The organism is Aurantiacibacter sp. KMU-128 (genome assembly GCF_056933515.1).
In genome coordinates, this window is the sequence record NZ_JBXORT010000001.1 from 2,480,659 (window position 1) to 2,538,329 (window position 57,671).

The following is a 57,671-nucleotide window of genomic DNA, read 5'->3' on the forward strand; positions in this document are numbered from 1 at the left end:
TTTCCGAAATACCCAAGCTATTGGAGTGCCCCTATGGCGCGCGTTACCGTCGAAGATTGCGTCGACAAGATTCCCAACCGTTTCGATCTCGTCTTGCTGGCAGCCCAGCGCGCGCGGGAGATTTCCGGCGGTGCGGAACTGACGATTGACCGTGACCGGGACAAGAACCCCGTTGTGGCGCTGCGCGAAGTGGCCGAACAGACGATCAAGCCCAAGCATTTGCAGGAATCGCTGGTGCAGTCGCTGCAGACGATTCTTCCTGACGAGGAAGACGAAGCGGATGAAATCGGTTCGCTGAGCCAGTCGGCAGAAGCCATGCGCTTGTCCGCCGCGGCGCCTTCGCGCTCGACTTCGATCGGTGGCGATTACGACGGCTGATCGCCCGCGATCATCTGACAAAAAGGCCGCGTCCTTCACGGATAGCGGCCTTTTTTGTGTCTGCTACCGGCGCTGGAAGGGCAGCAGCAGGCTGAAGCCGAGGTGCGCGGGGCGATCATCCTGCCATTCTTCCAGCCCGATGGTCATGCGCCTCTGTTCGCGCTCCGGCTCGCCGCGATAGGTGCCCAGCAGCTTATCCCATAGCGACAACGTGGTGCCGTAATTGCTGTTGGTCTCGCGCTCCAGCGCCGAGTGGTGGATGCGGTGCATATCGGGGGTGACGAACAGGCGTTGCGCCGCGCGGTCGATGCGGCGCGGCAGCGCAAAATTGGCGTGGGTGAACAAGGTCGCCACGGCAAAGCCGACTTCGAACACGAATACCGCCAGCGCGGGCGCACCGAGCGCAATCACCACGCCGCATTTCCACACCATGCTGAGCACGATCTCGACGGGGTGGAACCGCGCCGCCGTGGTGACGTCGAAATCACGATCGGTGTGATGGACGCGGTGGAGCCGCCACAGAAGCGGGATCGTGTGCGTCGCGCGGTGCTGCATATAGAGCGCCAGATCGAGCACGAGCAGCGTGGCGATGAACGCTAGCCATGTTGGTGCTTCAAGTGCGTTGAACAGGCCTACACCCTGCGCCTCCGCCCATACCGCCGCGCCGACCATCGCGACAGGCAGCACCAGCCGCACCGCCAGCGTATCGATGGCAAAGAGCGCAAGGTTGGTCAGCCAGCGCCGCGGCTTGGATTGCACCGCTTGCCGCACAGGTGCGGCCAGCTCCACCAGCGCAACAAGCACGAAGGCAGCGGCCATGATCGCAAGGCCGAGCATAGGCCATTGGCTTGGTGCAAGTTCCATCCCCGCAATGTGGGACAGTGCGATGGGTGGCACAAGCCCTCGGCATCAACCCTTCAAGCGCGCAGCAAGTCCGCGATTGCCAGCCTTGCCCTGCCGCCTATACTCCACCCCAAGGCGACGGGGACAAGCGCATGAATGATCTGTTCGACGGCATCGGTTCGGCAACGCAGGGCGGCCTGTTCGCCCGAGCGCTGGAGCCCGATTCGGGCGCGAAGGCTCCGCATCCCGACCAGCCCGAGCAATGCATGAATTGCGGCACCGCGCTCACAGGAGCCTATTGCCATTCCTGCGGGCAGAAGGGCCACCTGCACCGGACGATTGGCGCGTTCATGCATGATCTGGTGCATGGCGCGTTCCACTTCGAAGGGAAGTTCTGGCGCACGCTGCCGATGCTGCTGTTCAAGCCCGGCGCGCTCACCCGCCGCTATATCGAAGGGGAGCGCGCACGTTTTGTCAGCCCGATGGCGCTGTTCCTGTTCGGCGTGTTCCTTATGTTTGCCGTGTTCCAGATGCTGGGGCTCACCACGCCGACCGATCTCAATACGCGCGGCATCAGTTCCTCAATGGATACGCTGCAAACCGCTGCGCAAGCAGATCTCGATGATGCCCGCAGCCGGATGGAGGCGAGCGCAGCCGGCACGCCCGCCCACGCAGAGGCATTGCGCGAGGCCGCCGCCGCGCAGGAAGCGCTGGACGGGTTGGCGCAGGCTCGGGTGCTCGATTTTGAAGACAATCCCGATGTCACGCTTTTCGGCATTGAGTCGCTGGACGAAGGTATCGTGGCCAAATGGCGCGAGAATCCGGGGCTGATGCTCTACAAATTGCAGGCGAATGCGTACAAGTTCAGCTGGTTGCTGATCCCGATCTCGATACCCTTCGTGTGGCTGCTGTTCTTCTGGAAGCGCCGGTTCAAGGCTTATGACCACGCGATCTTCGTCACCTATTCATTGAGCTTCATGACCATTCTGTTCATCGCCGCATCGCTACTGATTGCGGCTGGGCTGGACGCCGGGCTTGTGGTCATAACGACGATGCTGGTCCCGCCGATCCATCTCTACAAGCAGTTGCGCTATGCCTATGATCTCAGCCGCTTCGGCACCTTCTGGCGGCTGATGGTGCTGAGCGGCTTTATCTGGATCATCGTCCTGCTGTTCGTGCAGTTGCTGCTGCTGTTGGGGGCGTTCTAACGCCTAACCGCGGTCGTCGCGGTGCCACCAGATCCACCAACGCAGGAAGACCAGCACGATATGCCAGCCCGCCGCCATTGCTCCCCATAGGAGCAGCGCGACGCTGCCTTGGGCGAGCACCTCATCCCGCGCTTGCAGGTTGAGCAGCCATACGACTGGCAGGATCACCAGCAAGGCGGGGCCAAGCCAGAGCAGGTATCGGCCACCCGCTTCCATCACCCGCAAGACGCGCTGCGAAAGCCTGCGCAGGCGCCGTGGCGGCGGCTCGTGGATCACGCGCCTTGCGGCGCTTCGCCTTCACCGCCGAAGCGCTTGCCTGCCTTGGGAACCGACGAGCCATGCGCCGGCTGCACAATCACCGGTCCCGACGGAGCATCGGGACGGTCGATCTTCCCGTTCTGCATCAGCTGGTTGATCTCCTCGCCGGTCAGCGTCTCATATTCGAGCAGCGCCTGGGCGAGCAGGTGGAGCTTGTCTTCCTGGCTCGTCAAAACCTCGGTGGCGCGCTTCAACCCGCCTTCGACCAGTTCCTTGATCTCGGCATCGATCAGCTTGTTCGTGTCCTCGCCCGCCATGGTGCGCATCGACTGCCCCATGCCGAGATAACCTTCCTGGCTCTGTTCGTACATCAGCGGGCCGAGCTTGTCAGACATTCCCCATTTGGTGACCATGTTCTTGGCGAGATCGGTCGCATACTGGATGTCTCCCGATGCGCCCGAGGAGACCTTGTCATGCCCGAAGATGATCTCTTCCGCCACGCGGCCACCCATGGCGACGGCGAGGTTCGCGTGCATCTTGTCACGATGGTAGGAGTAATTGTCGCGTTCGGGCAGGCGCATCACCATGCCCAGCGCACGGCCGCGCGGGATGATCGTCGCCTTGTGGATCGGGTCGGACGCAGGTTCGTTGATCGAGACCAGCGCATGGCCCGCCTCGTGATAGGCGGTCATCTTCTTCTCGTCCTCGGTCATCACCATGGACTTGCGCTCGGTGCCCATCATCACCTTGTCCTTGGCGTCCTCGAACTCCTGCATGGCGACCAGCCGCTTGTTGCGCCGCGCCGCGAGCAAGGCCGCTTCGTTGACAAGGTTGGCAAGGTCCGCACCGGAGAAGCCGGGCGTGCCGCGCGCAATCGTGCGCGGGTTCACGTCGGGCGCCAGCGGCACCTTCTTCATATGCACGGCAAGGATCTTCTCGCGCCCGTCAATATCGGGAATCGGCACCACCACCTGACGGTCAAACCGGCCGGGGCGCAGCAGCGCAGGGTCGAGCACGTCGGGACGGTTGGTGGCGGCGATGATGATGATGCCTTCATTGGCTTCAAAGCCATCCATTTCGACCAGCAGCTGATTGAGCGTCTGCTCGCGCTCGTCATTCGAATTGCCGATGCCATTGCCGCGGTGGCGACCCACCGCGTCGATTTCGTCAATGAAGACAATGCAGGGCGCGTTCTTCTTCGCTTGCTCGAACATGTCGCGCACGCGGCTGGCGCCGACGCCCACGAACATCTCGACGAAGTCGGAGCCCGAGATGGTGAAGAACGGCACCCGCGCTTCACCCGCGATGGCGCGGGCGAGCAGCGTCTTGCCGGTGCCGGGCGAACCGACCAGCAGCGCGCCCTTGGGAATCTGGCCGCCAAGCTTGGAGAAGCGCGACGGGTCCTTCAGGAACTCGACGATTTCCTGCAATTCCTCGCGCGCTTCGTCGATCCCCGCGACATCGTCGAAGGTGACGCGGCCCTGCTTTTCGGTGAGCAGCTTGGCCTTCGACTTGCCAAAGCCCATCGCGCCGCCCGCACCGCCGCCCTTCTGCACCTGACGCAGCGCGAAGAAGGCGATGCCGAGGATGAGCAGGAAGGGCAGCGTCTGGATCAAGATGTAGAGCAGCATATTGCCGCTTTCGGCCTGCGTGCCAGTGATCTCCACACCGGCATCCTGCAAGTCGGCGATCAGATCGCTGTCGCCTTCAACGCGCACGGTGGAGAAGCGCTGTTCATTGCCCAACGTGCCGGAGATGACTTCCGGCCCGATTTCGACCGATTCAACCGTGCCTTCGGCTACGCGGTTCTTGAAATCGGAATAGGAGATCGACGTGCCCGCCGCCTGCTGGTCTCCGCCGAACATCGATACGGCCAGCAGCAGGGCGAGGAAGATCCCGCCCCATACGAAGAGGCTCTTCATCCATGGGTTGGGCTGGTTTTCGGGTTCGCGATTGTCATCCATGCTCAGGGCATCCTTTCACTGCGTCCAATGTAGGCGCGCACGGGTGAATGGCAAGATAACGCGCATACGGCTTTTGGCGCAGGATTTCCGATCAGCGTGAACGGGGAACCTGTTACACCTGTTACAGTGTTCAGAGGAGAAAATCACGCCGCCTCACATCGCGCCCTTCGCGCTGTAATTCATAACTTTTCTGCAATCTGCAAAACATGGGCGGCCCATGCCGCGGCAGAGGGTTTGTAGGAAAGCGCGAAGTGTCATCGGCTTTCCCAAGAAGCATCAAACTACGTCAAGCAAGCCAAGCAATATGGAAAGGTGGCTTGACATTAGACGAATCGATGTCTAGTTACCTTTACATCACTTCAAGGGAGCTTGACATGAAACCGCTGACCAACGCGCTCATCTGGGCGAGCGCCATCATCCTCTTCGCATTGATCGCGGTGTCCGGCCCGATTGAAAGCGAAACCGCCCGATTCATGCTGATCATGCTGCCCGTGCTTGCATGGGCCACGCTGAGCAAGACGCGGCCATGCAAGCAGAGCGGAGACAGCGCATGACGACCACAACCCGCGCAAAGCCGGAAAAACGGCGCTATCTGATCCGCATTGCGGTGGCGATGGCGCTCTATCTCGGCACGCTCTTCGCCGCTGAAATCCTCATCGAGGATCGCGGACTTTCGGGGCCGGCAGCCTATGTGCTGGCGGCCCTTCCCGGGCTTTCCTTCGCCGCTGTGTTCTGGATTTTCGTGCGCCTGATTGTCGAGGAACGCGACGAGTTTTTCCGGATGCTCTATGTCCGGCAAATCCTTGTTGCGACCGGCCTTGCGCTCACCGCTGCCGCCGTCTGGGGCTTCATGGAAACCTATATGCCCGTCCCGCATATCCGCGCTTTCTGGTGGCCGACCATCTGGTGTTTCGGCCTCGGCATCGGGGCGATCTACAACAAGATCACGATGGGGACTTTCGGGGAGTGCGCTTGATGACGGATGCTGTCCAAAAGAAAGCAAAGCCGGGTCTGTGGGGCGGACTGTTTGCCGCAAACATGGCCATCATCGCAGTGCTTGCAGGCACTGGTGCGCTTGAACACCCGATACCGATAATTCTCATCGCGCTAAACATGACGCTGCTCATACCGTTGATCAAAGCGGCCAAGCAGGCGCATGAGGAGAAAGGCGCAATGACCCGCGCCATGCGCGACTACAACCGACGCTTTCTGATCGCCAGCGCGGTCTATGCCGTCGGAATGCTTGGCACGTCGGGCATTGCTGCCCGTATCGATCCCGCCTCACCGCTGATGTGGGCTTTGGCCATTCTTCCAATGCTCCCCGCCTTCGGCATGATCTGGGCGATGATGCGCTATTTGCAGGAAGAGAGCGACGAGTATCAGCGCCACAAGGCGGTGCGCGCGTCCATGGTCGGGCTGGGCCTTGTGCTAGTGCTCGGCACCGGCTGGGGCTTCCTCGAAACCTTCGGCCTCGTGCCGCATATCTGGGCGTGGTGGGTCTTCCCCGCCTGGGCGCTGGGCCTAGCGCTCGGCATGGCCCTACCTGAACGCACTGGGCCCGAAGGCGGGGGAGAGGACTCGTGAAGAACCGCCTGCGCGTATTGCGCGCCGAACGCAAATGGAGCCAGCAGGATCTGGCCGACCGGCTCGATGTCTCGCGCCAGAGCGTGAACGCCATCGAGACCGGCAAATACGATCCCTCGCTCCCCCTCGCCTTCAAGATCGCCGATGTTTTCGAGCTGACAATCGAAGATATTTTCCTGCGCGACGTGGCTGAACAGGTTGCCGAATAACTAGAACAGCGTGTGGCGGACGGGGATGACCATTCCCGCTTGGCTAGCGATCATGTCGAGCCATTGCTGCACCTGTCCGATCTCCTGCTCCAGCGCGGGAGATGTGGCGGTTGTCTCGTCAGCAAACGCACCGCCCAGCTTGGCGTGCTTGGCAAAGATCGGGCCGTCCGCCACCGCCTCGATTGCAGCCGGATCATAGTCCAGCCCCGCCAGCTCCAGCACCGCCTCCACCGTATCCGCCTTGTCGAGCGCAAAGCGGTCGCCATCGAGCACGCGCAGCCTTGCCCCATCCGGCCCTGCCGCGAGCATCGTGAACATACGCTGCGACAGGAACCATGCGAGGCCCGCCGCCTGCAGATCGGTCATGCTGAACTGCTCGCGAGCGTCCATGCCGAGGTCCATTCCGGCATAGGACATCACTTCAAGATAAAGCTGGCGGCCCCAGCGCCGCCCCATGATCGCCCGTTTGTCCACCGATTGCAGGAATTTGCGAAGCGGATTGGTCATCAGCACCGCGGTGGCATCGGGCCGCGCGGCGAGGAGCGCGGGGATCAGCATATTGGCGTGATTGGTCGGCTTGACGAACACCGCCTTGCTGCCTTCCCACGGGCGCGACAGCAGATCGCACACCGGCTTCACCAGATCGCGCGCCGCCGCTCCCGCGCCCGCCAGTTGCGCGAGGATACCGGGCTCCGCTATGCCCACACTCGTGCCCGGAATATTGAGCGCCCGCGCCAGCAGGGTCGACCGGCAGAAGGCGGTGTGGAAGATGAAATGCAGCGGGCCGGCCTGCACTTGCATCGCCTTGACTTCGGCCAGCGATACCCAAGCGCTATCCTCGGCCTTGGCCGGGTCGATATCCGCCAGAAATCCGCTCTGCGTGAACACCTCGCGCGAAATGCGCACGAACAGCATCCGCCCGCCCGCCAGATCAAGCGTGTGCGGCAGCCATTGCGGATCGGCGGCGATGGTGGTGGTATCGGACATCACCACGCGCTATCACCCGTCATTGGTAGAAATTGCAACATTTCTGCGTTAGCGCGCCTCGGTATGACACCGCTGTTTCAACCGGATGCGCCCGCATGATCCTTCAAACACGCACGGTAGAGAAGGTCTGGGGCATGGACGTGCTTCCCGCACCTTTCGTCGCGCCTGAGGGCAAGCGCATTGGCGAGATCTGGTTCGAGCCGCCGGAGGAGCTCTCCGAACTGCTTGTGAAATATCTTTTCACCAGCGAGAAACTCTCGGTGCAATGCCACCCCGATGACGATCAGGCCGAAGCCGCCGGGTTGGGCCGCAATGGCAAGGAAGAATGCTGGCTGGTCGTCGCCGCCGAGGCGGGCGCGACGCTTGGCATCGGGTTCAAGCGCGAATTGTCAGCGGACGAAATGCGCACCGCCGCGCTCGACGGCTCGATCGAAGAGCTGATGGTGTGGCACGAGGTGCATGCGGGCGATTTCTTCTATATTCCCGCGAACACCGTGCACGCGATTGGCCCGGGCTGCTCGATCATCGAGATCCAGCAGAATTCGGACATTACCTATCGCCTGTATGATTACGGCCGCCCGCGTGAACTGCACCTAGAAGCGGGGATGGCTGTGGCCGATGGCGCGCCCTATCCGGCGCAGTTGCACCAGCGCATTCCGGCAAGCGGTTCGGCAACGCTGGTCGACGGCCCGCATTTCGCGCTCGACCTGATCGACGGCGTGGCGGATGGCGCCCAGCTTTACGCCTATGCGGAAAGGCTGCTGGTCGTGCCGCTATCAGGCGATGTGCTGGTGTCAGGCGAAGTCGTCTCGCCTGGCGAATGCGCCTACGCGCCGGGGATCGCCGATGTGACCTTCGCGCCCGAGGGCAAGGCGCTGGTGGCTGCGCCGCGTTAGGCTCAGTCGTATTCGGTAATGATCGCCGAGAAGTCCCGTCCGCCATTTCCAGCGGCGTCGAAGGCTTCGTAAAGCGCCTTCGCCGTCGCGCCGATGCGCGGGTCCATACCGGCGGTTTCGGCCGCTTCCATCGCCAGTTTTAAATCCTTGAGCATCAGCGCGGTGGCAAAACCTCCCTGGTAGCCGTTGTCGGCTGGTGTGGTCGGCCCGACGCCGGGGACGGGGCAATAGCTTGTCATCGACCAGCACTGGCCCGAACTGACGCTGGAAATGTCGTAGAAAGTCTGAGGATCGAGCCCAAGCTTCTGCGCCATGGCGAAGGCTTCGGCGGTGCCGATCATATGGATGGCGAGCAGCATATTGTTGCAGATTTTCGCCGCCTGCCCGTTGCCCGCATCGCCCGCATGGATCACCGCCTTGCCCATGTGCTTGAGCACTTCTTCGGCGCGGGCGAACCCCTCTGCGCTGCCGCCAACCATAAAGGTCAGCGTTCCCGCATCCGCCGCCGCGATGCCGCCCGAAACGGGCGCATCGACCATCGGATAGCCCGCTTCCGCCGCCGCCGCGGAGACTTCGCGCGCGGTCGCAACGTCGATGGTCGAACAGTCGATCAGCACCGCGCCCGCTGGCGCATGGCCGATCACATCATTGGTGTAGACCGCTTTCACGATGGCCCCGTTGGGCAGCATCGAGACGACCGCATCGACACCCGCACAGGCCTCGCTGGCCGAAGTGAAGGTCTCGCAGCCCTTGGTCTTCGCCGCCTCCAACGCCGCTTCACTCAGGTCGAACGCGCGCACTTCGTGCCCTGCCTTCGCAAGGTTCGCCGCCATGCCGCCGCCCATATTGCCGAGGCCGATAAATGCGATTTTCATAAGTCTCTCTCCTTGGGATGGGCACCTGTCATTTCATCGCCAGCTACGCAAGAGCCAGCACCCCCGTCAGCACATGGCGCACCAGATCGACCTGCCCGCGCGCGCCGGTCTTCGCATAGATCTTCTTCGAGTAATTGCGCGCCGTCTCGATGGTCAGGCCATGCTCCGCCGCCGCCTCGGCAATCGAAAGGCCCTGCGCCATCGACCAGGCAAGCCGCGCTTCGCTTGGCGTCAGATCGAACAGGTCGACCAATTGCTCGGCGCGCGTTTCGGAGCTTGAGCGGTCGCCGCGCAGATAGACCACCGCCACCGCATCCTTGCCCCCCGCCAGCGCCTCCAGCCGCAAGGGCGCGACCAGAATGTCGATCCACGGATCATGGCTGAGATTGATCGCGCGCGGACGGGCCTTGGGATTGGCGGCAAACTCTTTCACCAGCGCGGTCAGCTGCCGGTCGATCGCGGGGGCGGAGGGCACCAGCCTGTTATACGCGCCGCGCGCGAGCAGGCCGGATTCGCGCAGCATCCGCTCTGCCTGCGCGTCGGCATCGACGATCCGGCCCTTGGCATCGAGGCCGATCCAGCCGAAATCAAGCCGCGCAAACGCCTCCGCACTCATCTCCGACCGCGCCCGCTCGCGCTCCAGCCCGGCGAGGACTTTGAGGGCAACGGCGAAATGCGGGGCAAGCGCGGTGAGCAGGCCGGATATGCCGCCTTCCCCGCTGACCAGCAGCAGCACGGCGGAAAGCCCGCCCTCCCCCTGCAAGCGGATCGCATGGCAGGTGCCGCCAAGTTCGTCGGGCGAATAGGCGCGGCCAAAGCGCAGTTCTCCGAGCATGGCGGGCAGCGCGATCTCGCCAGCAGACAGGCACACGCTCTCGCCGCCCGATTGCAGCAGGACCGCCGCCCCTTCCGCCCCCGCCACCCGCATGAGCCTTGCAAGGAAGGTGTGCCACATTGGCTGTTCGAACACGCCATCATGTAGCGGCACCAGCAGTTCGATCTCGCCAAGATTGGGAACGCGCATGGGAATCGCATACCCCCTCCCAAATGGGAGGTCTAGCGCAAAGCGCCCTCCCCTATGCCGCAGCGCAGCACAAGCATCAGGACACGGCCCATGACCGCACCTTTGACCCATCTCCAGCGCCTTGAAGCCGAGGCGATCCATATCATCCGCGAAGTCGCCGCAGAGGCGGAGAAGCCGGTGATGATGTATTCGATCGGCAAGGATTCGGCGGTGATGCTGCATCTCGCCAAAAAAGCCTTCTATCCCTCGCCCCCGCCCTTCCCGCTGCTGCATGTGGATACGACGTGGAAATTCCGCGATATGTACGCGCTGCGTGAACGCTCTGCCGAGGAAGCGGGGATGGAGCTGATCGTCCACCAGAACCCCGAGGCGAAAGAGCGCGGCATTAACCCCTTCGATCACGGGCCGCTGCACACCGATATGTGGAAGACCGAGGGGCTGAAACAGGCGCTCACCATGCACGGTTTTGACGCGGCCTTTGGCGGCGCGCGGCGTGACGAGGAAAAGAGCCGCGCCAAGGAGCGCGTCTTTTCCTTCCGCACCGCGTCGCACGGGTGGGATCCGAAGAACCAGCGGCCCGAACTGTGGAACCTCTACAACGCCAAGAAAAACAAGGGGGAGAGCATCCGCGTCTTCCCGATCTCCAATTGGACCGAGCTAGACGTGTGGCAATATATCCAGCTCGAAAACATCGAGATCGTTCCGCTCTATTTCGCTGCCGAGCGTCCGACCTTCGAATATGAAGGCGGGCTGTTCATGGCCGACGATATCGAACGGCTGGAGCGCGTGATGGGCCACCGGCCCGAAATCACCATGAAGTCGGTGCGCTTCCGCACGCTCGGCTGCTTCCCGCTGACCGGCGCGGTGGAGAGCGAAGCAGCGACGCTTTCCGAAGTCATCCAGGAAACGCTGCTCACCACCACCAGCGAACGGCAGGGCCGCGTGATCGACAAGGATGCGGGCGGTGCCGGCATGGAGAAGAAGAAGCAGGAGGGCTATTTCTGATGTCGCAGGACAGTGTCTACCAGACCGATGCCCTCATCGCCGAGGATATCGACGCCTATCTCGAAACCCACCAGCACAAGACGATGCTGCGCTTCATCACCTGCGGCAGCGTGGATGACGGCAAATCGACGCTGATCGGAAGGCTGCTCTATGACAGCAAGATGATCTTCGAAGACCAGCTCGAAGCCTTGAGCAATGACAGCAAGAAGGTCGGCACGCAGGGTCAGGAAATCGACTTCGCGCTGCTGGTGGATGGCCTCGCCGCAGAGCGCGAGCAGGGCATCACCATCGACGTCGCCTACCGCTTCTTCAACACCGAAAAGCGCAAATTCATCGTCGCCGATTGCCCGGGGCATGAACAATATACGCGCAATATGGTGACCGGCGCATCGACCGCCGACCTCGCCGTGATCCTGATCGATGCGCGCAAGGGCGTGCTCGTGCAGACGCGGCGGCACTCCTATCTGTGCCACCTGATCGGCATCAAGAATATCGTGCTGGCAGTGAACAAGATGGATCTGGTCGATTACGATCAGGCTACGTTTGACGCCATCGTCGCCGACTATGCCGCTTTTGCCGAGAGCATCGGCATTGAGAGCTTCACGGCCATGCCGATCAGCGGCTTCAAGGGCGACAACATCACCGCCGCGCCTTCGGCCAATACGCCGTGGTATTCCGGCCCGAGCCTTGTTGAGCATCTCGAAAGCGTCGAAGTGCTGTCCGAAGTCGCTTCGCAAAAGCCGTTCCGGATGCCGGTGCAGTGGGTCAACCGCCCCAATCTCGACTTCCGTGGCTTCTCCGGCCTGATTGCGACGGGCAGCGTGAAGCCCGGCGACACGGTGCGCGCGCTGCCTTCGGGCAAGACGTCTACGGTCAAGAGCATCGTGACGTTCGATGGCGAGCTGGAGGAGGCGATTGCCGGACAGTCGGTCACCATCACGCTCACCGACGAAATCGACATTTCGCGCGGCGATGTGCTGTGCGTGGCGGATGCGCCGCCCGAAGTGGCCGACCAGTTCGAAGCGACGCTCGTCTGGCTCAATGACGAAGACCTGCACGTGGGCCGCGGCTACTGGCTGAAGATCGGCACGCAGACCGTCTCTGCCACGGTGCAGCAGCCCAAATACCGCGTCGATGTGAACACGATGGACAAATTGGCGGCGAAAACGCTGAGCCTCAACGATATCGGCGTGGCGGAAGTCTATGCCGACAAGCCGATCGTATTCGAACCCTATGCCGACAGCCGCACGCTGGGCGGGTTTATCCTGATCGACAAGATCACCAATGCGACCGTGGGCGCAGGGATGCTCAACTTCTCGCTGCGCCGCAGCCAGAACGTGCATTGGCAGGCCACCGACATCACCCGCGAACACCATGCGAGCATGAAGAACCAGACGCCGCGCGTGCTGTGGTTCACCGGACTTTCGGGCAGCGGCAAGTCGACCATCGCCAACGAGGTGGAAAAGAAGCTGGCGCTTATGAACCGCCACACCTTCCTGCTTGATGGCGACAATGTCCGCCACGGACTGAACAAGGATCTGGGCTTTACCGAGGCCGACCGGATCGAAAACATCCGCCGTATCGGCGAAGTCGCCAAGCTGATGACCGATGCCGGGCTGATCGTGCTCACCGCCTTCATTTCGCCTTTCCGTAGCGAGCGACAGATGGTGCGCGAAATGCTGGCCGATCACGAGTTTATCGAGATCTTCGTCGACACGCCGCTGGAAGTCGCCGAGGAGCGCGACGTGAAGGGCCTCTATAAAAAGGCGCGTTCGGGCCAGCTCAAGAACTTCACCGGGATCGACAGCCCCTATGAAGCGCCCGAGCAGCCCGAAATCACCGTCAACACGGTCGAGATGACGCCGGAAGAAGCGGCGAATTACATCATCGACCAAATTCTGCCGTTGAAATAGGAACCCCGAATGACCGCAATGACCGACGCCCAGCTTGCCGCCCACCTCGCCGAATGCGCAGGTCGCATCCTGCTGGACGTGCGCGCTTCGGGAATGTTCGAAGGCAAGGCGCTCGGCAAGGCGGGTGACCAGACCGCGAACCAGTTCCTTGTCCATGCTTTGCGCCAGCAACGCCCCGAAGACGGGCTGCTGTCCGAAGAAAGCAAGGACACCGAGGAGCGCCTCTCCAAGGAACGCGTGTGGATCGTCGATCCGGTCGACGGCACCCGCGAATATGGCGAGGAGCGCGCGGACTGGGCGGTCCATGTCGGGCTCGCAATCAATGGCGAGCCGGTGATCGGCGCGGTGGCGCTCCCCGGACTTGGCGAAGTGCTGCGCACCGATCAGCCTGCTGTGCTTCCGGCGGCACCCGAGAAGCTGCGCATGGTCGTCAGCCGCACCCGCCCTGCGGCGGAAGCGTTGGCGGTGTCCGAAGCGCTCGGTGCAGAGCTTGTCCCGATGGGCAGCGCGGGCGCGAAGGCCATGGCGATCATCCGCGGCGAGGCGGACATTTACCTCCATTCGGGCGGTCAGTTCGAATGGGACAGCTGCGCCCCCGCCGCAGTCGCCGCCGCGCATGGCCTGCATATCAGCCGCATCGACGGCTCGCCGCTCATTTATAACCAGCGCGATACGTATTTGCCCGATCTGCTGATCTGCCGGAAAGAGCACGCGGAGGCGGTTTTCGCTGCTCTCAATGGCTGAACGCCCCCGCCGCGCGCCCGGCGCGTAGAAACTTTGTTAACCTCGTTCGTTCAAAAAGCCCCCGTGTAAAATGTGACACGAAGACATCGTTGTCACCATCAGGGGCTGATGAGAGATGGCTGCACGGGTTCGGGGTACGGGTTCCAACGGTATGATGGCGCGCTTCGGGGCATGGTTGTCTCGTGGCTCGATTACGCGCCAGTTCGGTATTGTCTTCAACGGCCTGGTTGCCATTGTCATCCTGCTCGGCGTCGCCGCCAGCAGCGGCTTCTGGCTCGTCCAGCAACGTGCGGAACGCCTTGGCGATCTGACCGAAGTGGCCTTCCTGACTTCCGAGATCTCGCGCGAGATTGCGGCATCCAAGAACAATATGGGCGCCTATCGCGCACGCGGTTACGATCCGGACTATATCGCCCTGTCGATCAGCCAGGCGCAGAACGCGCAGGCGCTCAACACCGAAATGCGGCCCTTTGCTGCATCGATCGATCCGCAATGGCTGTCCACCATCGACCGGCTCGACACCGAGCTCGCCGATATCGAGCGGGTTATGGAGGAAGTCCGCGATGCGCCGCGCGATATCGTCGAAGAAGAGAGCTTCCTCGGCCCGCGTTATGACCGCATCGACGCCACCGACGCCACTGTCATCGCTTTAAGCCAGGATGCCTCGACCCGGGTCGAGACGGTGCGCGGCGATGGCATGGCCGAAATCCGCTTCGCCATCGTCGCCATGGTTGTCTTGCTGCTCGCCGCCGTGACCTTCAGCCTGCTCGCCCGCAAGCGGATCGCCAGCGCCGTCGTCCAGCCGATTGTCGAGATCAGCGATGTCAGCCAGCGCATTGCCCAAGGCGAAAGCGGGCTCGCCATTCCCGGCGGCGCGCGCAGCGACGAGATCGGCGAAATGGCGCGGAGCCTTTCTGTTCTGCAAACCTATTCGGACGAGCTGGTAGCCTCAGCCCAGCGCGAACAGGAAGCCGCGCAACAGGCCAATGCCGCGCGCGAGGAAAAGATCAAAGCGCTGCAGGATCTGGCCGACCGTTTTGAAAGCATGGTGGGCGAAATTGCCGAACAGGTCGCGGTCGCGTCGGACCAGCTCGAAAGCGCCGCGGGTGAAATGTCCGCCAACGCCAAGGAATCCTCGCAGCGCGTGGCCAAAGTCAGCGATCTCATCGCCGAGGCTTCGCGCGGCGTCACCAGCGCGGCGGCAGCGAGCGACGAGTTTGCGCTGTCGATCGGCGAGATCAGCCGTCAGGCCTCCGATTCCGCCAATCGCGCGCGGCAGGCGACCGATCTGGCGCAGGAGGCCAACGGCACCATCACCGCGCTCGACGAAATGGCCAAGCAGATCAGCGATGTCATCGAACTGATCGGCCAGATCGCGGGCCGCACCAATCTGCTCGCGCTCAACGCCGCCATCGAAGCGGCACGCGGCGGCGAAACGGGGCGCGGCTTTGCGGTGGTGGCGAGCGAGGTCAAAGAGCTTGCCGCACAAACCGCCCGCGCGACCGGAGAGGTCGAGGCGCAAATCCGCCGCATTCAGGCCGGTTCATCGGAAGGGGCGAGCGCGCTGCGCAAGATCAATTCGGAAGTCTCCGAACTGCAAACGACCTCGATCTCGATTGCCAGCGCGGTCGACCAGCAATCGGTCGCCGGACAGGATCTGGCGCGCAGCATCGATCTGGCCGCACGCAGCGCCGAGGCTGTTTCCAGCGACATGAGCGAGGTCAACCGCATCACCATGGCCACAGGCAGCGCAGCCGAGCAGGTCGTTAATTCAACCAGCCAGCTGAGCGATCAGGCAGACCGGCTGCGCGAACAGGTCGCCGATTTCCTGCGCCATGTGCGCGCCGCGTGAGGCGGCCGGTTTTAGGAATTGTTAACCGCGTTCCTTCATGACCGCATAAGGCAGTAAACACCGTCGCCAGGGGCAGCCGGAATGGACGAAATCCTCGAAGAATTTGTCGCGGAAATCCGCGAAATGCTGGAATCGATCGGCAGCGTTATCGTGTCGTGGGAAGCAAGCCCACAGGATCGGGACAAGCTCGATGCGATTTTCCGTTTCTTCCACACCGTAAAGGGCAATTGCGGTTTCTTCGATTTTCCCCGCCTCGAAGCGCTCTCACACGCAGCGGAAGGCGCGCTGGCCGATGTCCGCAGCGGCGAGCGCGAGCCCGATTCCCGATTGGTGACAGCCGTGCTCGCCACGGTCGACCGTATCGCGGCGATGGTCGATGGCATAGAAAACGGCAAGGAAACCGATACTGGCGATGATTCTGCACTGATCGCAGCGCTGGCACCCGACGGCGCCGACACCGGCGGCGTTACCGAGCTTTCCGAAGACGCCATTCTGCAAGTTGCGCGCACCACCAATCTTCGCACCGTGCGGCTGCCGGTCGACCTGCTTGACCGCGTGATGAGCGGGGTGTCCGACATCGTGCTCGCCCGCAACGAGCTGGCGCGCCGCCTGCGCGAACTGCCCGAAGACACACCGCTTGTCGGCCATTTTGACCGGCTTTCCGCACTGATTTCCGAAGTCCGCGAGCGCATGACGCAAACGCGGATGCAGCCGATTGAATCGCTCTTCACCTCCTTCCCGCGTCTGGTGCGCGACCTCTCGCAGCAATTGGGCAAGGAAGTCCTGCTCGATTGCGACAGCGGCGATGTCGAGCTGGACCGCGAGATGATCGAACTGGTGCGCGATCCGATGATCCACATCATCCGCAATGCGATCGATCATGGCATCGAGACCCCCACAGAGCGCGCGGTGCAGGGCAAGACCGGCACCGGACTTCTGCAAATCGCCGCGCGGCAATCGGGCAACCAGATCCTGGTGCAGATCAATGATGACGGACGCGGCATCGATACCAGCCGCATCGTGGCGAAGTGCATCGCTGCGGGCGTGCTCACCGAAGAGCAGGCTGCCAAGCTCTCCCCCGCCGAACGGCATATGCTGATATGCGAGGCGGGCCTCTCGACCGCCGAAGCCGTGACCGAGATTTCCGGCCGCGGCGTCGGCATGGATGTGGTGCGCGCCAATATCGAACAGCTCGGCGGCTCCATCGCCATCGATTCAATGCGCGGCGAAGGCACGCAGATTGCGCTGCGCCTGCCGCTGACCCTGTCGATCACGCCTTCGCTGATTGTCGAGGCCGGGGGCCAGAAATTCGCCATTCCCCGCTCCTATGTGAAGGAAGTGGTCGATCTGCGCAGCGAGACGGTGCGCGTGAGCGAAGTCGGCGATACGGTGCAGGTGCGCATCAGGGACAAGCAACTCGCCTGTCTGGGCCTTGCCGATATGCTGGGGCTGGAAGCCGCCGAAGCGCGCGATATCAGCCCGCTGGCGGTGATCCGCTTGCCCGGCTGCGATGTCTTCACCTTGCGCGTCGACAAGCTGCTCGACCATGAAGAGCTGGTGATCAAGCCGCTCGCGCCGTCGCTGATGGCGACCGGGCTGTATGCCGGGACGACGCTCACCGACGACGGGGACCTGATCCTGCTGCTCGATGTGATGGGCGTCGCCAAGGCAGGCGGCCTCGCGCTCGACATGGGCAGCCGTGCTGCGCGCGTGACGGAAGAGGACGCCCCGCAGGATGTCGCCGAGGAAGACGTGCAGGTCGTGTTGTTCACCGGCCTCGACGGGAAGGCCCGCGCGCTGCGCATGGCGGTTGTCGAACGGATCGAAAATGGCGACCGCGAGAAAATCACCCGTTCCGAAAGCGGCGACCATATCGTGCTCGACGATGCGATCTACGCGCTCGCGGGGATCGAAGGCGGGCTTGATAATCTCACCGGCAAGCTGCGAATATTGCGCCTGAGCGATGGCGGCTCCTGTGTGGCCTATGCCTGTGTCGGGCACACCGACATCATTCCCGTGCCGATGCGCGGCAAAACCACTGACGGCGCAAAGGGCGTAGAGCGCATTCTGCTGATCGACGGAAAACCCGTCGAACTGCTCGACGCACACGCGATTTTCGCGCGTTTCGGCAGCGCGCCCGAACGGCTTGCCAAACCGCTGTGCCGCCTGCCCGATGGCGATCGCTGGATGCAGCAATTCCTGCGTCCGGTGATCGAATCCGCCGGTTACCAGGTGGTCGACGAAACGCACGAGGCCGAGGCCGAGGCCGATGTCGCTATCTGCGATTTCAGCACCCAGGCGCCAACTGCACCGGCGCGCAAGGTCATTCGCGTGGGTGCCAGCCCCGAAGACTGCGCCGCCAATCCCCACTCCATTTATCGCTACGATCGTGAGGCGCTGCTTTCGGCGCTGGCTGCGGCGCGGCGGGCACACGGCTGAGCGCGAGGAGACGAGCCATGGGTGAACTCTATCTGGCCATCGAAGTCGGCGGCAAACGCGCCGCCATTCCCGCAAGCGCGGTGCAGTCGCTGATCGTGCTAGAAGGCCTGACGCCGGTGCCGCGCGCGCCCGCGCATATTGTCGGGCTGACGGCAGTGCGCAGCCGCGTGCTGACGGTGATCGATCCGGCACAATTGCTGGGCATGGAACCGCTCGACGCCGGTGAAGACAGTGGCGAACGGCACGCTGTCATCATGGAATGCGGCGGACACGGCTATGCCATGATGGTCGATGCAATTCTGGATGTTACCCAAAGTCTGGGAGAGCCCGGCGCAGTGCCCGATGACCTCGGCAAAGGCTGGACGCGTGCGGCCTGCGGCACGATCGAAACCGCGCTAGGCCCGCTGCTGGTGATCGACACGGCGGAATTGCTTGCTGCCGAAACGACGGCGAAGGCAGCCTAAGAGAAATTTTACACTATGTGACATAAGCTTGCGGCAATCGGGCGGTGTGGGAGCCGGCAAACATAGGATCGCAAGAAATGAAGACCTGTTTGATTGTTGATGACTCCCGCGTGATCCGCAAGGTTTCGCGCCACCTGCTGGAAGGTATGGGCTTTGCTGTCAGCGAAGCTGCCAATGGCAAGGAAGCGCTGGAACAGTGCGACAATGCCATGCCCGATGTCATCCTGCTCGACTGGAATATGCCGGTGATGAGCGGTATCGATTTTCTCGGCCAGCTGCGCGGCCGCCCCGATGGCGATGCGCCCAAAGTGGTTTTCTGCACCACCGAAAACGACGTGGCGCATATCAAGGCCGCGATTGAAGCGGGCGCCAACGAATATGTGATGAAGCCGTTCGATCAGGAAACCCTGCATATCAAGCTGCAGCTCGTCGGCGTCGCGTAAGGCGCGTTCCGGTGTCCGGCAGTGCAACATTGACTGATTCCGCCAAGCCGGACGAACGCGGGTTTGCTCCTGCGCGGGTGATGATCGTTGACGATTCCATCACTGCACGCACCATGCTGGCGCGCATCGTCGAAGGCGATGAACGCCTGCAAGTCACCGCCCTTGTCAGCAGCGCCAAAGAGGCACTGGCGCAGGTCGAAACGACACCGGTCGACGTCATTCTGCTTGATCTCGAAATGCCGGGAATGGGCGGGCTCGAAGCCCTGCCAAAGTTGATTGCGCAGTCCGGCGGCGCGAATATTCTGGTCGTCTCCAGCCTTGCGGTGGAAGGCGCTGAACCGACGCTCAAGGCGCTTGCACTCGGCGCTGCCGACACCGTTGCCAAACCGACATCGGGCGTATTCGATCGCGATTATCGCACCCGCCTTGCAGATCGCATCGTCGCTCTGGGTGCCAAACGTTCGCGGAAAGAGACGCAGCGTTCTCCGGCTCCGCCCAAACCTGTCGTGCCGGCACGGCCCATTACGCCCGAAGTGCTCGCCATTGGCGCGAGCACTGGCGGCATTCACGCGCTCGACCAGTTGCTTGGCAATCTGCCGAAGCGCATCGGCATTCCCATCCTGATCACCCAGCACCTGCCCGACCATTTTATCGAAGTGTTTGCCCGCCAGATCGAGCGCTCCTCGGGCCGCAAGGCGCATATCGCGCATGAGGGACTGCCGCTTTGTCCCGACGAGATCGCCATTGCCCCGGGCGACGCGCATATGCGCGTCTACCGCAAAGGCGATGACGTTCGGGTCAAACTTGACCACGCCCCGGCCGAAAGCGGCTGTCGCCCCTCGGTCGATCCGATGTTTGCTTCGCTCGCGCAGGTTTATGGTCCGGGTGCGCTCGGCATTGTCCTGTCCGGCATGGGCAATGACGGGTCGCGCATGGCGGCGCAGATCACGGATGCGGGCGGGCAGATCTGGGTGCAGGATGCACAGAGCTCTGCTGTGTGGGGAATGCCGCGCGCGATTGTGAATGCGGGCCTGGCCGCCGCAATCCTGCCGCCGGCCCAGCTCGCTGCCCGGATTGCCGCCTGCCTCGAGTATGCCCCATGCCGGTGAGCCAGGAAGCCGTTCGCATACTGGCAGAGCTGCTGGAAGAGTTTACCGGACAGGAACTGACGCAAACCCGGCAATGGCGCGTTGGCACCGCGCTTGCCAGTGTCATGCGTGAACATGATTGCGCCGATCTCAACGTGCTCGCCGGACGGATTGCCGGCAATTACCGCTCGCCGCTGGCACGGCAGGTGGTGGAAGCGCTGCTCAACAACGAAACCTATTTCTTCCGCGATCTGGCGGTGTTTCACGACCTGCAGAATGTCGTTCTGCCGCAGCTGGCAAAGGCCCGCGCCGACAAGCGGCGGCTATCAATCTGGTGCGCGGGATGTTCGAGCGGACAGGAAGCGCTGTCGCTGGCCATGATGTTGGCGGAAAGCACCGCGATCTGGAACGACTGGCAGGTCGAAATCCTTGCCACCGACGTTTCGGAAAGCGCGATCCGTTCGGCGCGCAAGGGGTGCTACAACCAGTTCCAGATCCAGCGCGGGCTGGATATCGCGCGGATGCTGCGCTGGTTTACCGAAACCAAGGATGGCTGGGTGGCGTCTGAAAGGCTGCGCAATCGCATCACCTATGTCACGCACAACATCCTCGAAACGCCGCCCACCACGCGCCGCTTTGACCTGATCCTGTGTCGGAACGTGCTGCTCTATTTCGACAGCGCGACGCGCAAGAAGGCCTATTCGCGGCTGTCCTCGGCGCTGGCGGATGACGGCTATCTGTTGCTTGGTGGCGGCGAGGCGGTGCGCGGGCACACCGGCCTGTTCGCGCCCGATCAGGGCAGGCCGAGCTTCCAGCGCCCCATCCGCTCGCGGGAAAAATCCGCCCCGGATGCCGCCGCGGCGAGTGCCACGGTGTCGTAGTAAAGGCATTTTACACCTTATCTTAAGTGGCGCCGCCTACACCTTGCGGATTATCAATGGTCGCAGGCTGAATGTCCCGATGCGTAAACTGACCGAGGCACGGATCTCTCCCAAAATCACGGTATTCATACCGCTGATCGTGCTGACGCTTGTGTTCCTGTTGCTGGCAGGTTTGTTCTGGCAGCAAGCCTCGCCCGCCGAACCGGTAACGCTCGGCTATCTAATCGTCGGCATTGCGGTTTATGCGGTCGCCGTCGCGATCCTCACCCGGCTTGGTCTCAACAATTTCAACCAGCTCGAAATGCTCGGCCTGACCGATAGCCTGAGCGGATTGCCCAATCGCCGCGCCTTGCACCAGCATTACGGCGCGCTTTGCCCTGAGGACAAGGAAGCCGCGCTGGCGATGATCGATCTCGACGGGTTCAAGATCGTCAACGACCATTATGGTCACGTGGTGGGCGATAATCTCATTCGTGAATGCGCGACCTTGTTCTCGGAAATTTGTGGCGAGGATATCCGCATCTACCGTCTGGGCGGTGACGAGTTCGCCTTTTTCGCCAAGGGCGCGATGGCGGGCAATCTGCTCGAAGGCGCGTGCCGGCGCTTGCTCATCCGGCTGACCAAACCGATCTATATCGGCGAGCGGGCGATCACCGTGGGTGCATCGGTCGGGATGGCGCGTACCGATGCGACCAATCCGGTCAGTTCATCCGAGATGCTTCGCCGTACCGATGTTGCGATGTACGCCTCCAAACGCGCGGGCAAGATGCGCGTCACGTGGTTCAGCGAGGAATTCGACACCCATCGCGAGGCCTTGCAAAAGCTCGACGACGAATTACGGCTCGCGCTGACGCGGCAGGAATTCCGTCTCGTCTACCAGCCGCTGGTCGATGCGCAGACGCGATCGGTGGTCGCGGTCGAAGCGCTGATCCGCTGGGATCGTCCGGATGGCGAGCAGATCGGCCCCAATATCTTCATTCCCATCGCCGAGGAATCGGGCCTGATCAACGGCATCGGTATGTGGGTGCTGCGCAAGGCATTCGCCGATGCCAAGGCCTGGGATGATATCAAGCTCTCGATCAATGTCTCGGCAGCGCAACTGCGCAATCCCGAGTTTCCTCTCGAGCTGGGCTATTTGCTGGAAGAGACGGGGTTCCCTGCCGACCGGCTCGAACTGGAAGTGACAGAAACGCACCTTGTGCTCGATTCGGTCGTCGCCGGACGATCGATGGAAGTGATCCGTGGCTTCGGCGTGCGCATCGTGCTCGACGATTTCGGCACAGGCTATGCCAGCATCGGCTTCCTGCGCCAGTTCCGCTTCGAGAAGCTGAAGCTCGACCGCTCAATGATCGTCGACGCCGCCAATGACAGCAGCTCGCGCGCCATGATGCTCGCCTCGGTGGCGATTGCCCGCTCGCTCGATATGGGCGTGACGGCCGAAGGCGTGGAAACCGAAGACCAGGCTGACATGGTGCGCGTGGCCGGGATCGACCAAATACAGGGCTGGCTGTTCTTCAAACCGATGCCTGCGAGCGAGATAGACGTCCTGCTCCAGCCGAAGCCGGACACTGGCAAGGTCAGCAAGAGCGCCTGAGCAAGCGCGCACAGCGCCTCTACCGATACAAATAGATCCCCCTTCCCTATCCGCCTGCGGCTTGTTATGCCAACGTTGTCATAACAATGGACAGGTGGGCAGGGGGAAGAGAAAATGCAATTTTCACGCAGAGCAGTTCTTGGCTGCGGCTCGGCAATCGCATTGGCGGCGTGCCAGCGTGGCGGTGCGGAGAGCACGGCGGCTTCGACACCGCTGGAAGGAGGCTCTATCGAACGGCTTTCCGATGCACTCGATGCGCTGATTGCCCCCGATGCGGAGATTTCGCTGCTTGCCGAAGGGTTTCTGTGGAGCGAAGGGCCGGTCTGGGATTTCCGGCGCGGACGGCTGCTGTTTTGCGACATTCCCAATGACCGGATGATGAGCTGGAACGCGACGACCGGCCTCGACACCTTCCTCTCCCCTGCGGGCGCGGATCACGGCGGGGAAGACGGTTTTTCCTCGCCCGGCACCAACGGCCTTTACTACGAGAAGGCAAGCGACAGCCTGCTGGTCTGCAACCAGAATGCGCGTTCGCTCGACCGGCTCGATCTTGCGAGCGGGGAGCGGACAAAGCTGGTAGACCGCTATCAGGGGGCCAAGCTCAACTCCCCCAATGATGTCGTGCGCAGCGCCAATGGCACGATCTACTTCACCGATCCGCCCTACGGCCTGGTCGATTGGGAAACGTCGGCGGGTATCGAGCTCGACCAACGGGGTGTCTACGCACTCGCATCCGATGGCACGCTGAGCCTGCTGGTGGACGACATGACTCTGCCCAACGGCCTCGCCTTCTCGCCCGACGAGCGGATTCTCTACGTCTCGCAATCCGATCCCGCAGCGGCAATCCTTCGGCGCTTTACCGTGAATGGCGATGGCACGCTAGAAGGCGGCGAAACATGGATCGACCTGACCGCCCATGTTGGCGAAGCGCTCCCGGGACTACCCGACGGAATGGCCGTCGATACAAGCGGCAATGTCTGGGCGACAGGCCCCGGCGGCGTGCTCGTCATCTCATCGGCAGGTGAAGTGCTGGGCCGCATCAATACTGGCCGCGCGACCGCCAACTGCGCCTTTGGCCAAGACGGAAGCACGTTGTTCATGACGGCGAATGACACCTTGCTGAGCATCCCTACGCTGGCAAGGGGCGCGTATTTCTGATCCGTGCAGGTTCGCTGGACGGGCCGGATCGGCAGTGGCCAATCAGCCCAAGCCGTAATGGGCAAAGGCCAGGGCAGCGCCGAAACTGGCGATCGAAGCCGTCGCGACGGGGATGCTGGCACGCCAGCCCAGTTCCGCGATCAGATCGAGGCGTGATCGCATCGCGGTTGCGGTCACAGCCAGCAGCAGCAATCCCTTGGACAAATCGAGCAGCAGCGCGCGGGCGTTCTCCGGCACGCCGACCATGCTGTTGCCGACCAGAACCACCACAAATCCAATGATGAACCATGGCAGGGCAAGGCGGCGCACGATGGAACGGCGCGGCGCGCCAGACTCTTGCCCGATCCACAGGCTGACCAGCACAACCACCGGCGCCAGCATGGCGACGCGCGACAATTTGACGATGGTCGCGTTCTGGCCGGCACTGTCGGAAAAGCTGTATCCGCCGCCAATCGCCTGCGCCACATCATGCACCGACGCGCCGATTACAAAGCCCGCCTGCGCATCGTCGAAGCCGATCTGCGCGGCGATCACCGGGTAGATCGACATCGCCAGCGCGCTGGCCAGACTCACCCCGACAAGCGTCAGGGCGAATTGTGCCTGTGGCAAGCGATCCTTCCCGATAACGCCATACAGCGCCAGCGCCGCACTTGCGCCGCAAATCGCGGTCGCGCCGCCCGCGAGAATACCTGCAAAGCGCGATTGGCCCGCCAATTTGGCACTCGCAAGGCCTGCGCCAAAGGTCAGCAGCATGATAGAGGCGAGCGCCCCGAAGGCGACCGGGCCAAGGGTCGCCACCTGCGCCAGCGTGACCTGAAATCCCAGCAGGACGATCCCCACCCGCAGAAAGCCTGTGGACGCCAGATCCAGACCGGCATGGGTCGTGGGCAGCTTGCCGACGAAATTGAGACCGAGCCCGATGAGCAGGCCGAGCAGGATCAGCGGGAAACCGTAATGCCCGGAAAGCCACGCCGCCGCCGCGGCCGCCACCGCTGTTACCGCAAGGCCGGGCAGGCATCGGACCAGCCGCTCGCTTCTCCCCGTGACGGGGACTTCCGCACTGGTCTGCGCCAGATACATCTCGCCGAACAGATCGCCAGCGGCATCATATCGGTCATTGTCCGGCCCGCGCATTGTCGCTCTGCTCGCCTCCCTCGATACCTTCTATGTCCAACGCTGTCACATAGACCTTTTCACGCTTGGCGCGTGGCTGCAACTGCAAAGTTATGCGCTCGGGGAGCCGATAATCGACAAGCTGCCAAGAAAATGGCCCCTCCGCCTGTGCAGCGGAGGGGCCGTCAAGGTGCGGGAGCTTACCTTGCCTAGTTGCGTACCCGAAGGCTCACCCCGAAATAGCGGTCCGCATCGCGCGGTATCTGCAAACGCTGGCCGTTGCCGACATTGAGCAGCGCATAGCTCTCGTCGGTGATATTGCGCGCATGGAACGTCAGGCGGAACCGGTCATCCGCGTCCGAAATACCGACCGATGCGTTCCACAGGCCGTAAGCATCAATCGGCCCGCCTTCCCCGAGATCGGAGAACTGGCTGCTGGTGTGGCGGTAATCGGTATCGAAATAAGCGATCGCCGCGCCGAGATCGGCTTCGTAGCTTGCTCCGAGCGTGTAGACGAATTCGGGCGCCAGGGGCAGCCGCGTGCCATTGCGCGCGTCGGGCGCATTGGTCAGCGGATTGGGGTTGAATTCGTCCACCCGTGCATCGGCATAGGCCGCACTCGCGCGCAAGGTCAGCCCGTCGACCGGAACCGCAAGCAGATCGGCTTCGAAACCGGTGCTCGACACCGAACCGGCATTGGTCAAATTGGTGATGATCGTTCCGTTCAGATTGACGAAGTTGTTCGCCTGGAAGCCATCGTACCCCACGGTGAAAGCAGCCACGTTGAACTGGATGCGATCATCGGCAAATTGCGACTTGAAGCCGACTTCGAACGCGTCAGAGGTCTCTTCGTCAATCGGCACCGCATTGTTCGGCGCGGTGTGGTTGAAGAAGACGTTGAAGGCCGGGCCTTTGTAACCGCGGGTATAGCTGGCGTAGAACAGCAGATCATCGGTCGGCGTGAATTCCAGCGCCGCGCGGCCCGACAGATTGCCGTTATCGCTGCTTCCCGAGGAGGTGTTGGTGCCGTTGCCGCCGCTGGCAATCGTGCCGCCCGCCGGATTGCCCGAAACGCCCGGACCGGTGGCCGGCGCGCCGTTGAAAGCATTGACGCCCGGTGCCCGCACATGGGTGTAGGACAGGTCGTCCCAAGTGTAGCGGAGGCCCGCCGTCAGCGCGAGCGCATCGGTAAAGCGATAGGTCGCCTGCCCGAACAGGGCATAGTTGCGCGAATTCACATCGCTGTTGGACGTTGCCGTCGGGAACAGCGTGTTCACCGTATCGGAGAGGTTGCACGGACGTCCGCCCGTCACCGGATCAACCGGCAGGGTGGAGGTGGCGCAGGTGATGTCACGCCGCGTGAAAACCTGCTGGTTGTCCGAATGCCACAGGAAGGCACCCGCTTGGTAGAAGAACGATTCCGACGGGTCGGACGCAATGCGCGCTTCGAGCGAAATTTGCTGCGTCTCGACCACGCCGTTATCGTGCAGTTCGAACTGGGTGGTCAGCGGCCGCGGGACAAAATCGCCTTCGCGGATTTCCTCGTTCCACCAGTCGCGATAGCCGGCGATAACGCTAAGCGTGTAGGCATCGGACAGTTCGAATTCGCCCGAAGCAGTCAGGCTCCACTGCTGGTCATTGGTTTGGGTGACAAGATTGTGGTTGACAAAGCGCTGCTCAAGCCCCTGCGCGACACCGCCCGGCAGGCCCAGCTCGGCATCGAGCACGGCACCGCGGCTGACGGTGGTGACATCGGCGCAGCAATCATCTTGCGCTTCGAAATAATCGGCGATCAGGCGCAGGCTGGCACTGCCGTTGTCGTAATCGAGAATACCGCGCGCACCATAATGTTCGTAGCCGTTGATCTGCTCTTCCGAGCCGCCAAAGACATTGGTGATATTGCCGTCATAGCTGCCGTAGAAACCGGTGACCCGCGCGGTCAGATCGGTGGCGAGCGGGCCTGCCACAGAGCCGCGCAGACGGAATTCGTCGCCTTCGAAATATTCGGCGCGCGCATCATATTCGAAGCTGTTGCTGCCACCGCGCGAGACGATGTTGACGAGGCCCGCCGAGGCATTCTTGCCGAACAGCGTGCCCTGCGGTCCGCGCAGCACTTCCAGCCGCTCGATATCGACCAGATCCATGAAGGCCTGGCCCGAACGGCTCAGCACGATCCCGTCAACCACGGTCGAGACGCTGGGTTCGGCAGCGATGGAGAAGGTAATGGTGCCCACGCCGCGCATGACGATGGCGCTGTTGGCGCTCGTCGTGCCCTTGCGGAAGGTAACCGAGGGGACGATCTGTGACAGGCCTTCAAGGCCGTTGACGCCGGCCTGCGTCAGGCGGTCACCCGACACGGCGGTGATGGCAATCGGCACATCCTGCAAGTCCTGCTCGACCCGCTGCGCGGTGACGATGATGGTATCGATGCCGACGCTTTCGTCTTCTTCGGGATCCTGCTGCTGCGCGAGCGCCGGTGACGCCAAAGCCAGCGCGACCGCACTGCCCACAAGGCACTGCAGCCTTGCATTCCTAAAGAATTGAACTTTCATGCATTCCTCCCTTTCGAAGCATCGCTCTGCCGATCGTCGCACCGCATTTTCGTGGCGCTGTGCGTCCGATTTCCGCAAGGGAATGAACCCATCTCCTTTTTATGTCAAGCGCTGTCATACCGCGCTTGATTTCGACCGGCAACTGGTTCAGGAACAGCCACAAAGAGAGGGAAAATGCCGTGAAACCGGCCCTTATTGCCACTGAAGACGGTTTCGATCTCCATTTCGGGGAAAGGCTGCTGCTACGACATTCGAAAGCCTGTCCGGCGCTGGTCATAGGGCGCGGCGATCCTGAAATTGCGATGTTTCGCGGCAACTTCTCGATTGCCGACTTGCCCACGGGGCTGCTTGCGCCGGATGGCTGGCGCGAGCGAGCAGACGGGGTGGAGTGGCTGCATGGCGGCGCAGTGATTGCCGTACTGCGGCTGGCCGAAGGCGGCATGACGGTGGAGGCCGCGCAGGCCGAGCATGACCGCCTGTATGTCCACTTCTATGCCGAGGCGGATGAAACCGTGTGGGGCGGCGGCGAACAGCTGAGTTATCTCGCACTGAATGGCCGCCGCTTCCCGATGTGGACGAGCGAGCCGGGCGTCGGGCGCGACAAGACGACCGCGCTCACCCGCCTGATGGACCGCGAGGGGATGGCGGGTGGCGACTATTGGAACACCAATTACCCGCAACCCACTTTCCTGACCTCGCGCTGGCTCGCAGTGCATTGCGGCGAAAGCTGCTACAGCGTGCTCGATTTCAGCGACCCCGCCCGGCACACGGTCGAAATCTGGGCCCCCGCCGCCCGCTTTGAATTCTTCGCTGCCGATGGCCCTGCGGCGCTTGTTGAGCGCCTCTCCGATCGCTTCGGCCGCCAGCCCGAGCTTCCCGCATGGATCACCGGCGGCGCGATTGTCGGGCTCAAATCGGGCGCCACCAGCTTTGACCGGCTGGAAGCCTTCATCGCCGCCGGTGCCAGTGTGGCGGGGGTGTGGTGCGAGGATTGGGCTGGTGTCCGCGAGACCAGCTTCGGGCGGAGGCTGTTCTGGGACTGGCATCGCGGCGCCCGCAGTGAGGAGCGCTATCCCGGCCTGCCGGAAGCGATTGCGCGGCTCCGCGAACGCGGCATCCGCTTCCTTGGCTACATCAATCCCTACTTGGCCAATGACGGCGAACTGTTCGCGGACGCGCTGGCAGCAGGCCATTTCTGCCTGCAACGCGGCAGTGACGAGGTCTATCTGGTCGATTTCGGGGAATTCGATTGCGGCGTGCTCGATTTCACCCGCGAGGAGACCCGCAACTGGTTTGCCGAGCGGGTGATCGGGCAGGAATTGCTCGATACCGGCATGGCGAGCTGGATGGCCGATTTCGGCGAATACCTTCCCACCGATGTGCGGCTGGCGGACGGGTCGGACCCGCTGGAGGCGCATAATCGCTGGCCGGTGCTGTGGGCCGAAGTCAACGCCCGCGCCATCGCCGCGCGCGGCAAGAGCGGCGAAGCGGTGTTCTTTATGCGCGCGGGCTTTTCCGGCGTGCAGGCGCATTGTCCGCTGTTGTGGGCGGGCGACCAGTCGGTCGATTTCACCCGCCATGACGGGATCGGCACCGTCATCACCGCCGCGCTGTCTGCGGGCCTGGTGGGCAATGCCTACAGCCATTCGGACTGCGGCGGATACACCTCGCTCCACGGCAATGTCCGCACGGTCGAACTGATGCAGCGCTGGTGCGAGCTCGCGGCCTTTGCGCCGGTGATGCGCAGCCATGAAGGCAACCGGCCCGACGACAATCTGCAATATGATTCCACCCCAGAACTGCTCGCCTGTTTCGCGCGCTGGAGCAGGGTTCATGCGCATCTTGCGCCCTATGTGCGCACGCTGTGTGCGGAGGCTGCCACGCGCGGTCTGCCAGTGCAGCGGCCGCTGTTCCTGCATTATCCGCAACAGCCGGAGCTGTTTGCCGTGCAAGACCAGTTCTTGTACGGCCCCGATCTGCTCGTCGCGCCGGTGATCGAGGCGGGCGCAACGCGGCGCAAGGTGGTGATCCCGCGCGGTGACGCATGGATCGATTGCTGGAGCGGCGCGCCCCTTGCCCCCGGATTGCACGACATCGATGCTCCCATTGGCAGGCCGCCGGTTTTCTATCGCGCGGACAGCGGGCATAGGACGCTCTTCGAGACACTGCAGGAGGCATTGGCAGGATGAGCAGCAGGGCCAATATCAACGATGTGGCGGCAAAGGCCGGGGTTGCGGTCAAGACGGTCAGCCGCGTGCTCAACGGGCACGCCTATGTCAGCGACGCCACGCGGGCCAAGGTCGAGGCGGCGATGAAGGCGCTCGATTTCCGCCCGAGCGTGGCCGCGCGCATTCTGTCTGGCGCCAAATCGAACCAGATCGCGCTCATCTACGACAATCACAGCCCCTATTATATGTTCCAGATCCAGAAGGGCTGCTGGGACTATTGCCACCAGCACCGCATCCGCTTGCTCGCACAGCCGGTCGATGTCGAGGATCCGACCGTTGGCGAGCAGGTGCGCGGGTTGATTTCGGAAACGCAGGTGGACGGGATCATCCTCTCTTCCCCGGTCACCGATTGCGAAGCGGTGCTGCGCACATTGGATGCGCTGGATATTCCCTTCGTCCGAATTTCGCCCGGCACCAACCATGCGCTCACCAGCTCGGTGTTCATGGATGATGCGCAGGCAGCCGATGATATGACCACGCATATCCTCAATTGCGGCCACCGCCGGATCGGTTTCATCAAGGGCCACAAGAGCCATATGGCTAGCGAGGAACGGCTGTTCGGCTATCGCCGCGCGCTCGACCGGGCGGGTATCGCCTTCGAACCCAGCCTGGTGTGCGAAGGCGAGTTTGATTTTGACAGCGGCGTCGATGCCGCGCGCAGTCTCCTGGAAGCCCCCGATCCGCCCACCGCGATCTTCGCTTCCAACGACGATATGGCGGCAGGTGTGCTGGCCTATGCCCATGGCTGCGGCATCGATGTTCCGGGTGAATTATCGGTTGCCGGCTTCGATGACACCACGCTCGCGCGCACAGTATGGCCGCCGCTGACCACTATCCACCAGCCGATGGCGGAACTGGCACGCACGGCCACCGAAATCCTCATCGCAGGAGGCGACATTACCCACCGCCGCCTGCCGCACGAATTGATCGAGCGCGCTTCGGTCGCGCCACCCAGGGAGAAATCATGAGCGAACTGCCTTCCATCCCGCCCCAGCGAATCCTCGGCCATAGCGGCATTGCCATATCGCCCATTGCCTGGGGGATGTGGCGATTTGCGGAAGATGGCCGCAGCGCCAGCGATGCCGCGCGGCTGGTGAATGCCGCGCTCGATGCAGGGATTACGCTGCTCGACACCGCCGACATATACGGCTTTGACGGGACGAGCGGGTTCGGCGATGCCGAGGCGTTGTTGGGCGAGGTTCTAGCGGCGGAACCCGGCCTTCGGGCACGCATGGTGCTGGCGAGCAAGGGCGGCATCCGCCCGCCGCTGCCCTATGACCAGTCGCCCGCCTATCTCGCTGAAGCCATCGATGCGTCCTTGCGGCGGATGCGGGTCGACGCGATTGATCTTTACCAGATCCACCGGCCCGATATCCTTACGCATCCGCAGGAAGTGGCCCGCGCGCTCGACGCCGCAGTGGCAGCGGGCAAAATCCGCGCGCTGGGCGTCTCCAATTTCACCATGGCGCAAACCGAAGCGCTCCAGCATTTCCTTGGCACCGGCCTGGTAGCGACCCAGCCGGAAATCAGCCCCCTGCGCATCGATTGCTTCGAAAACGGCGAGCTCGATCAAGCCATGCGGCTGGGGCTGACTCCGCTCGCCTGGTCGCCGCTCGGCGGCGGGCAATTGCTTTCGCCGCAAAGCCCGCGCGACCGCGCTGTGGCCGAAGAGCTTGACCGGATTGCCAGCGAGCAGGGCGTCAGCCGTTCGGTCGCCGCCTATGGCTGGCTGATGGCGCATCCGGCAGGGATCGTGCCGATCATCGGCTCGCAAAGCCCCGAACGCATCGCCGAAGGCGCGCGGGCCGCAGGAATGCGCTGGACGCGGCAGGATTGGTACGCGGTGCTCGTTGCCGCGCGAGGAGAAAGGCTTCCGTAATGACCGAAACACCCCAGTGCGAGATCGCGTGGTTTTCCGCGCTGTGCGACGACGATTACGAATTTCTCGGCGTGCCCGACCCGCAGCTGGCCTCCAGCTGGGAGCATTGCCGCAATATCGTTTTGCGCGCCGAAGAAGGCGGGTTCGACAATATCCTGCTGCCGTCGGGTTATCAGCTCGGGGTCGATACCACGATCTTCGCCGCCGCCGTCGCGCCATATTTGCAGCGGATGAAGCTGCTCTGGGCCACCCGCATGGGCGAAGACTGGCCCCCGCAGCTGGCCCGCCGGATCGCGACGCTGGACCGTATTCTCGGCTGGAATGCCGACAAGACCGCCGGTCGGCTCAACGTCAACATCATCTCCTCCGATATGCCGGGCGAGACCATCGAGAGCGAAGCGCGCTACCGGCGCGGTACGGAGATCATGAAGATCGTCCGCACATTGCTGAATGGCGAACATCTCGATTTTGATGGCGAGTTCTACCAGCTAAAGCTCGATCCGGCGCGGATTACCACGCTCTCGGGCAAGTGCCCGCCCTTCTATTTCGGCGGGCTGAGCCATGCCGCGCGCGAATGCGCCGCCGAAGCGGCCGACGTCTACCTGATGTGGCCGGACACCATGGAAAATGTGCGCGCCAACATCGCCGATCTGACCGACCGCGCGGCCAAATACGGGCGGACACTGAAATTCGGCTATCGTGCCCACGTGATCGTACGCGAGACCGAGGAAGAAGCGCGCGCCTATGCCGACCGGCTGCTGTCCAAGCTAGACGAGGCCACCGGTACCGCCATCCGCGAAAAGTCGCTCGACGCGAAGAATTACGGGGTGCAGCGGCAACAGGAATTGCGCGGCGCGGCAGGCGGCGACGGGTTTGTCGAAGACAATCTTTGGACCGGCATCGGACGCGCGCGTTCGGGCTGCGGCGCGGCGATAGTCGGCACGCCGGATCAGGTGCTCGCCAAGCTGCGCGCCTATCAGGATGCGGGGATCGAGGCGTTCATTCTGTCTGGCTATCCGCACACCAGCGAAGCCGATCTGTTCGCCCGCCATGTGCTGCCACACATAGAGCATGGCCCGCTCCGTTTCTGAGCCGCCAACACCCGAAGGGAAAACTGCATGACTATCCGCATCGTCGGGATCGGTGGCACGGTCAATCCGCACAGCACGACCGAACAGGCGCTCAACACCTGCCTTGCCGAGGCTCGGCGCGGCGGGGCCGAAATCACGCTGTTCGGTGGCGAGTATCTAGGGGCCCTACCGCATTATCTTGGCGCGGGCCACGCCGCCGGTTCGGGCAGCGAGCTGGTGGACGCAGTGCGGCAAGCCGATGGCGTTGTGATCGCCGCGCCGGGCTATCACGGGACGATTTCCGGGCTGGTGAAGAACGCGCTCGATTATCTGGAAGACCTGTCGAAGGACGAACGCCCCTATCTGGACGGGCGCGCGGTGGGGCTGATTTCGACCGCCTATGGCGATCAGGCGACGATGAGCACGCTGCTCACCCTGCGCAGCGTGGTGCACGCGCTGCGCGGCTGGCCGACGCCGATGGGTGCGACGATCCGCACCTATCGCGGGCTGTTCTCGCCCGACGGGGAATGTCTGGAAGACCGGGCGCGGCTACAACTCGAAATGGTCGGCCAGCAGGTGGTGGCAGGCGCGCGGGGGCTGGCCCTGTCCAGAGCCGGATTGCCCGCATGAGCGGGGCGGTCGATACAGCGGTCGCGTCTTTGGCTGCGGGCCGGATGGTCATCATCACTGGCGACGAACATCGCAATGGCGATATCGATTTCTGTATCTCCGCCAGCCACATCACGCCCGAGGCGATCAATTTCATGGCGACCCACGGGCGCGGCCTGATCTGCCTGTGCCTCACCCGTGACCGTGCGATCGGGCTGGGCATCGGTCTGGTCAATCCGCGCCGGGAGAACCAGTCGGGCCGTCCGCATGGCCGTTCGATCGAGGCGGCCTCGGGCATCACCACCGGCATTTCCGCAGCGGACCGTGCGCACACGATCAGAGTCGCAACCGCAAAGGATGCGAGCGCGAGCGACATTGTCTCGCCGGGCCACGTCTTCCCGCTCATCACCGATCCGGGCGGCGTGGCAAGCCGTCCCGCGGCGGCAGAGGCAGCGGTGGAATTGTGCCGCCGCGCCAATGCGGGCGAAGCCGCGGTGATCTGCGCGATCCTGCGCGACGATGGCGAAATGGCGCGCCCCGACGATGTCGAGACGCTGGCCGCTGAACACGGCATTCCCTTCGTGGATATCGCCGACCTGCGGTAGCCTGCTAGCGAACACCGGTGCTTTCACGAATAATCAGTTCCGTGCTGGTCATTTGCGACCCCACCTCTTCCCCGGCGATCTTTTTCAGCAGCAGTTCCACCAGCAGCTTGCCGCCAAGCCCGATATTCTGGTCGATAGTGGTCAGCGACGGGATAGCCGCACCTGCCTGATGCACATTGTCATAGCCGACCACGGCGACATCCTGCGGCACCGCCAGTCCCGCCGCCCGCAAAACGCCCATCGCAGCGATAGCCAGCACGTCAGATGACGCGAAAACGGCGTCAAAGGCCGTGCCACTGCGGATGACGCCGGCCAGTTTGCGTGCCGCTTCAGCGCTGTCGAAAGACGTGCGGCACAACAGCTCTCCGCTATGCGCAATACCGTGCGCACCGAGCGCGGCGCCGAGCCCGTCATAGCGCAGCTTGACTTCAGGCAAGTCAATGTCTCCCAGAAACAGGATCCGGCTCCTGCCAATCGACACCAGATGCTCGCCGACCTGCCGGCCACCGGCAAAATTGTCGCTACCGACCAGCGTGTAGTCGGGTTCGCCAAACATCCCGCCCCACACCACCACGCGGCTGATGGCCTCGCCCAGCGCCTCCAGCCGTTCAGCCCGCCCGGCCTGCCCGATGATGATCAGCCCGTCTGCCTTGCCCGAAAGCAAGAGACGCCGCTCGGCGATCTCGTCATCCTCGCGCGGGAAACTGATGATCACATCGTAATCATACTGCGTCGCGGCTTCCGAAACGGCCGCGACCATTTCCATAAAGAACGGGTCGGACACGCTCTGGTTGGAATGCGGGCCCACGGGGATGACCAGCCCCAGTGTCTGGCTTTCCTGTTTACGCAGATTGCGCGCGCGGGCATTTACCGAATAACCGGTTTCGCGCGCCAGTTGCTGAATCTTTTCCTTGGTTTTGGTGTTGACCAGCGGGCTGTTGTCGAGCGCGCGCGAAACGGTCGAGATATTGACCCCCGCCAGCTTTGCGAGGTCGGTCATGGAAATCGATTTGGCCATCATCCCTCGATCAAAGCAGCCAGCAGGGCAGTTACGCGCGCCTGCTGCCATAGAGCAACCCGCCCGCGCTTTAAGCCGGTTTCACCCCGCCTTGTCGAGTGCCAGCGCCACTCCGCCGAGAATTCCCGCATCATCGCCCAAAGCCGCGCGGACCACCAGCCGTTCCGCCTGTGCGGCCTCGAAGGCGAGATAGTCCGACATCTGGGTCACCAGGCTGGTGCGCGTTCGCTCCAAAAGCCCCTCTGCCAGCATCAGCCCGCCGCCCAGAATAATCCGTTCCGGACGCGCGAGCAGAAACAGCGCGCGGCACGCTTGTGCCAGATAGTGCGCCTCGATGTCCCAGCCCAAATGGTCGGAGCCTAGCTGCGCCGGATCGCCGAAACGTTCATGCATGGCACGCGCACTGGCGAGGCCTTCGAGACAATCACCGTGAAAGCTGCACGAGCCCGGATGTTCGTCCTGCGGATGCCGCGCGATCGTGATATGGCCGAATTCGGGATGCGCAGGCCGCCCGAGAAATCCGCCATTGGCAAATATCCCCGCACCGATTCCCGTGCCTATGGTGACATAGGCGGCACTGGCCAGAGCCTGCGCCGCGCCCCAGCGCATTTCGGCGGCAAGCGCGGCGTTGACGTCGGTATCGATGGCAACGGGGATACCGAGTTCGCGTTCGAAATGGCTGGCAATCGCCGCGCCGCTCCAATGCGGTTTCGGCGTGGCAAGGATTGCGCCATATTGAGCCGATCCGGGGTCGAGATCGAGCGGGCCGAAACAGCCGATCCCCAAGGCGGTGATGTCCCTCCCGTCCCTATCGGCCTGGTCGCGGAAAAACCGGACGCAAGCCGCCAGCGTTGTCTGGGGGCGGTCAGCGGGGAAACGCTCGGTGGCAAGGATGCTGCCATCGCGTTCGGCAATGACGCATTTAAAAGTGGTGCCGCCGCCATCAATCCCGCCGACTAGGCTCATGCTTTCGCCCCCTCCTTGTGCGCTGCAGTGGCCCTAACCGTCTCCCCGTCCGCAGCGAAAATATGCACGTGGCCGGGATCGAACAGCACCCCCGTGCGATCGCCCGGTTTCAGATCGACGCCTTGCGGCACGGTGACGGCCACCGGCCCGGTGGCGGCAGGGAGAGCGATAAAGGCAAATGTCTGGCTGCCAAGGCGTTCGAGTTCAAGCACCTCGCCGGTCATCGCAGCCTCCGCCTCCACCGCAATCCGGCAGTGTTCGGGCCGGATGCCGAGCGTGTAGCTGCCTCCCGGTTCGCAGACCCGGCCCTGACGGGAGATCACCAGTTCCGGGCCTGCGCCTTCGCCGGGAGCGAAGGTCAAAGTATCGTCGCCCGTCGCACGATGGCGCAGCTCCATGAAAGCCATCTTCGGACTGCCCATAAAGCCGGCGACAAAGATGTTCTCGGGCGTGTTGTAGAGATCGAGCGGACTGCCCACCTGCCGCACATGGCCGCCTTCGAGCACCACCACGCGGTCGGCCAGCGTCATCGCTTCGACCTGGTCATGCGTCACATAAACCACCGTATTGCCCAGCTTGCGGTGCAGCTTGCCGATTTCCATCCGCATATCGACGCGCAGGGCGGTGTCGAGATTGGACAGCGGCTCGTCGAACAGGAACACTTGCGGACGGCGGACAATCGCGCGCCCGATGGCGACGCGCTGGCGCTGGCCGCCGGAAAGTTCGGCAGGCTTGCGGTCGCGCAGATGGGACAATTGCAGGACGCCGAGCGCCTCGTCCACGCGTTCCTGCCGCTCGGCCTTTCCGGTCTTGGCGAGCTTGAGGCCGAAGCCGACATTCTCTTCCACCGTCATATGCGGATAAAGCGCGTAGGACTGGAACACCATGCCCACCTTGCGCCGTGCAGGAGACCAGTCATTGACGCGGTCTTCGTTGAAAAACAGCTCGCCCGAGCTGATCGATTCCAGCCCGGCAATCATCCGCAACAGCGTGGATTTGCCGCAACCCGACGGGCCAACCAGCACGACGAATTCGCCGGGCTGTATCTCCAGATCGATCCCTTTGATGACCGATACCGCGCCATAATCCTTGCGGATATTTGCAAGCTTGATCGACGCTTTCATTGCTAGCCCTTTACTCCGCTGCCCATGACGCTCTGGACGAACTGCCGCTGGAAAATGATGAAGGCGACAAGGATCGGAACCGTGATCAGCGTGGCATAGGCCATCACTTCGCCCCACTCGGTCTGGAACCGGAAAAATTGCTGCATCCCGATCATCAGCGGACGCGCGTCCTCGCCCGGAACGGTGATGACCGGCCAGAGGTACTGGTTCCACATTTCCAGACTGTGCAGGATGGCCGCGGTCGCAAACACCGGCAGCGAAAGCGGCACAATCACCCGCCAATACACCTGGAACGGCGTCGCGCCGTCAATATAGGCGGCCTCGTCAAAATCCTTCGGGATGCCTTTGAAGAACTGGTAGAACAGGAAGATATACAACGCCTTGGCGATGAACGGGAAAATCTGCACGTGCAGCGTGTTGAGCCAGGACGAGGTGATGTGCAAACCGGTGTGATCCCAGCCGATCCATGGCAGATTGGCCACCAGCAGCATCATCGGCACCGCAATGGCTTCAAGCGGGATGATGAGCAGCACCACCAACAGACCCAGTGCGATGTTCTTGCCTCGCCATTCCAGCCGCGCGAGCGCGAAGGCGGCCATGCTGTTCACCAGCAGGCCCAGCGCGACCGTGACCACCGTGATAATCGCCGAATTGATGAAAAAGCCGACTACGCCCGACCCGGCAAAGACCCGCTCGTAATTCTCCAGCGAGACATTTCCGACAGGCAGGAAGGCGCGGAAGCTCTCCAGATCGGTGAATATCTGCGCATTGGATTTGAGCGAGGCCGACAGCATGAACAGGAACGGCAGGATAAAAACCGCCGCCATTACCAGCGCGATTGCGTAACCGCCGATCACCGCTGCGCCCGAGCTGCTGTTGCGGATAGCCATGTCAGTCGCCCCTGCTGAAATAGCGTTGTTGCAGCAACGAGATCGCTGCAATGATGACGAAATAGACCACCGTGATCGTGGCGCCGTAGGAAATGTCCTGCTGCCGCACTCCGCGATCGATAGCGTGATACATCACCGTCGAGGTGGCGTTGCGCGGACCGCCTTGGGTCATCACGTCAACCTGAGTGAACAGGCCGAAGGCTGCGATAGTCGTAACGATCACGACAAAGGTTGTGGTCGTCTTCAGGCCCGGCAGTGTGACGTTGACAAAGCTCTGCCAACGCGACGCGCCGTCGATCTTTGCCGCGTCGTAGAGCGAACGCGGGATGTTCTGCAGCCCGGCAAGAAAGATCAGCATCTGGAAGCCTGCCCCCTGCCAGGCAGACATCACGACGATGGCGGGAAGCGCCGTCGCGCTATTGCCCAGCCAGTCAACCGGCCCAGCCGCGCCAAAGCTGAAGAAGCGCAGCAGCTGGTTGAGAAAGCCGATGTCCTTTTCATACAGGAAAGCCCAGACGACGGAGACCACCACCATCGACATGACCACCGGCAGGAAATACACCGTCCGGAAGGCGGTTTGTCCGCGCAGCCCTGCATTCACCAGCAGCGCCAGGCCAAGGGCAAGACCGCATTGCAGCGGCACCACCATCAGCGCGAACAGAAATGTGTTGAAGAGTGAACGCAAGAAGACCGGATCGCGCGCGAGCACCACATGGCGCTGCTCCCCCAATTCGAAGGTCGTAAGCGGTCGATAACCGCGATATTGTGCATCGCTGCGAGTGACATCGCGGATACGCGGATAAGTCGCGCCCGCAGCAGCAGCGTCCCCTGCCGGCAGCGGGTCTTGCACCAGCCAGCTCACACCCAGCAGCCGCTCGTAATTGTTGACGCCGACATACTCGACCGGTTCGGGCGAGAGCAGCTTGGTGTTGGTGAAAGTCAGATTGATCGCCAGCACGAAGGGGATGACGAGGAACAGCATCAGTCCGATAATGGCTGGTGCACCGAACCCCGCTGCCAACAGGCCACCCTTTTCACCCGAAGTCCGGCCGATCATGCGCCGCCTCCCGGCAATGCGGTGTAGCGGCCATTGGCCTCGACCACCTGGGTGATATCGTCCACCGCATCGTCCAGCGCGTCGCGTTCATCCGCACCGTCGATAATGTCCTGCATCGCCCGCGTGAACGCGCCTTTGAGTGTCGCGAAGGCCGGCGTGTTGGGGCGCTGGCGGGCAAAGGCGCGCGAATAGTCGAAGAAAACACGCCAGTCGCCGTCGGCGTTGAAGCGGCTGGTCATTTGCGCCGCTACGGCAGTCACCGGCACCATGCCAGCGGCCTCCGACATCGCCGCGATCTCTTCGTCCTGCATGATGAAGGTGATAAACGCCGCCGCGCCCTCAGGGTGCGCGCAGTCGCGGCTGATTGCCCATTGCCAGCTTCCGCCGCCGATCACGACGCCGTTCCCCAGATCGGGCGGCGGCAGGATCAGCAGATCATCACCCAGGTTCTCGGCAATGTCCTCGACCCACCAGTTGCCGGTATAGGTCATCGCCACCCGGCCCTTTTGCAAGCCGCGATCATCGGGCTCGCGCCGGTTGACATAGCCATCGACAAACAACTGCCGGAACCAAGCGGCAAAGGCGGTGCTGGCGGGGCCGTTGAGATACCCTTCTGCGTTGGACGGATCGTCCTCTGCGCTAATGTCGCCGCCATAGCTCTGCAGCATCGGCAAAAAGGCATAGAGCCACCAGTCGGGATTGCCGTCGCGCGTTTGCAGATCGAGCGGATAGGCAAAGTCGCCACTTGCCTTGAGGCGTTCGAGAATGTGTTCGAATTCGGTCCGCGTCCAAGGATTGTCCATCGTCGGGATGCGCGCGTCGACCGCTTCGAGCGTCGAGCGGCGGGTATACAGGGCGAGCGCGGCATCGAACTGGCCGAGCGAATAGACCGATCCGCCGACCGTGCCGATCGCGGTGGGGGACACATCGGCATAGACTTCCGGTGCCACCAGATCATCGAGTGGGCGCGCAAAGCCTGCCCACACGAAATTTGCCAGCATCGGATGGTCGATATCGAGCAGGCACGGCATCTGCTGCGACAGCGCACCAACGGTCAACGCATCGGTGTAGCTGGTCTGCGGGATTTCCAGCGTTTCGACAAAATAGCGGTCTTGCGATGCGTTGAAGCGTTCAACCATCGCTGCATGCGCGTCGCGCTCATTCTGCGAAGTGTCGTGCTTCCACAGCTCGAGCAGGATGCGCCCCTCGGGAACATCATCGGCTGCACTGCAACTTGCCAGCCCAAGCGCGGCTGCGGCGATCAGCGCACGCCGCCAGCGGCGCATCCCAAGGCGGGCGACATCGTTCACAGCACGCTCTCGGCTTTTGGCGCGGCCGGTGTGGTGGCGCTGTCAATGGCAGGAGCTACGTCCAATTCGCGGAAAACCAGCTCGCCGATGTCGACACTTCCCGTTGCTGTCAGCACCAGCTCAAATGCACCTGCTTCGGGGAACAGCAGGAGCGACAGCACCATCGTGCCGGAATCGCTGAACAATTCCAGCGTGCTATCGTCCACAATCACCCGGAAACCGTCGAGTTCGGACGGGAAATTGAAGGGCACTTCTCGCGCTACAGTTTCCATTCCGGGCTCTGCAAAAGCGGCCCAGTCGCGGACATAGCGCAATTCCTGTTTCGCGCCGTCGATGGTGATCGCACCAAGCCGCCCGCCTTGTTGTTGCAAAGCGAGATGCAAGCACCCGTCACTTGCCCGGACTCCCGCAAAGCGCGCGTCGAGGGCGCGTTGCGGAAGGGCGCGCCGCTGCCCGGCACCTTCGCGCAAGTGCAGATCACTCTGCCTTTCAACAATCCGGCACCGCGCATCGAGCGCATCGACCGGTAATTGCGCAAGCCGGAGCACCCCATCGTCGGCACGGTGGAGCATGACCTGCCGCGGCAAGGTATGGCACCCGCGCCAGACGACGGCCGGCGTTTTCGCCGCATAGCCGCGATTGTTCATCCACGCCGTCCAGATGACCCGCTCTTGCTGCGCAGGCAGATTGGACCAGCTTTGCGCCGCGTAGAAATCGGGCCCCGCATCAACCCAGCGGCCTTCCTGCACGTCGGGAGTAAAAACCGCGCCATCGAAATGGCCGAGGAAATAGCGGATACCGGACACCGCCGCGGGCGCGCCCTCGCCCACCGAAACGATCATGCACCATTTCTGCTCGCCGGTAACGGGCTCTGTCAGCTGGAAGAGGTCGGGGCATTCCCACTCTCCCTGGCTTTCCGCGGTGACAGCAAAGGCAGAGACCTGCTCCCAGCCCAACAAATCGTCAGAGTGGAAGATTCCGACCTCGTGTTGCCAGGCAAAGGCCAGCAGCATGACCCATTTGCCGGCCTCCTCGCTCCAAAAGACCTTGGGATCGCGCACATCGTGCGTATCGCAAGCAATGACCGGATTCGCCGGATGCTCCTGCCAGCTATCGCCGCCATCGGTGCTGAAGGCGAGGTGCTGTTGCTGGAACGTGTAATCGGCCTTCTTTGCCGCGGTGTAAAACGCAACGAGTGGCGGACCGTCGTTCCCGCCCAGCCCGGAAGTATTGGCGGCGTCCAGCACGGCACTGCCGGAGAAGCTGCAGAATTCCGGCGTGTCTGCAATCGCAATAGGGCGATGCTCCCATTCGAGCAGATCGCGCGAAACCGCGTGCCCCCAATGGATGCGGCCCCAGTCGCATGAATAGGGATTGTGTTGGTAAAAGAGGTGGTACACGCCATCCAGCCAGATCAATCCGTTTGGATCGTTGAGCCAGTTTTGCGGGGCAGTAAAATGCAGGCGCGGCCGCGCGACCGGCGCGCCAGACACGCCACCGGCTGCAACACGACTATTGCCCGCTTGCGTCAAAACTCCCTCCCCAACTCTTCTTGCCGGAAGTGATACACGCATCCCGCGTCGAGACAAACGAAATTTTGCAATCGATTGTTTTTTGCCGTGGACAGGATTTTGCAAAGACACGGCGATGTGGCAGTTGCGGCAAGTCACGCAGAGGACACGGCACATCGCCAAGGCGGGGTAGCACCGCTTCCGACCACCCCCATTGTCAGGCGGGAGGGGCGCGACTAAGCATGCTTCATCGCCTGCGCAAACGTTTGTTACCGGAGACCCGCCATGACCGCCGATCCGTTCAGAATCGTCATCGTCGGTGGCGGCACCGCCGGCTGGCTGACGGCCGTGTTCCTCAACCGGCAATTGCCGCTCAAGCTGGATCGGCCGATCGAACTCACCGTGATCGAAGCGCAGGATATCCCGACCGTCGGGGTTGGCGAGGCAACCATCCCTTCGATCCGCAACACTCTCGCGGCGTGCGGGATCGAGGAACACATCTTCCTGCGCGAATGTTCGGCCACCTTCAAACACGGGATTGAATTCGTGAACTGGCGCCGACTGCCCGAAGAGGGTAGCCGGGACGCCTATTTCCACCCGTTCGGGGATCAGGTGCTGGTCGCCGGTCACGATGTCAGCTGGCAGTGGGCGAGATTGCCTGCAAGCGAGCGGCCAGACTATGCCGATGCTTTCTCCGTGCAGCGCGAACTGGCCATGGCTGGCCGAGCGCCCAAGGGATTTCGCGACGCCCCTTATGCAGGTGCGCTTTCCTATGCCTATCACCTCGATGCGGGAAAACTTGCCGACTATCTCAAACGATATGGCAAGGCGGGCGGAATCGCGCACAAAGTGGCGACGGTGGAGGACATACGCGAAGGGCCAAGTGGGATCGAGACCCTGGCGCTGAATGATGGCACCCATGCCGCGGCGGATCTCTTCATCGATTGCACCGGCTTTGCGGCGCGGCTGATCGATCACGACAAGACCAACCACTTTCATAGCCTGTCCGACGTGCTCTTTGTCGACCGGGCGGTCACCACCAGGGTGCCAATCGCGGATTATGAAGCAATTCTTCCCTACACGCGCTGCACGGCCCAGTCCTCCGGATGGATTTGGGACATCAGCCTGCAAGACCGGCGCGGTGTGGGCCATGTCTATAGCTCACGCCATATCAGCGATGACGCAGCGCTTGCTGAGCTGGCTGCCTATGTCGGGGCATCGGCTGATGCAATCGATGCACGGATGCTGCGGATGCGGGTCGGATTTCACGAGCAGCAATGGCGGGGCAATTGCGTGGCGGTGGGTCTATCGAGCGGCTTCCTCGAACCGTTGGAGTCGACCGGCATCTATCTTGCAGAAATGGCCAATTGGGCGCTGGTGGATCTGGTGCCGCGATATCGTTCCGGCAGCGCGCCACAGCCCGCCTATGACCGCATCATGCACCGGCACTATCGCAACATCGCCGACTTCCTGAAACTGCATTACTGCCTCTCGCAAAGGCGCGACACCGCCTTCTGGCGCGAGAATTGCGACGCCGGCTCGATCCCGCAAAGCTTACAGGAGCGGCTCGAGATCTGGCGCGGCGCGGTGCCCAGCGTGTATGACTTCGACAGCAAGGCGCAGTGCTTTTCGGAAACCAATTACAAGTTTGTGCTCTATGGCATGAATTGGCCCGATCATGCCGGCACGGCGCTGGCCCCTGCACCGCAAGCCAATGGGCTGCTGCAACAGCTTGCCGAAAGGCGCGGGCGTCTAAAGGAATTTGTCATGCGCGATACGGTGGGCGTCGCCGACTATTTCACCGCTCTCGCTCGGTTATAGCCGCGGCACCGGGAGATAAAAGCTGCGCCGGGCGCAAAGCGCATCCGTGCCAGACAAAAAAGGGCCGGCGGAACCGTTATCCGATTCCGCCGGCCCATTAAGCGATGTCGCGCCGCGTCAGAAGGCGTAGCGCAGCCGGACCGAAGTGGTGCGTCCGAAAATCGAGCGGCCGACCGTAGTATCGAGCAGGCCGTCGCCGTCGGCATCGATCCCGTCGCGGCCGTCATTGGCCGATTCGGTGATACCAGCGGCATCGAACAGGTTGTTCACGTTGAGCGACAGTTCCAGGTCTTCGGTCAACCGTACCGCGCCGGTCAGGTGCACGACCGAATAGCCTTCCTGCATCAGCGTATTCGCATCGCCGGAGAAGCTGTCGGTAGTACCGACCCAGCTCGCCGACAGGCGGAACCGGTCGAGATCAAGGCTCGGCGTCACGGCCCAGATCAGCTCGGCCTGCCGCTGCGGGCGGTTGCCGATCAGCGCGGCGACAGTGTTGCCAGCCGCATCGGCCGCATTGGTGATCTCGGCATCGGTATAGGTGGCGGTGGCGTAGATGTTGAACGGCCCATTTTCGTAATAGGCTTCAACTTCGACACCCATAGCCTCGTATTCGCGGACCTGGCCCGAAGGCGGCGTGATGTTGATGTTGGATTCTTCGGTCTGCGACAGGAAGAGCGTTGTGTAGAAGTCCAGCGTACCGCCTGCGACATTCGCATCCTGCAGCTTGAAGCCAAGGTCGTATTGGTCGACCTGGTCAACATAAGCGCCTTCACCGCCGGGCAACAGGTCGCCCGAGGCATCACGCACGGGGAAGTCGAGTGCACGATCGAAGTTGAACGAGGCACCGCTCGATGCACGGGCAAAGACCGACAGATTGTCCGTGAACAGATAGTTCGCGCCCACCGACCAAGCGAAATTGTCGGCGGTGAAGTCGGCCAGCGCATCAACCGTGCCGCGGTTCAGCGACACATTCGCTTCCGAACCGGTGATCTGCCCATCATTGTTCAGGTCGAACGGCCCGCCCGCTGCCGAGGTGCGGACGCCATTCTGGCTCATGCTGTCATAGCGCACACTGGCATCAAGGCTGAGCGCGTCATTTGACCATGCCAATGCGGCAAAGGGTGAACTCACCTGCGCCTCAAGGTCGTAATTGCGGTTCGAGCCATCCCAACCGAATGCCTGGTTGACGCCGGCAAGGCCGTTGATCGCACCCGGAGTCTGGATCAGCACCGCATCGTTCTCGGTCGTCGTGACGATGCGCGACCAGTGCCAGTCCTGCACGAAGTTCTGCGACATGAAGAAGTGGCCGACGGTCAGGTCGAGCGTGGAGCCGCCGAAATCGAACGACTTGGACAGTCGCACATCATTGGCGAAGTTGCTCATATCGTCGATGTTCACATCGAACACGGCGATATTGGAAGCGACCCCGTTCGGCAGGTTCGAAGCCGTAACCGCCTGTCCGGCAAGCGGGCCATTGAAGTAGGTCGAGCCGGCAAGGTCAGCCGGACGCAGCGCGCTGTCGGTGAAGAAGCCGAGGAATTCGCCCGAGATATCCTGATAGCGGGATTTGACGTCCAGCGTGATGCCGCTTCCCAGATCGAAGCTGGATTCGATGCCGATCGCCCGCACCTGGTGGTTGAGGCCATCCGCCACGTCATAGGGATCGAGCGCACCCTGCCCGTCAACGGCAAGGCCGAAACGCGTGAATGTACTGTAATTGCTGTTGTCGCGCGCATCGAATGTGCCGAGGCTGGTGCCGACAACACCGCCGCCATTGCCGTCATCGGTGCGCGAGACGAGCTGCGGGAAATAGGCCTGCTCCTGCTTGTCGATGATCTTTCCGATCACGCGCACATAACCGCCATCGAATTCACGGGTGAGGCTTAGGCGGATCTGGCCGCCCTGGATCGGATCATAACCGGAGTCGCGGTAGTCGCCGCCTTGCTGGTAATGTCCGCCAATGTGGAAATACAGATCTTCGCCAAGCGACGAGCCGTACTCGGCATCGATGCGCAGGTCGCTGTAGTCGAGACCGTAACCCACCATGACGCTGCCGCCGCCGCGCGCACCGGTCTGACCGATAAGGTTGATGATGCCGCCGGGGCCGTTTGTGGTGAGCGTGGAAGCCGTGCCGCCGCGCACCGATTCGACACGCGCCAGTGTTGCGTCGGCTTTGACGAAGCCGTCAGCAGGCGCGAACAGGTGATCGCCGAACAGCAGCACCGGCAGGCCGTCTTCCTGCAAGGACAGGAACTTCGCGCCGCCGGTGGAGATGGGGATACCGCGCACGTTGATGTTCGAATTGCCGCCGCCCGAAGAGCTTTCCGAGCGGATGCCCGGCAGTTGGCGGAAGATTTCCGCAACGTTGGTGGGGTTTGTATCTTCAATGGTCTGGCCGTCGATGGCCGAGACCGAAATGGAGGTTTCGAGGCGGTTGACGCCGCGCGCACCGATCACGCCGGTGACGACGATGGTGTTGTCCGATGCTTCTTCGGCACCAGCCGGGTCAGCAGCTTCCTGCGCCAGCGCAGTGCCGCCAACAAGAAAGCAGGTGGAAGCCGAAGCCAGCAAGGCCGTACGTAGAAAACGCATAGATAATCCTCCCCAATGTCTCTGCCCGAACGGTCTTGCGCCGGTGCGGACGATATCGTTTTTGCAAACGTTTGTATTTCCAGATGCGGGCATCTGGTTGTTCAAGGAGAGCGTGCATAGCTCCACATCGGGACGATGCAAAGCAAAAAATGCAATCGGTTGCAATTTTGCTGCTGATCGACAACGGCCGCCGCCCCGATCGAACCGCAGCGTGCTATCGCAAGCCGATCATCGCCGCCACCCCAACCGCAAGAAAGTCGAGCGCGGGTCCGGCGAGACCACGCTGCAACGCGGCCTCGCTACACGCGCGCGCTCGGCGGCATTTGTTCGCACGCTCTAGGAAGGCAATTCCCTTCGGAAGTCGCGCGGGCGCAATTCGTAGCGCGAGAGTTTGTCGTAGAGCGTTTTGCGCGGGATCTGCATCCGTTCGGCCACAATCCCAACATTGCCTTCGCTCATGCGGAGTGCTTCTTCGAGTACGGATTTCTCGAAATCTGCAACAAGGGTCTGCAATGACCCGCTGCCAGCGCCAACATCCGTACCCTTGCCGGTTGTAGCAATCCCCAGAATGAAGGCTTGGGCATAGCCCTGCAGATCATGCAAATTGCCCGGCCAATCGTGCGTTTGCATATGCCGCCACTCATCCGCACCTATCGGACCGGCGGTCTTGTTTGTCGCAACCTCCAGGTCCGCAACAAACCGGCGGAAGAAATCGGCAATGTCGTCACGTCGTTCGCGGAGTGGTGGGAGCGAAATGCGCACTGCTCCAAGCCTGCTTTCAAAGCTTGGCGTGAGCATGGAATCCCCCGCCGCAGAACTCTCTCTCGCCGCGACGATGACCCGGAAGTCGAGCTTGCGCTCCCGTTCTGCGCCCAGTGGCAAGAGAGTGCGGGTTTCCAATGCCGATACCAGCCGCGACCGGATAGCACCTTCCATCTCCCCGACATTGTCGAGAAACAGGGTTCCGCCATTGGCACGCTCGATCAGGCCGGTTCGCGAAAGTCCCGCCCCCGGTTCGCGGCCAAAAAGCACAAGCTCTGCATCACGGTGCGCCACCAAGCCGGGATCGATCGTTATAAAGGGTCGGCTGGCGCGCGGGCTTAGATCATGCAGCAGGCGTGCGGCATACGTCTTGCCGGTACCCGTCTCACCAACCAGCACCGCGTCGATGTCCGCTTCCGCCACCGCTGTGAGGACATTGCGCAAAGTCTCTGCCGCCGGAGAGGTGCCGATTATCCCGACTTTCCCGCGTTCGCTGAGGGCCGAGCGGAGCCGCCTGTTTTCCAGCACGAGTATGCGCTTTTCCGCAGCTGCCTGGATCGCCCGCAGTATTTCGGCGATGGAATAGGGCTTGGTGAAGAAATCGGCGGCGCCGTTCTTCAGCATATCCACGGCCATGGCCACATCGCCGTGGCCGGTGGTGAAAATCACCGGGATGTCCGGATCCTGCTTCCTGACCAGCTCAAAAAATTCGATCCCGTCCATGCTGGGCAGGCGCACATCGCTGACGATGACTCCGTCAAACACTGGCCCGATAGTGCGGATGGCCATGCGCGCATCGCCGAACAGGGCGACATCCATTCCTTCGAGGCGCAGCGACTGGGCCAAGGCCTCGCCAAGCGCGGGGTCATCTTCAACGACGACAACCTTGGTTGCTGGCGCGTCCGTCATGCCAGCGGGACCATCATGGTAAAGCGCGCGCCAGGGCCATTGGCTTCCGCGATGAGGCTCCCGCCAAGGTTGCGCATGATCTCCTGCGAAATAACAAGACCCAGGCCGAGACCGTCTTGCTTGGTGGTAGCGAAAGGCTGGAACAGGGTATCGCGCTGGGCGTCCGACAGACCCGGCCCGCTATCGGATACGGTGAGGGCGCATTCGTCGCCTTTACGTTCGACGCTGATCTCTATTGTGCCGCCAAGGCCTGCGGCATCAATCGCATTCTGGAGCAAATTGACGAGCACCTGCTCGAGGCCGACATGCTCGCCCCTGACTTTGATCGCCATGTCGTCGGCTCCCGGTATTTTGAACGCGATGTGGGACGTCGCAATGCGATCGCCCAGCAACAATTGTGCCCCTTCGATAACTTCTCCGAGCGAGACATCGCGCGGCCGCGTGCTGTTCTTTCGGCTGAACCGACGCAGTTCATCGGTAATTTTGCCGATCCTGTCAGCCAGCGAGACGATCTTGCCGAAATTCTCCTTCGCTGACGCTGCATCGCCCAATGCAATCATCTTGCTGCCGTTCTCGGCATAAAGGCGCATTGCACTGACGGGTTGACGGATTTCGTGGCCAATTCCGGCAGTAACCTGACCGAGCGTGGCCAAACGGTTTGCCTGTTGCATCTGATCGCGCAGCTTGGCCGCACGTTCTTGTGCCTGCATCTCCGCCTGCGCCTTGCGTCTGTCGGCCACGATAAACACCGCGCCGCCAACCAGCGCGGCGGCGAACAGGGCAAGGAGCAGCGCCAACTGGGCATTGGTGCGCGCCGCGGACAGACGCGGTGCCGGATCGAAGAGCAGATGCAGGTCCCAGCCATTTGGCGAAATCGTGTTCTCTGTCTCGATCCGCGCGGTTTCGACCAGCGTCGATCCTGCGGCAACATCCGGCAAAGTCGGCAAATCCGCCAAGCCGAATTGCAGTTCATCAGCCCGCTGGTCGCGCCCCGATGCCGCTTCCGGCCGAAGCGTGTTGAACCGCCAATCAGGATTGCTCGTCACCAATACAACACCATCGGCGTCAGTAACAAACACGCCTTCGGTGCCCTCGAGCCAGCTTGCTTCAAGCGCATCGAACTCTACCTTCACCGCCACGATCCCCAATGTGCGGGAATCGCTGACCACCCTTTGCGCAATGTAGAGACCGGGACGACGGCTGACCGTGCCGAGCGCGAACTGGGTAGCGTTGCCACTGTCGATTGCGGTCAGAAAATACCGCCGGAATGCATAGTTCGAACCGACGAAACTGGTCGGGAGCCGCCAATTGCTGGCCGCCAGCGTGGTGCCGCTGGCATTGGTGAGATAGATTGCTGCCGCGCCCGTTTGCGCTGCCAGCTCTTCCAGTCGCAGGTTCAGAACGGCTTCCCCGCTCGCGTCGCCTGCAAGCAAATCCTGCACTTGCGGGTCTTCTGCAAGCACCAGCGGGACAAGGGAAAACTTCTCCAGCTCGCTCTGCAAACCCTCGGCCAAGATCGCCGCATCTCCAGCTGCCGCCACTTGCGCTTCAGCCAGCGCAGAGTTTCGCAATGCGCGCTCCAGAGCGAGATATCCCAAAAGCGCAATTACGAGGACTACCGCCCCGATAATGGCAACCAGCGTCATGCGATCACGCGTGGTCGTGCTGGGAGCGCTCATGGATTTACTGTGCGGAATGTCGCAATTTGGTCAACCGATTTGTGCGGAATTTCCGAATTTCTCCGCGCTTGGATAGCTCAACCTTATGAAAAATAAGCAATCACATTTTCTTGCAATTCAGATTGCGGCCTTGTGACCCTTTCTTATGATCGGAGCCGGAGCAACGGCAAACGCCGAGCTTGGAGAGGAAATCGATGGGGACCACATCCGGGTCTGTTGCTGGTGGAGTGAAGGCTGAACGCCGCCCGTTCTATCGGCAGCTGTATGTTCAAGTGCTTACGGCGATTGTCTTGGGCGCGCTCCTTGGCCATTTTTACCCGGACTTCGGCGCGTCGCTGAAGCCGCTCGGCGATGGTTTCATCAAGCTGGTCAAAATGATCATCGCCCCGGTCATTTTTCTCACCGTTGCGGGCGGCATCGCCGCGATGCGCGATATGTCTTCTGTCGGCAGCGTTGCCGGCAAGGCAATGGTCTATTTCCTGTTCTTTTCGACGCTTGCCCTGATTATCGGTCTGGTGGTGGGGAATGTTGTCCAGCCGGGTGCCGGTCTGAATATCGATCCGGCGACACTCGATGCCAGTGCTGTGGAAACCTATGCCCAGACGGCGGAAGAACAGACGCTGTGGGCTTTCGTTCTGAATATCATTCCCACAACGCTGTTCAGCGCCATGACCGATGGCAACATCTTGCAGGTGTTGCTGGTTGCCATTCTTACCGGGGTGGCACTTTCGGCAACACGTCCGCACAGCGACCTGGTGATCGATGTGATTGCATCGCTCGGCGAGGCGGTTTTCAAGCTGGTCCATATGCTGATGAAGCTGGCCCCGATCGGTGCCTTCGGCGCCATCGCCTTTACCATTGGCGAGTTCGGAATATCCTCGCTTGCCAATCTCGCTGCCTTGATTGCCACCTTCTACCTTACATCGCTGCTCTTTGTTGTCGGCGTGCTTGGCATGGTCGCCTGGTTCACGGGCTTCTCGCTCTTCGCGCTGATCAAATACCTGCGCGAGGAATTGCTGCTGGTGCTCGGGACCTCGTCTTCCGAAGCGGCTTTGCCGAGTTTAATGGAGAAGATGGAAATCGCGGGCTGCCGCAAGACGGTGGTGGGGCTGGTCGTCCCGACCGGCTATTCCTTCAATCTCGACGGCACGAATATCTACATGACGCTGGCTGCGTTGTTCATCGCGCAGGCCGTTGGCGTCGAGCTGTCATGGGGTGAGCAGCTCACGCTGGTTCTTGTTGCCATGGTCAGTTCCAAGGGCGCAGCGGGCGTCACCGGCGCCGGCTTCGTGATCCTTGCCGCCACGCTGTCGGTCGTTCCCTCCGTACCGGTCGCCGGAATGGCGCTGATCCTGGGCATTGACCGCTTCATGTCCGAATGCCGCGCTATCACCAATTTCATCGGCAATGCCGTGGCAACCGTAGTGGTGGCGAAGTGGGAAGGCGCGCTCGATACAGACCGGCTGGCAGCGGCCATGGCAGGCACACCCATGCCATTGCCCGAGGAGGACACCGAACGGCATGAACGCACCGGGCCGTACAGCGAAGGTCTAGCCCATGCCGCAGGAGATGCATCATGATTGCCCGCCGCGACCTCTTTGGCCTTGCCGCCGTGATGGCTGCCAGCAGTTCGGTGCCGCTGGTCAATCGTACGGTGCTGGCGCAGGAGACGGATACGGATCCGGAGGAAATTCTGCTGTGGCCGGGCGACGCGCCGGGGCGTGGCCGCCCGAGCGGGCCTGAACAGATCGGCGGCGAAGGCGCAGGCTATGGTGCGGTGTCGAACATCTCGACCCCGCGTATGCGTGTATACCGTCCCGCCGAGTCCAATGGCCGCGCGGTTCTGGTTTGCGGCGGCGGCGGTTACTTCCGCATCCAGCTGTGGAAGGAAAGCACCCCGGCGGCACGCTGGCTGCAGGCGCGCGGCTACACCGTTTTCGAACTGCTGTTCCGCCTGCCGGGCGACGGCTGGGAGCCAAGCGCGCCGTTTGCCGACGCGCAGCGGGCGATGAAGATCATCCGCACCCGCGCCGAAGAATTCGCCATCCGGCCGGACCGGATCGGCATTATGGGCTTTTCCGCCGGCGGCCACCTCGCCGGATTCACTGCGCTCCAGCCGGCGCGCGAACTCTATGCCGGGCAGGACCGTTACGAAGCCGTCAGCGCACGGCCCGATTTCACTGTGCTGCTGTTCCCCGTGGTGACGCTGCGCGCGCCCTACGACACCACCCGCACCCGGCGCGAGATCGTCGGCCGCAACCCCACCCGCGCCGCCGAGGACGCATGGTCGCTCGACACCTATGCGCAGCGCGATGCGCCGCCGACCATCATCTTCGCCTCGGCTGACGATGCCACGACCCCGCCCGCCCATGGCATCCTGCTGGCGCAGGCGCTTTGGCGTGAAGGGGCACCGGCGGAATTGCATATTTTCGAGGACGGCGGCCACGGCTGGGGACTCGGTACGAGCGACCAGATCCTCAGCCAATGGCCGGATATGTTCGAAGCCTGGATCACCCGGCGGAGTTTCGGGACATAACAATAAGAGAGTGGAGGATACGACCATGAAATTCACATCCCTTGGCAAGTTGGTGTTGCTCAGCACTTGCAGTCTTGTCGCCGCGACCAGCGCCGCCCAAGCGCAGGATGCCAATCCGCCCAGCGCACCGGCGGACCAGCCCGAGGTCGTTGACGAGAACCAGATCGTGGTGATCGGCTCGCAGATCCAGGGCGCGCAGATCAATGATGTCCTGCCCGTGACCGTGATCGACGAACAGATCATCGAGAACACCGGCGCTGCGTCGGGTGACGAATTGTTCCGCTCGATCCCGCAGGCGGGCACGGTCGCCTTCAACGAACAGAATGCGACGACCCAGAACAGCGCGCGCGGCGATGTCGGATCGATCAACCTGCGCGATCTCGGCACAGGCAACACGCTGCTGCTGATCAACGGCCGCCGCATGACGCTGCACCCCGGCTTCCAGACCGAGCTGCTCGTGCCCGTGGTGAGCTCTGACACCAATGAGATCTCCCCGGGCAGTGTGCGCCGGATCGAAGTGCTGCGCGACGGCGCATCTGCCGTCTATGGCGCGGACGCGGTGGCCGGCGTGGTCAACACAATCCTGCGCGGCGGCATGACAGGCGGCTTCATCGAAGCCGACTATCGCGCTTCGGACGGCACCGATCTGTACAATTACACCATCAGCGGCGGGCTGGGCTTCGATTTCGGCGGCGGGCGCGGGAATCTGACTGTTTACGGCAGCTACTTCCGTGAGAGCGGCCTGCTGGCTTCCGAGCGCGACTATGCGGGCGAGGAAGACCGGCGCCCGCTGGTTGCGGGCACCGATTTCGAAGACGATGCCTCGTTCAACAACCGCAACACTTTCGGCCCGTTCGGCCAGTTCGACATCCAGGCGCCGAGCAGCCGGACACCCATCGGTGATGACGACTTCTATCTGCAGCCGAACACCTTCCCCAACTGCAGTTTGGACTTTGGCGGCGGTGTGTGTGCCCGCGCGGGCACCACGCCCACCACTGACGTCCGCTACAACACCAATTTCGGCAATCACCTGATCAGCGAGAAAGACCGTTACAATGTGATGGCGCTGCTCAGCTACGAATTGAACGACAGTCTGGAGGCCTATTTCGAAGGCAGCTTCTACCGATCCGAAAACCGCCGCAACATCGAAGCCTCGGCCATTCTTAGCGCGGTTCCGGTGGGAATCTCGCGCAATGCCTATTGGAACCCCTTCGGCCCGGTTGGCAGTCCCAACCGCCTCCCCGGCACCACCATCGCCTCTTCCGGCGCTGATGTTATCATGGAACGCTATCGCTTCGTCGATGTCGGCAACCGTGATGTCTCGGTAGACAAGGACACCTATCGCCTCGTGGCCGGGCTGCGCGGCAATTTCGGCGAGTGGGATTTTGACACCGGCTTCGTCTATTCGGAAGCCGAATCGCTCGATCTGGCGCGTAACCGCGTGTCGCTTACGTTGATGCAACAGCAGATCAATCTGACGACGCCCGATGCCTACAATCCGTTCAACGGCGGCTGCGTAACCGGCGATCCAGGCCAGGGCGACTGCACGCCCAATCCGGCCTCTTCGATCGACCCGTTCCGCATCGACGTCTTCCGTCGCGGTGGCACGAGCCTGGCGCTTGCCGATTTCAAGATCAGCCGGGACGACCTGTTCACCCTGCCTGGCGGCGATCTGGGCGTCGCGGCGGGCGTCGAGTGGCGGCGCGAGACGTTCTTCGACGATCGCGATCCGCGGCTTGATGGCACGATCACCTTCACCGACAGCGTGACCGGCGTGTTCAACGGCAGCGATGTCGCTGGCACCAGCCCTTCACCCGACACCAACGGAACGCGCGAAGTCTTTTCGGCCTTCGCCGAACTGTTCGTCCCGCTGATCGGCCCCGATATGGACATTCCGCTGATCGAGGAGCTGAACCTCCAGCTCGCAGGCCGGATGGAACATTTCACCGATATCGACCAGACTGCCATCGTTCCGCGCGTCGCGGCTTCGTGGACGCCGTTTTCAGGCGTGACCTTCCGCGGTGCCTGGTCGCAAGGCTTCCGCGCGCCGAACCTGGTGCAGGTGAACGACGAAGGCACCACCCGCTCCAACACTCGCGACGATTTCGTGGTGTGTCAGGCGCAGGTGGAGCGCGGCCAGATCGCCAACCTCGGTGCCTGCCCCGGCGCCGGCGTGATCAGCTTCCGCTCGGGCGCGCGCGATCTGGAGCCGGAGGACAGCGAGAGCATCAATCTGGGCATAGTGCTGGAACCGGGCTTCCTCCCCGGCCTGACGTTGACGGCGGATTATTGGGAAGTGGAGCAACGCGGCCTTGTCGGCACCTTCGGGGACGATAACGCCATTGCGCTCGACCTGCTGCGCCGCCTCAACGGCAGCACCAACCCCAATGTAATCCGCGAAGCTCCCACGGCTGATGACATCGCGCTGTTCACCGGCACCAGCCTCGCGCCGGCCGGCCGGATCGTCCAGGTGCTGGACCCCTATCTGAACCTCGACAGCCGCATTTCGAGAGGCTGGGACTTCGGCCTGTTCTACGATGTGCCCGATTTTGGCCTTGGCGATTTCCGCCTGCGCTTCAACGCGGCACGGCTGGACAGCTTCGTCCAGTCGGCCGGACCGGACGGTCAGGAACTGGTCGATGCCATCGCGGCGGGCATACTGCCCACCGATGTCACCGTGGGCGGTCTGGGCGAATTGCTGGAGATCGAAGGGCGGCCCAAGTGGCGCTTCAGCAGCTCGATCAACTGGGAGAGCGGCCCGGTCGATATCGGCCTTTTCGGCAGCTATGTTGGCGAAGTCTGGGATACCAGCGTCACCCGTGATGAGCTGATCGTGTCGGACGACGTCAACGCCAATTTCTACCGCGTCGACGACATCTTCACCGCCAATTTCTCGATTGCTTATACCTTCGACAATGAAGGCATCCTCGATCGCACCCGTATTCGCGTCGCGGTGACCAACATCTTCGACGAAGATCCGCCGCTTGCTGACGAGAGCTATGGCTTCTTCAGCGAACTGCACTCGGCGCGCGGACGGCAAGTAACCGTAGAACTGCGCAAGCGGTTCTAGGCGGGTTGCCGGTGTCGTCGATGCGTATCCTTCTGGCGATACCGGTGCTGGCGACGGGGGCGTGTTCCACCACGCCTCCGCCCCCGGCCCATTCACAGGCACAGGCACTAGGTTGCGCCAGCGACAGCGTGGAGATTGCTTTCGACTTCGAAGGCGCGTCGCAATCGCGTTGCTCGGCGGATGGCGAACGCGCCTTTACCATCGTGGTCAGCCCCGAGCACGCTCCGCCGATCAATCCTAGCCCGTGGTATGCCTTCCGTTACGTCGCGGCACCCGGCGGCCCCGAGAACCCGACTGACGATGTCAGCATTACGTTGCGCTACGAAGGTGCAGAGCATCGTTATCCGCCCGAATGGCGCGCCGGTGGCGAACTGCGGATGCCCGACGTCTCGCTCTCGCCCGATGGCGCGGAAGCACGTTTTGTCGTCCCGGCGGGCAGCGCCACGGTCAGCGCGCAGGAACTGTTCGGCATAGACCGCCACGCGGCATTACTGGCCCAATTGGCCGCGCGCGAAGGAAACACGCGTCTGACGCTAGGCCATTCCCGCGAAGGCAGGCCGATCGAGGCGCTGACGATGGGCAGCCCGAACGCACCGCATCTGGTGGTCCTGCTTGGACGTGCGCATCCTCCCGAAGTCAGCGGAGCAGTGGCGATGGAGGGCTTTCTCCAGCAACTTGCCGATGCGATGGCCGAGGGCCGGCTTGACGGTGAGCAGTTCCAGATCCTTGCCGTACCGCTGCTCAATCCCGATGGCGTGGCGCGCGGGCACTGGCGGGCGAATACGGGCGGGGTCGATCTCAACCGCGACTGGGGCAACTTTACCCAGCCGGAGACGCTTGCCGTCAAGCAGTGGCTCGACGCGCTGCCTGCGAATGTCACGCCGCTGGTGATGCTCGATTTCCATTCGACCCGGCAAAATCTGTTTTACGTGCAGGGGGAAAGCGAGACCAACGCCCTGCAGGAACGCTTCTTGTCGCAATGGCTGGCCGGGCAGGAGCAAGCCATCGCCGGCTACCCTTTCACGATTGAGCGGCGCAATGCCAACCCCGGCTCCGGCACATCCAAAAACTGGTTTTTCGGGCAGTATAATATCCCCGCCTACACATACGAAGTTGGCGACGAGACGGATCGCGATGCCGCCATGTTGGCAGCGCAGGTGCTCGCGCTGCGCTTTATCGCAGCCGCCGAGGAACTGGCTGAGGACTAGCTCGACGCCTTCGCAATAGGCGTGCAGACTTTTCGGAGAAATGTTGAGCTGCAGGACATCTGTGCCGGGTTGACTTCGCGGATATCGATAGCACCAGAAATTTGGGCCGACCGCTATGATTTTGCAAGCACCCCACCCAATAGCAATGCCGTTCTGGATAGCGTCCAGCTGAGTCGGCAGCAGCGCGAAATTCAGGGGCGACGGAAGCGGGGGAGCAGTGTTTTGTAATCGCTGCGCCGAATGCAGACAGCCTGCTACCGGGCCAGTTTTTGCCAAATGCGATGCGGCAGAGAGTATCTAAGCCAATTCTCGCATAGCCGCCCCGACCGAACAACTTCACAGCGCCCACAATGCTTTCAATATGCTTCTTGAGAAGCCGCCGAAGAGACCGGCAAAAATTCAGGGGTCTGATCCCACGGTACGGATCGATTTAAAGCCGGCAAGGCTCGCTAGAGCCAATAAAGGACAAAACTAAGGAAGTATTAAATGCCAAAGAGAAGGCCCTCAATCTTTGCTGGATTGACAAAATTGCGCCTTTGCCGACAAGAATGCCTCTGCAAAACACCTTTGGTCCTGTGTTGGTAAATTTGGAAGACGGACTGATCTAGGGCAGAGATGTCGAGGCTGGGAAGTCTTCCAGAAGACAAAGCCAAAGGAGCTTTCGCCGGGCAGGATACGTTTGATCAAAGTATAAAATCTGCTTCGGTCAGATCGATCAGCCCGGTTAGCGCGATGGCATAGTCAGTCTTCATATCACCATCGACATCCATGTAGACCATGGTCACGCCGCTTGTTTGCTCGAACCGCACCTCTCCCGCATTCCCGGAGAATGCGGCCTCGGCGATGAATGTGAATGCATCGTCATCTCCGCCGGTGATGGCATCCATCAACGACAGGTCGATCAGGTCATTCTCGGCTTGATCGAAATCGACGATCCTGTCTGCGTCAGCCTCGCTCATCCCGGCGAAATGACCATCGTCAAACACGAACCTATCCGCTCCGCTGTCGCCGCGCATTGTGTCGCGGCCAGAGCCGCCGGTAATCGTATCATCGTCGCGCCCGCCATAGATGGTGTCGTTGCCGAAACCGCCGTTGATCACGTCGTTACCATGACTGCCATTGAGCTCGTCATCGCCGCCGCCGCCTTCGATCAGATCGCCACCGGCGCGACCGTTTATCGTGTCATTGCCCCGACCGCCGACAAGGATGTCATCGAACTGGCTGCCACGGATTCGGTCATCGCCGTCATAGCCACGCAAAATCGCGGCGCCCCCTGCTGTCACGATGATGTTGTCAAGCGCATTACCGTTGCCGACCGTGCCATTGAGCGCGAGGCGCAGATATTCAATGTTATC

At 62.3% G+C, this 57,671-nt stretch carries 48 protein-coding genes (1 of these 48 running past the window's edge); 29 read left to right on the forward strand and 19 right to left on the reverse strand.

The genetic code is table 11. From position 1 onward, the window contains the following. Window positions 1-33: 33 nt before the first annotated feature. Window positions 34-378 (forward strand): DNA-directed RNA polymerase subunit omega, encoded by a 345-nt coding sequence (gene rpoZ, locus ACS0VV_RS12155; RefSeq protein WP_483532958.1) that lies wholly within the window; start codon window positions 34-36, stop codon window positions 376-378. A gap of 63 nt (window positions 379-441) precedes the next feature. On the opposite strand, the gene ACS0VV_RS12160 is transcribed toward rpoZ, so the two are convergent. After that, window positions 442-1,242, reverse strand: coding sequence for a sterol desaturase family protein (locus ACS0VV_RS12160; RefSeq protein WP_483532959.1), 801 nt, complete (start codon window positions 1,240-1,242; stop codon window positions 442-444). Window positions 1,243-1,373: 131 nt separating this feature from the next. On the opposite strand from ACS0VV_RS12160, the gene ACS0VV_RS12165 reads away from it, so the two are divergent. Beyond that, a complete protein-coding gene (locus tag ACS0VV_RS12165; RefSeq protein ID WP_483532960.1) occupies window positions 1,374-2,429 on the forward strand; it encodes a DUF3667 domain-containing protein in 1,056 nt (351 codons plus the stop codon). A gap of 3 nt (window positions 2,430-2,432) precedes the next feature. On the opposite strand, the gene ACS0VV_RS12170 is transcribed toward ACS0VV_RS12165, so the two are convergent. Then, window positions 2,433-2,705, reverse strand: coding sequence for a hypothetical protein (locus tag ACS0VV_RS12170; RefSeq protein ID WP_483532961.1), 273 nt, complete (start codon window positions 2,703-2,705; stop codon window positions 2,433-2,435). Next, on the reverse strand, window positions 2,702-4,651 hold the full coding sequence (ftsH, locus tag ACS0VV_RS12175) for an ATP-dependent zinc metalloprotease FtsH (protein WP_483532962.1): 1,950 nt from the start codon (window positions 4,649-4,651) through the stop codon (window positions 2,702-2,704). Before ftsH ends, ACS0VV_RS12170 begins: the two co-directional genes overlap by 4 nt. Before the next feature lie 374 nt (window positions 4,652-5,025). Here ftsH and ACS0VV_RS12180 point away from each other — a divergent pair, with 374 nt between their 5' ends. The 4 genes from ACS0VV_RS12180 (at window position 5,026) to ACS0VV_RS12195 (ending at window position 6,444) form a co-directional block, all read left to right on the forward strand. Beyond that, window positions 5,026-5,205, forward strand: a complete 180-nt coding sequence (locus tag ACS0VV_RS12180; protein ID WP_483532963.1) for a hypothetical protein — start codon at window positions 5,026-5,028, stop codon at window positions 5,203-5,205. Next, window positions 5,202-5,627: a hypothetical protein gene (locus ACS0VV_RS12185; protein ID WP_483532964.1), complete on the forward strand. Its 426-nt coding sequence runs from the start codon at window positions 5,202-5,204 to the stop codon at window positions 5,625-5,627. The genes ACS0VV_RS12180 and ACS0VV_RS12185 overlap by 4 nt, the downstream gene beginning before the upstream one ends. Before the next feature lie 62 nt (window positions 5,628-5,689). Next, window positions 5,690-6,235 carry a hypothetical protein gene (locus ACS0VV_RS12190; protein WP_483532965.1) on the forward strand — a complete coding sequence of 182 codons (546 nt, stop codon included), beginning with the start codon at window positions 5,690-5,692 and terminating at the stop codon, window positions 6,233-6,235. Beyond that, window positions 6,232-6,444 carry a helix-turn-helix transcriptional regulator gene (locus tag ACS0VV_RS12195; RefSeq protein WP_483532966.1) on the forward strand — a complete coding sequence of 71 codons (213 nt, stop codon included), beginning with the start codon at window positions 6,232-6,234 and terminating at the stop codon, window positions 6,442-6,444. The genes ACS0VV_RS12190 and ACS0VV_RS12195 overlap by 4 nt, the downstream gene beginning before the upstream one ends. On the opposite strand, the gene ACS0VV_RS12200 is transcribed toward ACS0VV_RS12195, so the two are convergent. Next, on the reverse strand, window positions 6,445-7,431 hold the full coding sequence (locus ACS0VV_RS12200; RefSeq protein WP_483532967.1) for a hypothetical protein: 987 nt from the start codon (window positions 7,429-7,431) through the stop codon (window positions 6,445-6,447). Between the two features lie 95 nt (window positions 7,432-7,526). Here ACS0VV_RS12200 and ACS0VV_RS12205 point away from each other — a divergent pair, with 95 nt between their 5' ends. After that, window positions 7,527-8,327 (forward strand): class I mannose-6-phosphate isomerase, encoded by an 801-nt coding sequence (locus ACS0VV_RS12205; RefSeq protein WP_483532968.1) that lies wholly within the window; start codon window positions 7,527-7,529, stop codon window positions 8,325-8,327. Window positions 8,328-8,329: 2 nt separating this feature from the next. Here the strand turns inward: ACS0VV_RS12205 and mmsB are convergent, their stop codons facing one another. Continuing rightward, a complete protein-coding gene (gene mmsB / locus ACS0VV_RS12210; protein WP_483532969.1) occupies window positions 8,330-9,202 on the reverse strand; it encodes a 3-hydroxyisobutyrate dehydrogenase in 873 nt (290 codons plus the stop codon). A gap of 43 nt (window positions 9,203-9,245) precedes the next feature. Further along, a complete protein-coding gene (locus tag ACS0VV_RS12215; RefSeq protein WP_483532970.1) occupies window positions 9,246-10,226 on the reverse strand; it encodes a helix-turn-helix transcriptional regulator in 981 nt (326 codons plus the stop codon). Window positions 10,227-10,316: 90 nt separating this feature from the next. Between ACS0VV_RS12215 and cysD the strand changes: the two genes are divergently transcribed. The 11 genes from cysD (at window position 10,317) to ACS0VV_RS12270 (ending at window position 23,807) form a co-directional block, all read left to right on the forward strand. Further along, a complete protein-coding gene (gene cysD, locus ACS0VV_RS12220; protein ID WP_483532971.1) occupies window positions 10,317-11,231 on the forward strand; it encodes a sulfate adenylyltransferase subunit CysD in 915 nt (304 codons plus the stop codon). Further along, window positions 11,231-13,144, forward strand: a complete 1,914-nt coding sequence (cysN, locus tag ACS0VV_RS12225) for a sulfate adenylyltransferase subunit CysN (protein WP_483532972.1) — start codon at window positions 11,231-11,233, stop codon at window positions 13,142-13,144. Before cysD ends, cysN begins: the two co-directional genes overlap by 1 nt. A gap of 18 nt (window positions 13,145-13,162) precedes the next feature. Continuing rightward, entirely contained in the window at window positions 13,163-13,888 is a 726-nt protein-coding gene (locus ACS0VV_RS12230; RefSeq protein WP_483533547.1) for a 3'(2'),5'-bisphosphate nucleotidase CysQ, read from the forward strand. Window positions 13,889-14,003: 115 nt separating this feature from the next. After that, window positions 14,004-15,740, forward strand: a complete 1,737-nt coding sequence (locus ACS0VV_RS12235) for a methyl-accepting chemotaxis protein (protein ID WP_483532973.1) — start codon at window positions 14,004-14,006, stop codon at window positions 15,738-15,740. Between the two features lie 81 nt (window positions 15,741-15,821). After that, window positions 15,822-18,179: a chemotaxis protein CheA gene (locus ACS0VV_RS12240; RefSeq protein ID WP_483532974.1), complete on the forward strand. Its 2,358-nt coding sequence runs from the start codon at window positions 15,822-15,824 to the stop codon at window positions 18,177-18,179. Window positions 18,180-18,196: 17 nt separating this feature from the next. Next, complete coding sequence (locus ACS0VV_RS12245) at window positions 18,197-18,643, forward strand: chemotaxis protein CheW (RefSeq protein WP_483532975.1); 447 nt, start codon at window positions 18,197-18,199, stop codon at window positions 18,641-18,643. Between the two features lie 77 nt (window positions 18,644-18,720). Beyond that, window positions 18,721-19,086, forward strand: coding sequence for a response regulator (locus tag ACS0VV_RS12250; RefSeq protein WP_483532976.1), 366 nt, complete (start codon window positions 18,721-18,723; stop codon window positions 19,084-19,086). A 29-nt stretch (window positions 19,087-19,115) separates the two neighbouring features. Next, on the forward strand, window positions 19,116-20,195 hold the full coding sequence (gene cheB, locus ACS0VV_RS12255; protein ID WP_483532977.1) for a chemotaxis-specific protein-glutamate methyltransferase CheB: 1,080 nt from the start codon (window positions 19,116-19,118) through the stop codon (window positions 20,193-20,195). Then, the gene (locus tag ACS0VV_RS12260) at window positions 20,186-21,055 is read left to right on the forward strand and encodes a CheR family methyltransferase (RefSeq protein WP_483532978.1); all 870 of its coding nucleotides are present in this window, start codon (window positions 20,186-20,188) and stop codon (window positions 21,053-21,055) included. Before cheB ends, ACS0VV_RS12260 begins: the two co-directional genes overlap by 10 nt. A 79-nt stretch (window positions 21,056-21,134) precedes the next feature. Next, complete coding sequence (locus tag ACS0VV_RS12265; protein ID WP_483532979.1) at window positions 21,135-22,649, forward strand: putative bifunctional diguanylate cyclase/phosphodiesterase; 1,515 nt, start codon at window positions 21,135-21,137, stop codon at window positions 22,647-22,649. Window positions 22,650-22,763: 114 nt separating this feature from the next. After that, complete coding sequence (locus ACS0VV_RS12270) at window positions 22,764-23,807, forward strand: SMP-30/gluconolactonase/LRE family protein (RefSeq protein WP_483532980.1); 1,044 nt, start codon at window positions 22,764-22,766, stop codon at window positions 23,805-23,807. A 42-nt stretch (window positions 23,808-23,849) separates the two neighbouring features. Here the strand turns inward: ACS0VV_RS12270 and ACS0VV_RS12275 are convergent, their stop codons facing one another. Both ACS0VV_RS12275 and ACS0VV_RS12280 read right to left on the reverse strand, forming a co-directional pair. Beyond that, window positions 23,850-24,941, reverse strand: coding sequence for a YeiH family protein (locus ACS0VV_RS12275; protein ID WP_483532981.1), 1,092 nt, complete (start codon window positions 24,939-24,941; stop codon window positions 23,850-23,852). A gap of 188 nt (window positions 24,942-25,129) precedes the next feature. Continuing rightward, window positions 25,130-27,472 (reverse strand): TonB-dependent receptor, encoded by a 2,343-nt coding sequence (locus ACS0VV_RS12280; protein WP_483532982.1) that lies wholly within the window; start codon window positions 27,470-27,472, stop codon window positions 25,130-25,132. 179 nt (window positions 27,473-27,651) lie between these two features. Here ACS0VV_RS12280 and ACS0VV_RS12285 point away from each other — a divergent pair, with 179 nt between their 5' ends. The 6 genes from ACS0VV_RS12285 to ACS0VV_RS12310 are packed head-to-tail and all read left to right on the forward strand — an operon-like array spanning window position 27,652 to window position 33,863. Beyond that, window positions 27,652-29,661: an alpha-glucosidase gene (locus tag ACS0VV_RS12285; protein ID WP_483532983.1), complete on the forward strand. Its 2,010-nt coding sequence runs from the start codon at window positions 27,652-27,654 to the stop codon at window positions 29,659-29,661. Then, entirely contained in the window at window positions 29,658-30,668 is a 1,011-nt protein-coding gene (locus ACS0VV_RS12290) for a LacI family DNA-binding transcriptional regulator (RefSeq protein WP_483532984.1), read from the forward strand. The genes ACS0VV_RS12285 and ACS0VV_RS12290 overlap by 4 nt, the downstream gene beginning before the upstream one ends. Beyond that, on the forward strand, window positions 30,665-31,579 hold the full coding sequence (locus ACS0VV_RS12295) for an aldo/keto reductase (RefSeq protein ID WP_483532985.1): 915 nt from the start codon (window positions 30,665-30,667) through the stop codon (window positions 31,577-31,579). Before ACS0VV_RS12290 ends, ACS0VV_RS12295 begins: the two co-directional genes overlap by 4 nt. Beyond that, on the forward strand, window positions 31,579-32,670 hold the full coding sequence (locus ACS0VV_RS12300) for an LLM class flavin-dependent oxidoreductase (protein WP_483532986.1): 1,092 nt from the start codon (window positions 31,579-31,581) through the stop codon (window positions 32,668-32,670). Before ACS0VV_RS12295 ends, ACS0VV_RS12300 begins: the two co-directional genes overlap by 1 nt. 27 nt (window positions 32,671-32,697) lie before the next feature. Next, complete coding sequence (locus tag ACS0VV_RS12305; protein ID WP_483532987.1) at window positions 32,698-33,279, forward strand: NADPH-dependent FMN reductase; 582 nt, start codon at window positions 32,698-32,700, stop codon at window positions 33,277-33,279. Then, entirely contained in the window at window positions 33,276-33,863 is a 588-nt protein-coding gene (locus ACS0VV_RS12310) for a 3,4-dihydroxy-2-butanone-4-phosphate synthase (protein ID WP_483532988.1), read from the forward strand. The genes ACS0VV_RS12305 and ACS0VV_RS12310 overlap by 4 nt, the downstream gene beginning before the upstream one ends. 4 nt (window positions 33,864-33,867) lie before the next feature. Here ACS0VV_RS12310 and ACS0VV_RS12315 read toward each other — a convergent pair whose 3' ends face one another. From ACS0VV_RS12315 to ACS0VV_RS12345, 7 genes are all read right to left on the reverse strand, one after another. Next, window positions 33,868-34,863 (reverse strand): LacI family DNA-binding transcriptional regulator, encoded by a 996-nt coding sequence (locus ACS0VV_RS12315; protein ID WP_483532989.1) that lies wholly within the window; start codon window positions 34,861-34,863, stop codon window positions 33,868-33,870. A gap of 99 nt (window positions 34,864-34,962) precedes the next feature. Then, complete coding sequence (locus ACS0VV_RS12320; RefSeq protein ID WP_483532990.1) at window positions 34,963-35,847, reverse strand: ROK family protein; 885 nt, start codon at window positions 35,845-35,847, stop codon at window positions 34,963-34,965. Further along, window positions 35,844-36,971 carry an ABC transporter ATP-binding protein gene (locus ACS0VV_RS12325; protein WP_483532991.1) on the reverse strand — a complete coding sequence of 376 codons (1,128 nt, stop codon included), beginning with the start codon at window positions 36,969-36,971 and terminating at the stop codon, window positions 35,844-35,846. Before ACS0VV_RS12325 ends, ACS0VV_RS12320 begins: the two co-directional genes overlap by 4 nt. Before the next feature lie 2 nt (window positions 36,972-36,973). Beyond that, entirely contained in the window at window positions 36,974-37,861 is an 888-nt protein-coding gene (locus tag ACS0VV_RS12330; protein ID WP_483532992.1) for a carbohydrate ABC transporter permease, read from the reverse strand. Between the two features lies 1 nt (window position 37,862). Next, window positions 37,863-38,918: a carbohydrate ABC transporter permease gene (locus tag ACS0VV_RS12335; RefSeq protein ID WP_483532993.1), complete on the reverse strand. Its 1,056-nt coding sequence runs from the start codon at window positions 38,916-38,918 to the stop codon at window positions 37,863-37,865. Further along, window positions 38,915-40,228 carry an extracellular solute-binding protein gene (locus ACS0VV_RS12340; RefSeq protein ID WP_483532994.1) on the reverse strand — a complete coding sequence of 438 codons (1,314 nt, stop codon included), beginning with the start codon at window positions 40,226-40,228 and terminating at the stop codon, window positions 38,915-38,917. Before ACS0VV_RS12340 ends, ACS0VV_RS12335 begins: the two co-directional genes overlap by 4 nt. Next, window positions 40,225-41,916: a glycoside hydrolase family 32 protein gene (locus tag ACS0VV_RS12345; RefSeq protein WP_483532995.1), complete on the reverse strand. Its 1,692-nt coding sequence runs from the start codon at window positions 41,914-41,916 to the stop codon at window positions 40,225-40,227. The genes ACS0VV_RS12340 and ACS0VV_RS12345 overlap by 4 nt, the downstream gene beginning before the upstream one ends. A gap of 108 nt (window positions 41,917-42,024) precedes the next feature. Between ACS0VV_RS12345 and ACS0VV_RS12350 the strand changes: the two genes are divergently transcribed. After that, window positions 42,025-43,560, forward strand: coding sequence for a tryptophan halogenase family protein (locus ACS0VV_RS12350; RefSeq protein ID WP_483532996.1), 1,536 nt, complete (start codon window positions 42,025-42,027; stop codon window positions 43,558-43,560). Window positions 43,561-43,677: 117 nt separating this feature from the next. On the opposite strand, the gene ACS0VV_RS12355 is transcribed toward ACS0VV_RS12350, so the two are convergent. The 3 genes from ACS0VV_RS12355 to ACS0VV_RS12365 all read right to left on the reverse strand — a co-directional run bounded on the left by ACS0VV_RS12355 (window position 43,678) and on the right by ACS0VV_RS12365 (window position 49,502). After that, window positions 43,678-46,152: a TonB-dependent receptor domain-containing protein gene (locus tag ACS0VV_RS12355; RefSeq protein ID WP_483532997.1), complete on the reverse strand. Its 2,475-nt coding sequence runs from the start codon at window positions 46,150-46,152 to the stop codon at window positions 43,678-43,680. Between the two features lie 336 nt (window positions 46,153-46,488). Next, window positions 46,489-47,823, reverse strand: a complete 1,335-nt coding sequence (locus ACS0VV_RS12360; protein ID WP_483532998.1) for a sigma-54-dependent transcriptional regulator — start codon at window positions 47,821-47,823, stop codon at window positions 46,489-46,491. Continuing rightward, window positions 47,820-49,502 carry a sensor histidine kinase gene (locus tag ACS0VV_RS12365; protein WP_483532999.1) on the reverse strand — a complete coding sequence of 561 codons (1,683 nt, stop codon included), beginning with the start codon at window positions 49,500-49,502 and terminating at the stop codon, window positions 47,820-47,822. The genes ACS0VV_RS12360 and ACS0VV_RS12365 overlap by 4 nt, the downstream gene beginning before the upstream one ends. 194 nt (window positions 49,503-49,696) lie before the next feature. On the opposite strand from ACS0VV_RS12365, the gene ACS0VV_RS12370 reads away from it, so the two are divergent. The 4 genes from ACS0VV_RS12370 to ACS0VV_RS12385 are packed head-to-tail and all read left to right on the forward strand — an operon-like array spanning window position 49,697 to window position 56,316. Beyond that, window positions 49,697-51,082, forward strand: a complete 1,386-nt coding sequence (locus tag ACS0VV_RS12370; RefSeq protein WP_483533000.1) for a dicarboxylate/amino acid:cation symporter — start codon at window positions 49,697-49,699, stop codon at window positions 51,080-51,082. Beyond that, a complete protein-coding gene (locus tag ACS0VV_RS12375) occupies window positions 51,079-52,038 on the forward strand; it encodes an alpha/beta hydrolase (protein WP_483533001.1) in 960 nt (319 codons plus the stop codon). The genes ACS0VV_RS12370 and ACS0VV_RS12375 overlap by 4 nt, the downstream gene beginning before the upstream one ends. 25 nt (window positions 52,039-52,063) lie before the next feature. Then, window positions 52,064-55,108, forward strand: coding sequence for a TonB-dependent receptor domain-containing protein (locus tag ACS0VV_RS12380; protein WP_483533002.1), 3,045 nt, complete (start codon window positions 52,064-52,066; stop codon window positions 55,106-55,108). A 20-nt stretch (window positions 55,109-55,128) separates the two neighbouring features. Beyond that, on the forward strand, window positions 55,129-56,316 hold the full coding sequence (locus ACS0VV_RS12385) for a M14 family metallopeptidase (RefSeq protein ID WP_483533003.1): 1,188 nt from the start codon (window positions 55,129-55,131) through the stop codon (window positions 56,314-56,316). Window positions 56,317-56,999: 683 nt separating this feature from the next. Here the strand turns inward: ACS0VV_RS12385 and ACS0VV_RS12390 are convergent. Further along, window positions 57,000-57,671, reverse strand: partial view of a calcium-binding protein gene (locus tag ACS0VV_RS12390; protein WP_483533004.1) — the final stretch only. 756 nt of this gene lie beyond the right edge of the window; the window shows 672 of its 1,428 coding nt (coding positions 757-1,428); its start codon lies off the right edge, out of view; the stop codon is at window positions 57,000-57,002.

Coding starts and splice junctions, on each gene's coding strand:
- ACS0VV_RS12370 (WP_483533000.1), top strand. CDS start 49,697: ATGGGGACCACATCCGGGTCTGTTGCTGGTGGAGTGAAGGCTGAACGC.
- ACS0VV_RS12360 (WP_483532998.1), bottom strand. CDS start 47,823: ATGACGGACGCGCCAGCAACCAAGGTTGTCGTCGTTGAAGATGACCCC.
- ACS0VV_RS12235 (WP_483532973.1), top strand. CDS start 14,004: ATGGCTGCACGGGTTCGGGGTACGGGTTCCAACGGTATGATGGCGCGC.
- ACS0VV_RS12385 (WP_483533003.1), top strand. CDS start 55,129: ATGCGTATCCTTCTGGCGATACCGGTGCTGGCGACGGGGGCGTGTTCC.
- cysD (WP_483532971.1), top strand. CDS start 10,317: ATGACCGCACCTTTGACCCATCTCCAGCGCCTTGAAGCCGAGGCGATC.
- ACS0VV_RS12205 (WP_483532968.1), top strand. CDS start 7,527: ATGATCCTTCAAACACGCACGGTAGAGAAGGTCTGGGGCATGGACGTG.
- cysN (WP_483532972.1), top strand. CDS start 11,231: ATGTCGCAGGACAGTGTCTACCAGACCGATGCCCTCATCGCCGAGGAT.
- ACS0VV_RS12300 (WP_483532986.1), top strand. CDS start 31,579: ATGACCGAAACACCCCAGTGCGAGATCGCGTGGTTTTCCGCGCTGTGC.
- rpoZ (WP_483532958.1), top strand. CDS start 34: ATGGCGCGCGTTACCGTCGAAGATTGCGTCGACAAGATTCCCAACCGT.
- ACS0VV_RS12275 (WP_483532981.1), bottom strand. CDS start 24,941: ATGCGCGGGCCGGACAATGACCGATATGATGCCGCTGGCGATCTGTTC.
- ACS0VV_RS12365 (WP_483532999.1), bottom strand. CDS start 49,502: ATGAGCGCTCCCAGCACGACCACGCGTGATCGCATGACGCTGGTTGCC.
- ACS0VV_RS12230 (WP_483533547.1), top strand. CDS start 13,163: ATGACCGACGCCCAGCTTGCCGCCCACCTCGCCGAATGCGCAGGTCGC.
- ACS0VV_RS12180 (WP_483532963.1), top strand. CDS start 5,026: ATGAAACCGCTGACCAACGCGCTCATCTGGGCGAGCGCCATCATCCTC.
- ACS0VV_RS12375 (WP_483533001.1), top strand. CDS start 51,079: ATGATTGCCCGCCGCGACCTCTTTGGCCTTGCCGCCGTGATGGCTGCC.
- ftsH (WP_483532962.1), bottom strand. CDS start 4,651: ATGGATGACAATCGCGAACCCGAAAACCAGCCCAACCCATGGATGAAG.
- ACS0VV_RS12185 (WP_483532964.1), top strand. CDS start 5,202: ATGACGACCACAACCCGCGCAAAGCCGGAAAAACGGCGCTATCTGATC.
- ACS0VV_RS12290 (WP_483532984.1), top strand. CDS start 29,658: ATGAGCAGCAGGGCCAATATCAACGATGTGGCGGCAAAGGCCGGGGTT.
- ACS0VV_RS12270 (WP_483532980.1), top strand. CDS start 22,764: ATGCAATTTTCACGCAGAGCAGTTCTTGGCTGCGGCTCGGCAATCGCA.
- ACS0VV_RS12330 (WP_483532992.1), bottom strand. CDS start 37,861: ATGGCTATCCGCAACAGCAGCTCGGGCGCAGCGGTGATCGGCGGTTAC.
- ACS0VV_RS12265 (WP_483532979.1), top strand. CDS start 21,135: ATGCGTAAACTGACCGAGGCACGGATCTCTCCCAAAATCACGGTATTC.
- ACS0VV_RS12260 (WP_483532978.1), top strand. CDS start 20,186: ATGCCGGTGAGCCAGGAAGCCGTTCGCATACTGGCAGAGCTGCTGGAA.
- ACS0VV_RS12160 (WP_483532959.1), bottom strand. CDS start 1,242: ATGGAACTTGCACCAAGCCAATGGCCTATGCTCGGCCTTGCGATCATG.
- ACS0VV_RS12165 (WP_483532960.1), top strand. CDS start 1,374: ATGAATGATCTGTTCGACGGCATCGGTTCGGCAACGCAGGGCGGCCTG.
- mmsB (WP_483532969.1), bottom strand. CDS start 9,202: ATGAAAATCGCATTTATCGGCCTCGGCAATATGGGCGGCGGCATGGCG.
- ACS0VV_RS12310 (WP_483532988.1), top strand. CDS start 33,276: ATGAGCGGGGCGGTCGATACAGCGGTCGCGTCTTTGGCTGCGGGCCGG.
- ACS0VV_RS12295 (WP_483532985.1), top strand. CDS start 30,665: ATGAGCGAACTGCCTTCCATCCCGCCCCAGCGAATCCTCGGCCATAGC.
- ACS0VV_RS12245 (WP_483532975.1), top strand. CDS start 18,197: ATGGGTGAACTCTATCTGGCCATCGAAGTCGGCGGCAAACGCGCCGCC.
- ACS0VV_RS12215 (WP_483532970.1), bottom strand. CDS start 10,226: ATGCGCGTTCCCAATCTTGGCGAGATCGAACTGCTGGTGCCGCTACAT.
- ACS0VV_RS12315 (WP_483532989.1), bottom strand. CDS start 34,863: ATGACCGACCTCGCAAAGCTGGCGGGGGTCAATATCTCGACCGTTTCG.
- ACS0VV_RS12345 (WP_483532995.1), bottom strand. CDS start 41,916: ATGTGCCGTGTCCTCTGCGTGACTTGCCGCAACTGCCACATCGCCGTG.
- ACS0VV_RS12355 (WP_483532997.1), bottom strand. CDS start 46,152: ATGCGTTTTCTACGTACGGCCTTGCTGGCTTCGGCTTCCACCTGCTTT.
- ACS0VV_RS12305 (WP_483532987.1), top strand. CDS start 32,698: ATGACTATCCGCATCGTCGGGATCGGTGGCACGGTCAATCCGCACAGC.
- ACS0VV_RS12280 (WP_483532982.1), bottom strand. CDS start 27,472: ATGAAAGTTCAATTCTTTAGGAATGCAAGGCTGCAGTGCCTTGTGGGC.
- ACS0VV_RS12320 (WP_483532990.1), bottom strand. CDS start 35,847: ATGAGCCTAGTCGGCGGGATTGATGGCGGCGGCACCACTTTTAAATGC.
- ACS0VV_RS12335 (WP_483532993.1), bottom strand. CDS start 38,918: ATGATCGGCCGGACTTCGGGTGAAAAGGGTGGCCTGTTGGCAGCGGGG.
- ACS0VV_RS12350 (WP_483532996.1), top strand. CDS start 42,025: ATGACCGCCGATCCGTTCAGAATCGTCATCGTCGGTGGCGGCACCGCC.
- ACS0VV_RS12325 (WP_483532991.1), bottom strand. CDS start 36,971: ATGAAAGCGTCGATCAAGCTTGCAAATATCCGCAAGGATTATGGCGCG.
- ACS0VV_RS12200 (WP_483532967.1), bottom strand. CDS start 7,431: ATGTCCGATACCACCACCATCGCCGCCGATCCGCAATGGCTGCCGCAC.
- ACS0VV_RS12250 (WP_483532976.1), top strand. CDS start 18,721: ATGAAGACCTGTTTGATTGTTGATGACTCCCGCGTGATCCGCAAGGTT.
- ACS0VV_RS12240 (WP_483532974.1), top strand. CDS start 15,822: ATGGACGAAATCCTCGAAGAATTTGTCGCGGAAATCCGCGAAATGCTG.
- ACS0VV_RS12190 (WP_483532965.1), top strand. CDS start 5,690: ATGGCCATCATCGCAGTGCTTGCAGGCACTGGTGCGCTTGAACACCCG.
- ACS0VV_RS12380 (WP_483533002.1), top strand. CDS start 52,064: ATGAAATTCACATCCCTTGGCAAGTTGGTGTTGCTCAGCACTTGCAGT.